This window comes from Pseudohaemophilus parahaemolyticus (assembly GCF_938021905.1).
GTDB lineage: Bacteria > Pseudomonadota > Gammaproteobacteria > Enterobacterales > Pasteurellaceae > Haemophilus_A > Haemophilus_A parahaemolyticus_B.
Genome location: NZ_CALIFA010000049.1, coordinates 1 through 57,671 on the forward strand (window position 1 = coordinate 1; position 57,671 = coordinate 57,671).

Genomic DNA, 57,671 nt, shown 5'->3' on the forward strand with positions numbered 1-57,671 from the left:
ATGACCGATTTCTTTCTTATCTTTTCCTAAGAAGTTCACATTCTCTATGCGTGCTTCTTCCGCTTTACGGGCTTCTTCCGCTTTGCGTGCTTCTTCTGCTTGTTTACGTGCCGCTTCCGCTTGACGAGCTTCTTCGGCTTTGCGTGCTGCTTCAGCTTTACGTACCTCTTCTACCTTACGTGCTTCTTCTGCCTTACGAGCCTCTTCAGCTTTACGTGCTACTTCGACTAATGCTTGCGTGTCATCTTTTTTATAAGTGATCACATAAGCATTGGTACCATTTGGTTTAATTGAATCTACAATTAGTCCCGTAAAAGATTTTTGGTTCTTTGCTGTATTTTCATTAAATGCCGTTTTTAAGACAACCGTTTCATCTAAAATATGCCCTTCAGGATCTTTGTAAGTTAACATCACAAATTGAGGGGATTCAATTTTAGTTGAATTGCCGATTTCTGTACGACTAAAATCAGGATCACTTGGAGTTAAACTAGCTGTATTTGGTGTATCCTGCACTTGTGTATTTTTAGATCCATTCGTTTGTTTAGCTAGCTGTTTTGCTTTAATGTCCTCTTCAATTTTAGGATTATAGAGTCGCCATACCCCACCTTTTTCTTGAAGTGTATAACTGTAGGCACCTAAATCTACTTTTTCTTTATCTAGCGTGAGTGTTAAATCATGCCGTTGAGCAGTGGAAGCATTAAATAATTCCAACGCATCGTATTTTGGCTCACCTGTTTTATTGCGAACGTGAAGGGTAAATTGACCGCTTGCGGTTTGGTTTACGACTATTTTATCGCCACGTTGATTACTTAAATCGGTGAAATAATGGAATCGTCCTTGACCTGAAAGATTATTCACGGTTAATTGATGATAAGACGTTGTTGTTTCAGGTGTATCACTCGCATTCAGGTGAATATTACCGCCGTTCATCACTAATTGATTGATTTGGCTATTTCCTGTTAAATACCATTGACTATTCGTGCCAAAATGAACCGAACTTTGATCTGTGCTGTGAATTGTGCCTCGTAAATTAGCTTTACCTAAAATTGCTTGGCTTTGCCCATTTAACGTGAGGTTGCCCGAGATGAAAGTAGGGTTAAAACTGTTGAGTGCTTGTTCAGTTAAATTAGCACTACTACACGTAATGTATCCCGTATAGTCTGAACGTACACAAACAGGATCACTATAAGAATAGCCTAAATGTAATTTAGCCTGATCCGAAGCGGTTAAATTTGCACTCACATTTGCAACATTTCGGCTGATATAAAGTACAGAATTTTGGTTCACGTTGATATTACGTGCATTGAATTGTCGGTTAATCCAATCATCAGCAATTACCACTTCATTATTGAGAGAAAAATGCGGATCTTTATTTGCTGAAGAACGATTTACCGTATCTTTGGCGTGCGGTGTTGGTCTTCCTGATAAAATCAACTGCCCTTTATTAACCTGAATGTCGCCATTGAGGTTTGTGCCGCCAGTGAAAAGGAAGCGGCTTCGATCTTCTTTTGCTGCAATGCGAAGATTCAGTTCACCATTGGATAAATTTGGATTAGTTTCCCCTAAATAGCCATTAAAACCATTAATTTTGCGATTATTAGTCCACTCAACTACCTTCGCTTTGGCTTCTGCTTGAGTTGTTCCCATAAACTCCCAGCTATCATTGCTGGTTTCGCTCCCACAAGGCATCGCGTCACTCGTACTTTTACCTGCCTTTAAAGCGAAATAACGATTGCCGCAATTATCCATATTGAGATAAAGGTGCTTACCGTATGGAATCCGTCTTCTTGTGAGTAGCCTTGGGTTATCCTCTTCTGCTGATGGCTCAATCGTATGAATTAAAACTTGTTCAGGACGTAAGAATTGTTCGCCAGTCAATGTCACCGTGCTTGCTTTGGTGGTATTATGATTAACTATTTGGGCCCCTTCATCCACATTTCGGATATGGGTAAAACTTAATGAATTTCCATTTAAATCTAAACGTCCACCTCTAAAACCAAAATAAATTTGTTCAGGATCTACTTGTTGTGCATTTTTTAATACGACGGTTGGACGACCACTTACAATTCCTAATACAGAAAAAGCACGAGTTTTTCCTCTTGCATCAGCTTGTTGATCTAAAATAACGGTACCATCCCCAACCTTTATTCTACCTTTATTTTCACCTGTTCCTTGAACAAGAAGTGTACCTTTACCCAACTTCGCTAGACGATCATCTGAAGGGTTGTGTACTTTCCAGACAACTTCTTTTCCTTCGGCAATATCAATCCCAGCACCTAGCCAAGTAATATTATTTGTTTTTCCTTTAACTTCGTAATTTCCTTTAAAAAAGAGACCGCCTGCACCTTGGTTAATATTATTTTGTAGCTCCAATACTCCATTGCCCTCTAAAACCACACTTTTACCGTGATTAAGAGAATCAAATAAATTATTGGAAGAAGAAGCCACATTAACATTGAGAGAATGCTCTGCATTACTTATCGTGCTACTATTATTATGTGATCTCCACTGATAAGGTTTACTAGAACCTGCCAATGTGCCTGCAATATCATCGTTTTGCGTTATTTTCGCAAATGCTTCTTTATAGATATTCCATTCCTGCCAGCGTTTGAGATTGTAACCAGCCCAATAATCATAGGTACCAAGAAACACCCATTTATTTTTTTCTTTATCAAAAACAAACAAAGGGGAGCCACTATCGCCTAATACGCCATAGTTTGTTAAAGCATCTTGTGAGAGTAAATTTTTTACATCCCAATAACCTGAACGGCTTCCAAAACCAACAAGACCATTTAATTCATGATTGACAGAATAAGGCGTTCCGCCAATCGAATATTGATAAGCATCTGCAACGAAGTCTAAATCATCTCCCTGATTGTTATTATCAAGTTTATAATATCCCCCTTTTTTATAAATAAATTGCGTCCCTGCACCTACTCGAGCAAAATAAGGAAAACGATTTTTATCGTTATAAGTCCCTTTCGTTCCTCCTGCCGTGGTTACCTCACTTGGCACAACCTCAGTGACAAATTTATCTAAACGTGGCATATAATAATCTTCAAGTCGTCCTTGATCATCGGCAGACCACCCTTTATTCGGGGCAAAATTATTTTTATCTACGCTGTTATAAAGGTTTTCTTTATTTTCTATATCCCTATGCTCAATAGGATGTCCAAAATAAAGCGTATTAACATAATTATTAACATGCTTCGCACTAACAACATACTGGGGGTTAACTAAAGTTGCAATTCGTCTTTGTGTATCTACTGAACTAAAGTCCACCATAGGAGTATCACCAAACACACTACCAAGAGATTTTCCTTGTTTATCAAAAACTTCAATCTGTTTAGCCCCCACAAAAAATTTCCCTTTATTTTCTGCAAAATCACGGAATGTTTGATAATCAACATCGTCTCTGACTAAAGCCGCTTCTGTACAGGGAATGAATGAGTAAGCAAGAAAAATGGACAAAGAGATGGAATTAATTTTAAATCGGTTCGTTTCCATAAAAACACTACTGGCTTAGTTTAAAAAATGAACTATTATTATACGCTAAATAGGTAACAGAGACTATCACTATTTCATTTTCTTATTGAGAATAATGACTAAATATGAAAATAAACTCGCATTATTAGAATAATAATGCAAAAATATTGCATATAATTTCAACATTATGGCATTTTTGTAAAAGTATTATTTGAAAGCAATCGTTTGCTTTGCTAGAATAGTCCGATTTTTTAATCCACAATTGCAGGAGTACATATTATGGCATTTAATCTCAAAAATAGACATTTACTCAGTTTAGTGAACCATACCGAACGTGAAATTAAGTATTTGTTAGATTTATCACGCGATTTAAAACGTGCGAAATATGCTGGCACAGAGCAGCCTCGTTTAAAAGGCAAAAACATTGCGTTAATTTTTGAGAAAACCTCCACCCGTACTCGCTGTGCTTTTGAAGTAGCGGCTTATGATCAAGGGGCTCACGTAACCTATATTGACCCAACCTCTTCACAAATTGGGCATAAAGAATCGATGAAAGATACCGCTCGCGTATTGGGTAGAATGTATGATGCGATTGAATATCGTGGCTTTAAACAATCAGTTGTCAATGAGTTAGCAGAATATGCGGGCGTACCAGTATTCAATGGCTTAACTGATGAATTCCACCCAACACAAATGCTTGCCGATGTACTCACAATGATTGAAAACTGCGAAAAACCATTGAGCCAAATTAGCTACGTCTATATCGGTGATGCACGTAACAATGTAGGGAATTCACTCTTGTTAATCGGGGCGAAATTAGGGATGGATGTGCGTATCTGTGCACCAAAAGCATTGTTACCAGAAGATTCGCTGGTCGAAATGTGCCAAAAATTTGCGGCAGAATCGGGGGCTCGTATTACGGTAACCGATGATATTGATACGGCGGTGAAAGGTGTGGATTTCGTGCATACCGATGTGTGGGTGTCAATGGGTGAACCGCTTGAAACTTGGGGCGAGCGTATTGATATGTTAATGCCTTATCAGGTTACACCTGAGTTGATGAAACGCACAGGCAATCCAAAAGTGAAATTTATGCACTGCTTGCCTGCATTCCACAATAGCGAAACCAAAATTGGTAAGCAAATTGCAGAAAAATACCCCGCTTTGGCAAATGGTATTGAAGTAACAGAAGATGTGTTTGAATCACCAGCAAATGTGGCATTCGAACAAGCAGAGAACCGTATGCATACAATTAAAGCGGTGATGGTGGCGAGTTTGGCGTAAGGGGAAGAAAAATGAAAATCGTAGTTGCTCTAGGTGGCAATGCATTATTAAAACGTGGCGAGCCGATGACGGCACAAAATCAAGCAACGAATATTCGCGTCGCAGCAGAACAGCTTGCCAAAATTAAACCCAATAATGAGCTTGTAATTTCACATGGCAACGGGCCACAAGTGGGGTTACTTGCGTTACAACACGCAGCTTATTACGCTCAAGATGCGAAAATTGAGCCCTATCCGTTAGATATTTTGGTTTCACAAACTGTGGGAATGATTGGTTATATGTTACAACAAGAATTAACCAATCTAATTCCTGAACACCCAGCGCAAACCTTGGTGACTCAAGTGATTGTCGATAAACACGATCCTGCGTTTGCTAAACCAAGTAAACCGATTGGTCAGGTGTATAGCCAAGCGGAAGCGGAAAAATTAGCCGCGGAAAAAGGCTGGACAGTGATGGCTGACGGACAATACTTCCGCCGTGCGGTACCAAGTCCGAAACCTGTCGACGTTACTGGCATTGAAGCGGTGAAAGCGTTACTTGCACAAAATCAAATCGTGATTTGTGGCGGTGGTGGTGGTGTGCCAAGTTTCCGTAATGAAAAAGGCGAATTACAAGGTGTGGAAGCAGTGGTTGATAAAGACTTAGCGACCGCCGTGATTTCAGAAAACTTGGATGCTGATTTATTTATTATTGCCACCGATGTGGATGCTGCTTGTGTCGATTTCCAAAAAACGACCCAACGCAAAATCGCTAAAGGCAGCCCAGAAGCGCTCGAAGTCTTAGCTTCCGAGTTCGCCCCTGGTTCAATGGGACCAAAGGTACAGGCAGTAATCAACTTCGTTAAAGCAACAGGCAAAGATGCGGCGATCGGCTCACTTGCCCAGATTCAAGATATTGTAGCAGGCAAAGCGGGAACGCGTGTAACAAATAGCGTTGAAGGCTTAGAATTTTACTAATCTCTAAGCGTTCATAAAGCGGTTGAATTTATTGTAGATTTTGCAAAATTTACATAAAATTTAACCGCTTATTTTTTATAGAAAAAAGACTATGATTGAACACATTATTGCAACCGACTTCGATCGTTTATTCGAAATTGAACAACAAGCACATATTATACCTTGGTCAAAAGGTACGTTGTTGAATAACCAAGGTGAGCGTTATTTAAACCTAAAATTGCTTGAACAAGGAAAAATCGTCGGCTTTGCGATTTGCAATATCGTATTGGATGAAGCGACGCTATTTAATATTGCCGTTGATCCCGCTGAGCAAGGTAAAGGCTATGGCAAAGTATTATTGCAAGGGTTAATTGAAGAATTGGGCAAAAAAGGTGTGCTCACGCTTTGGCTTGAGGTGCGGGAATCCAATACTAAAGCTCAACAGCTTTATACCCAGCTAGGCTTTAACGAGGTAACCATTCGCAAGCATTATTATCCTTTACCTGATGGAAAAAAAGAGAATGCCATTGTGATGGCGTTGTATTTATAATCAATTTGGCGTATAAAGTAAAAACAATTTTCTATTCAAGCGGTCGAAAAAGTAAAATATTTTACGAGTTGAGTAGTCAAATTATTTTCTTTTATGAAGAAAATAAAGCATAATTTGATCTATATTCATAAAATCTAATCAAAAAATGGTATAATCAAGCCGTTTTTATATTTTTAAATTTGATTAAAAGAGGAACTCACTATGTCAGTTATCAAAATGGCAGACCTTGATTTAGCAGGTAAACGCGTTTTCATTCGTGCAGATTTAAACGTGCCAGTTAAAGAGGGCAAAGTTACTTCAGATGCACGTATTCGTGCAACGATCCCTACATTAAAATTAGCGTTAGAAAAAGGTGCTAAAGTGATGGTAACTTCACACTTAGGGCGTCCGACTGAAGGCGTATTTGAAGAGAAAGATTCTCTACAACCTGTCGTTGATTACTTAAATGCTTCAGATTTAGGTGTGCCAGTACGTTTAGTTCGTGACTACTTAGATGGTGTGGACGTAAAAGACGGCGAAATCGTTGTTTTAGAAAACGTGCGTGTAAACAAAGGTGAGAAGAAAAACGAAGAAGAATTATCTAAAAAATACGCTGCACTTTGCGACGTATTCGTAATGGACGCATTCGGCACGGCACACCGTGCTCAAGCATCAACTCACGGTGTAGCACAATTTGCACCAGTTGCTTGTGCAGGTCCATTGTTAGCAGCTGAATTAGACGCACTAGGCAAAGCGTTAAAAGAACCACAACGCCCAATGCTGGCAATCGTGGGTGGTTCAAAAGTTTCTACCAAATTAACTGTTTTAGACAGTTTATCAAAAGTCGCTGATCAACTTATTGTTGGTGGCGGTATCGCAAATACTTTCATTGCGGCTAAAGGTCACAATGTAGGTAAATCTTTATACGAAGCAGATTTAATCCCTGAAGCACAACGCTTATCAAAAGCGACGAACATTCCAGTACCAGTTGATGTGCGTGTAGGTACAGAATTCTCTGAAACTGCACCGGCAATCGAAAAAGCAGTAAACGAAGTTTCTGCAGAAGAATCTATCTTCGACATCGGTGATAAATCAGCAGAAGAATTAGCAGCGATTATCCGCAGTGCGAAAACCATTCTTTGGAACGGCCCAGTAGGTGTGTTTGAGTTCCCTAACTTCCGTAAAGGTACAGAAATCGTGGCACAAGCAATCGTTGATGCAACGGCAAACGGTGCATTCTCTATCGCAGGTGGTGGTGATACTTTAGCTGCAATCGATATGTTTGGTATCGCAGATAAAATCTCTTACATCTCAACAGGCGGCGGCGCATTCTTAGAATTCGTAGAAGGTAAAGTATTACCAGCAGTTGAAATCTTAGAACAACGTGTGAAAGGTTAATTTCTAACTCTCTTTTATTCGCCCCCTACGCTTGCGGAGGGGGCAGAGCGAAGCTCGGGGGAGGGATTGCAACGAAGTTGCAAGGTTTTTGTAAAATTTAACCGCTTTCCCCTCCCTCCGCCTTCGGCACCTCCCTCCGTAAACGGAGGGAGGGAAGTAAGACCAAATTTTTAACATTTAGAGGAAACAAAAAATGGGTTTATTAGATATCGTAAAACCAGGTGTGGTTACAGGTGATGATGTTCAAAAAATCTTCGCTTACGCAAAAGAACACAACTTCGCAATTCCAGCGGTAAACTGCGTAGGTTCAGACTCTGTAAACGCAGTATTAGAAACAGCAGCACGCGTAAAATCACCAGTTATCGTTCAATTCTCAAATGGCGGTGCATCATTCTATGCAGGTAAAGGCATCAAACCAACTTCAGGTGCACGTCCAGATGTTTTAGGTGCAATCGCAGGGGCTAAACACGTTCACGCTCTTGCACAAGAATACGGTGTGCCTGTTATCCTTCATACAGACCACGCAGCGAAAAAATTATTACCTTGGATCGACGGTTTATTAGATGCAGGCGAAAAACACTTCGCAGAAACAGGTCGCCCATTATTCTCTTCACATATGATCGACTTATCTGAAGAGCCAATGGAAGAAAATATGGCTATCTGCCGTGAATACCTTGCTCGTATGGACAAAATGGGGATGACCCTTGAAATCGAAATCGGTATCACTGGCGGTGAAGAAGATGGCGTAGATAACTCAGATGTTGATGAATCACGTTTATACACTCAACCACAAGACGTATTATACGTTTACGACCAATTAAACCCAGTAAGCCCACGTTTTACCGTTGCAGCAGCATTCGGCAACGTACATGGTGTTTATAAACCAGGTAATGTGAAATTAAAACCATCTATTTTAGGTGCTTCACAAGAGTTCGTTTCTAAAGAACGTAACTTACCTGCAAAATCAATCAACTTCGTATTCCACGGTGGTTCAGGTTCATCTCGCGAAGAAATCCGTGAAGCAATCAGCTACGGTGCAATCAAAATGAACATCGACACGGATACCCAATGGGCATCTTGGAACGGTATTTTAAACTTCTACAAAGCGAACGAAGCATACTTACAAGGTCAATTAGGTAACCCAGAAGGCCCTGATTCACCAAACAAAAAATACTACGACCCACGCGTTTGGTTACGTAAAATGGAAGAATCTATGTCTAAACGCTTAGAGCAATCTTTCGAAGACTTAAACTGCGTAAACGTATTATAATTTGTAAACTTGTCGCAACTTTAGACCGCTTGCAAAAGCGGTCTTTTTCTATCAAAAATCTGTAATTAATTATTAAATGGTGGAATAAATTCTACCCTACGAGTATGGCACTTTTAGAGATCCAACACCTTAGTAAACGCTTTATTGAACGTAGCAGCATTTTTCACAAGCACGATTTTTATGCAGTGAAAGATGTCTCTTTCACCCTCAACCGCCGTGAAACGTTAGCGATTATCGGTGAAAATGGCTCAGGAAAATCCACACTTGCCAAAATGATCATTGGGCAAGTTGAACCTACTTCTGGGCAAATGTTATTTAGAAATAAACCGCTTGCATTTGGTGACTACGCTTTCCGAGCCAAACATATCCGAATGGTATTCCAAGATCCAAATGATGCTTTTGATCCTAACCATAATATCGGGCAGATTTTAGATGCACCACTTCGAATGGCAACTCAGCTATCTGAAGAAGCCCGTAATGAACGCATTTTCCAAACGCTCAAATTAGTTGGGCTTTATAAAGATCACGTATTGACACCGATTTCTTTAGCATCGAACAGCCAAAAACAACTCGTTGCTCTTGCACGAGCGCTTATTTTAGAGCCAGAAATCCTGATTATTGATGACACTTCTAGCACGCTCGATTTCTCTGTTAAGACTCAGATGATCAATTTAATGCTTGAGCTTCAACAGCGCCTTGCTCTTTCATTTATCTACATTGGGCAGCATCTCGGCTTGATCAAACACATCAGCGACAAATTACTCGTTATGCACGAAGGCGAAATTTTAGAATATGGCACAACCAAAGAAGTATTGTTACGTCCACAGCATGCCATTACGGAACGCCTTATCGAAAGCCATTTTGGAAAAAAATTAACGATGGAAGCTTGGGCAGAATAAATTTCTGCCTATACTTGGGTATTTCTGCACAGATTTGAGAAGCATATACTACTTGCAATATCCTACGAAAAATCAACTGCTTGAGGAGAGAAAAATGGATCTGACCAAAGTTATTGAAACCCGCAAAACCATCAAAATGTTCAATCCGAATGTGAAAATTAGCCGTGAAGAAATGGCTGACATGTTCACACTTGCACAGCTCGCCCCTTCAAAAGCTAACTTACAGCCTTGGCGCTATGTGGTGATCGATGAAACGGAAAAGAAAAAACAGCTACTCGGTTTGGTGGGACATAATGCTCCGCCGTGTGAGAGTGCCTCTGTGGTCATTTTAGTCTTAGCCGATTTAGAATATCAAAAGGTATTAGGTGATCTTTTGGATTATTCGGTAGAAAAAGGTTGTTTAATGCCACAATTTCGCGAGAATTCATACAACTTCTTGTTAGGCTTATATGAAAAATCAAATGCGGAAGAAATTCGCGATCAAGTACTTATCGATACCAGCCTTGCCACAATGCAATTGATGTTAGTTGCCAAAGATAGAGGATACGACACTCACGCCATTGGCATTTTTGACCGTAAAGCAGTGATGAACGTCTTAGACGTGGATAGCAAGCGTTATGCACCGTTAATGCTACTCGCCATCGGAAAAGCCACCACCACACCTATTCCAAGCGTTCGCTTACCGTTAGAATATACAATTTCATGGAATGATGGGAAAGGATTTAAAAAATAAAAGATTTAAAAATACAGTTTTACATAAATATCATATCAATGGCATTTCCCTTAGCATAGCAACAGTGTTTTTAGGTCAACACTGTTGCTACAAGAAAATCAAGCTAATGGTTTAATTGTGCAGTTTCTACATAACACCACAAAAATATCATAGTAGATAAACGTAAAATCCATTTTATGCAGAAATTCCTCATCTACTATGAACTTCACTAATCAATCCCCTTCAACTCATCTTTCGATAACGTCTCTTTCTCTTCACTTGCTTTACCGTTGTTTACTTTAAATTCCAAGTTTTGGAAATAAGCTTCACGGAAAGTTACATAAGGGTCGAGCGATTGTTTGATTAACGCATCTTGGTCAAGTAAGTTAGCACGGGTATTAATGCCTTGAACGCTAAATTTTGCAATACTCCAAGGGGTAGTTAAAAGTGAAAGCACAGGATATGCAGAATCTACTACTTTTCCGACCGCTTGTCGTGGGGTGGTTGGTCCATAGCCAGGTACCATGATATATGCCCCTGTGCCCACGCCATAGTGCCCAAGCGTTTCGCCAAATTCACGGTTGCCGTTATCAAGTTTTAAGTCTGGTGTTTTGCTTGCCCAGTCGATTAAACCGCCAATACCGAATACGGAGTTAATCCAGAAACGGTTGAAGTGAATCATCGCTTTTTTCACTTCACCTTCAAGTAAACGATTCACGAAACTTGCGGGCTCATCCAAGTTATTCGCTACATTCACTAAACCTGTTTTAACAGGGCTTGGCACGTAGTCACGCCAACCTTTTGCCACTGGTTTAACCACATAAGGATCAAGATAGTTGTAATTTATATTCCACATCGCACGGTTAAACCCTTCGAGTGAATCTTTACGTTCGCCCGTGTTCGGATCGATGGCAGATGAACAAGCGGTCAATAATAGGCTTGCAGTTACCAATGCAGTTGCTTTTAATTTCATAATATTTCCTTGTTAAATTCAATACGGTTATTGTACTTGTTCGACGCCTAAAAGACCAACAGCTTTCTGCATAAAATCACAATAGAAATCTAGACGTCTAGATTGCGATATAGTTCAGATTTGATTACAATAACGCCATTTTTAGCGGGGAAAATATATGAAAGATTGGCGTGGCGAATACATTAGCCCTTATGCAGAACATGGCAAAAAAAGTGAACAAGTGAAGAAGATCACTGTATCAATTCCAATTAAGGTATTGGAAATACTAACCAATGAGCGTACGCGCCGTCAGATTAAAAATTTGCGTCACGCCACTAATAGCGAACTACTTTGTGAAGCCTTTTTACATGCGTTCACAGGGCAGCCTTTGCCAACCGATGAGGATTTAATGAAAGAACGCAGCGATGAGATTCCAGAGCAGGCAAAAGAAAAAATGCGTGAGCTTGGCATTGATCCTGAGAATTGGCAATACTAATCAAGTCCCACGTTTGTGGGGTTTTTTATCACTATGACAAAAGCACAAAAGGAGTTTTTATGCAAACAAAACAACTGACGAGAGAGGCTCAATGGGCTTTGGGCTTAACCGTACTCTATATGTTCGGCTGGATTATCTTAGCCTACTTTTTCCCTGTGAAATTAGGCATTCTAGGTTTACCGATTTGGTTCGAACTTTCTTGCGTTTTTCTACCGCTTCTGTTTACCCTGTTGGTGTACATCGTGGTGAAAAAGGTGTATCAAAATATCGACTTAGACGGCAACGTGGAGGAATAAGCGATGAATATGGAAATGGTTATCCCACTGATTGCCTATCTTTTGTTTGTATTTGGCGTGGCATATTATGCTTACCGACAACGTAAGGGCAGCAGTTTCCTATCTGAATATTATGTCGGTAGCCGCTCAATGTCTGGCTTTGTATTGGCAATGACTACCGCAGCCACCTATCTTGGTGCAAGTTCGTTTATCGGCGGACCTGGCGCAGCTTACAAATACGGGCTAGGCTGGGTGTTACTCGCGATGATTCAAGTGCCTGCGGTGTTGCTTGCTTTGGGCGTACTCGGCAAAAAATTCGCAATTTTCGCACGTAAACATAAAGCCGTAACCATCAATGATTTATTACTTGCTCGCTACCAAAACCGTTTTGTGGTTTGGATTGCAAGCCTTGCATTATTGCTCTCTTTCTTTGCGATGATGACGGTACAATTTATCGGAGCGGGGCGTCTTCTTGAAACCACACTCGGAATGGACTACAAACTGGCAGTGATTATTTTTGCGGTTACCGTGGGTATTTATACCTTCATCGGAGGCTTCCGTGCTGTGGTAATGACCGATACTGTGCAAGGCTTGGTAATGCTTATTGGCACGCTATTCTTGCTAGGTGGTGTGATTTATGCCGCAAACGGACTAGAAAATGCGATGGAAACCTTAAACAACATCAACCCGCAGTTGCTTGCCCCGTATGGCATTGATGAGCGTCCGCTCGACTTCACTTTTATGACTTCATTTTGGGTGTTGGTCTGCTTTGGATTGATTGGCTTACCGCAGCTAGCAGTGCGCAGTATGGCGTATAAAGATAGTCAATCACTTCATCGTGCTTTGGTCATCGGCACACTCGTGGTCTCGATTCTTGTGCTGGGAATGCACCTCACAGGCGTGATTGGACGTGCCGTGGTGCCCGATCTAAAAATTCCTGATCAAGTGATTCCAACGCTGATGGTGCAAGTGCTTCCACCACTAGTTGCGGGAATTTTCTTAGCCGCACCGATGGCAGCCATTATGTCTTCCATCGACTCGCTACTTATTCAATCTTCCTCAACATTGATTAAAGATTTATACCTTGCGGTAAAACCAAGTGCGGTGCATAACGAGAGTAAACTCAAACTGTTCTCAACGCTCACCACGCTTACCTTTACTTTCTTGCTCGTGTTTGCCGCTCTTAATCCACCCGATATGCTAATTTGGCTGAACTTACTCTCGCTCGGCGGTTTAGAGGCAACCTTCTTATGGGTCATCGTGCTCGGGCTTTATTGGGATAAATCGAATGCGACAGGTGCAATCAGCTCAATGCTCGTGGGCTTAATCAGCTATGTCATTATCGCCAGCTTTAAAATCAGCATTTTCGGCTTCCACGCCATTGTGCCATCACTGGTTTTAGGCTTGATTGCATTCTTGATTGGGAATCGATTCGGGCAACCATCTAAGAGCCAAGCGGTCAAATAATCAGATTTTTTTACAAATAGGAATGATGATGAACGAACCATTATTGCAACCCCCGCACGACCCAAATCAACGTACTATTATGATTGTTGTGTATGTGCTATTTGGATTAGGTGTGATTTTCGGTGGCTTACCCGCTATTGCAGGCGTGATTTTGGCTTATATCAAACGACAAGATATGTTGCCAAATTCACTTTACCATAACCATCTTACCTTTCTGATTCGAACCTTCTGGGGCTCAGTCGCGGGTACGGTGATAGGATTTATCCTTAGCTTTATCGGCATTGGCATTTTGGTGCTTTTTGCAGTGGGAATTTGGTATCTTTTCCGTGTGATTTACGGCTTCGTCAAATTGATGGATGAGAAATCCGTCACCACAACGGGTTGGTTTGTGTAGTTAATAGAGAGGGGATTGAATATTCAATCCCCTTTGCTTTTATCTTGGTAGCTTCTGACATTTCGGGCAGAAATAGGTATTGCGTTGCCCAACTACTTTCGTTTCAATAATCGCACCGCAATCATGGCATTCTTCACCTTTACGCCCATAAACCTGTAGCACTTGAGCAAAATAACCAGGCTTACCATCGGGTTGAATAAAATCCTTGAGCGTGGTGCCGCCTTGAATGATCGATTTAGTGAGTACTTCTTTAATAACCTTAACCAAGCGTTCACACTGTTTCTGCGTGAGATTCTGGGCGGAAAGCTCAGGATGAATACCCGCCATAAAAAGCGACTCACAAGCGTAAATGTTGCCCACACCAACTACCACTTCATTGTTCATAATAAAGTTTTTTATTGCCACGGTTTTCTTGCGACCTTTCTCGAATAAATAACCGCTTGTGAACGCATCAGATAACGGTTCAGGGCCAAGCTTTTTCAAAAGTTCGTGTTCCTCTGCCTTCTCTGCCCAAAGCCAACAACCGAATTTACGCGGATCGTTGTAGCGTAAAATCACGCCGGATTCGGTGAGTAAATCCACGTGGTCATGCTTGCCTGCGGGCAAATTGTCACTCGCCTTTAAAATACCTAGCGAGCCAGACATACCAAGATGCACGATAATATCCCCCTTGTCGGTATGCAAAATCAGATATTTGGCACGACGAGAAAGTGAGAGAATTTTCGCCCCTTGCATTTGAGAAAGCTCTGCAGGAATCGCCCAGCGTAATTTAGGCGTTCGGGCAATGATCTGCTTGATGGTTTGCCCTTGTAAATAAGGCTCAACACCTCGTAGGCTTGTTTCAACTTCAGGAAGTTCTGGCATAAATTTCCTCATATTTTCTTATAAAATAAGCGGTAGAAATTGCAAGATTTGCTGCAAATACTACCGCTAGTAATACTAAGATTAATGTTTTTTCTTAATCAAATAGTGCCCGATATAACCAACAATCAAACCAATAACCGCAAACGGTAGCCATTCCATAGAGTAAGATTTGAAAGGTAGGTTGTCGGTAAAGCCTGTGCCGATAACGGATAAAATCGAGATGATAGTCACAAATCCCAACGCTAAACGTTGCCCTAATAATGGGATGCGGTGTAAGGCGTTAATACCAAGCACTAAGATCACTGTCATCGCAATTGGATAGAGGATTAACAGCATCGGTACGGATTTTTCGATTACCGCTTTTAAACCAAGGTTTGCAATGGCAAAGCTGATCACACAGAACAGAATCACGTAAGTACGGTAGCTAATTTTCGGGAAAACTTCGCTGAAGTATTCACCGACTGAGGTACATAACCCCACCGCAGTGGTTAAGCACGCAAGTGAAACGATAACCCCTAACACCATTCGTCCGTATTCGCCAAAGGCTTGTTGGGCTGCGTTATTGAGGATATAAGTACCGAGGTCTTGTTTGCGTTCTGCAAGCGCGGTCAAAGTTTCTGGGTTCAGTTGTGCGTGGTTGCCAATCCAACCAATAGAAAAGTAGATAAATCCTAATGCAACCGCTGCAATAATACCAGCAAAGACGGTCTGTTTAATCAATGCTGATGGGCTAACACCTTTGGCTTTAATCGCATTTAATACAATCACCGAGAATGCTAATGAAGCCAGCGCATCCATTGTGAAGTAGCCTTCAATTACCCCCTTAAACACCCAGGACTCTTCTTGTACGGTTACCGCCACAGGGGGTTGATCGAATAAGAAAAAGGCACGAATAACCAAAGCGATAATGGTTAAAATCAACGCTGGTGTTAAAATTGCTCCCACGCGATCTACCATTTTTGATGGGTTTAGGCTTAACCACATTGTGATCGCAAAATAAATAAACGTGAAGATAAACAGCGGTAAATTGCCCACATCTTCGCCTAAAAATGGCACAACCGCCATTTCATAAGCTGTCGCACCTGTACGGGGACCAGCAAAGAATGGACCAATAGAAAGATAAATTGCCGCCAAGAAAATTAGCGAGAACCAAGGATGGATGCGGTTTAGTGCTGCTTTGTAGCCACCTTCGTAAAAGGCACTGACAATAATCCCGAGTAAAGGTAAGCCTACCCCCGTAGTGATAAAGCCCAAAATAGACGGAAAGAAATGTTCTCCACTCTCAAAGCCAAGCTTAGGTGGGAAAATAAGATTGCCAGCTCCGAAAAAGATGGCAAAGAGCATAAAGCCAACAACAAATGTATTTTTAGTCATAATTACACACACAAATAAAAAGTAAAAAATAACAGGGAATAAAAGCAAAAAAACCGAATTTTGCTATTATTGAGGGCAATAATAGCAAAATTCGGTAGAAATTAAACCGCTTTTAGCGATTAGTTCATATATAAACCACCATTCACGTGGAGGGTTTCGCCGTTGATGTAGCGGGCATCATCAGAGGCTAAGAATGCCACCGCTTTGGCGATATCTTGTGCCGTACCTAATTCACCTGCTGGGATTTGACTTAAGATCGCTTCTTTTTGTGCTTCGTTAAGCTCGTCTGTCATATCAGTTGCGATAAAACCTGGCGCAACCACGTTCACGGTAATACCACGTGAAGCCACTTCTTTCGCCAACGATTTTGAGAAGCCGATTAAGCCTGCCTTCGCTGCACAATAGTTGGTTTGACCTGGGTTACCCATTGAGCCAACTACCGAGCCGATAGTAATAATGCGTCCGCCTTTTTTCATCATTGGGCGAAGCACGGCTTTCGATAAGCGGTAAACAGAGGTAAGATTAGTTTGAATGATGTCGAACCAATCTTGATCTTTCATACGCATTAACAAACCGTCTCGGGTAATGCCTGCGTTGTTTACCAGAATGTCGATATCGCCCACTTCCGCTTTGATTTGTGCAAGTACGGCATCAATAGATTCTGGCTCAGTTACGTTTAAGACTAAGCCTTTGCCTTTCTCACCTAAGTAAGCTGAAATAGCTTCCGCGCCTTTTTCTGAAGTTGCCGTGCCGATCACAAATACACCTTTTGCACTTAATTCTTCTGCGATTGCTCGCCCAATTCCACGGGTTGCCCCTGTGACTAATGCGATTTTGCCTTGCATTGTGTTTTCCTTTATTCGTAGGATGGGCTTCAGCCCACCAAAATGGTTCTAAATTTTCAATAGTGGGCTAAAACCCACCCTACAATTATGCTTCTACAGCCTCAAACGACGCCACATCATTCACCGCTTTTGCTGAAAGCTCTTTGACGATACGGCTGGTTAAGCCTGTTAACACTTTACCTGGACCGATTTCGTATAAAGTGGTTACACCATCTTTTGCCATTTTTTCAACGGTTTCTGTCCAGCGTACTGGACTGTAAAGCTGGCGGACTAACGCATCGCGGATTTTCTCTGCATCAGTTTCCGTTGCCACATCAACGTTGTTGATAACAGGCACAAGCGGTTGATTTAGCGTGATGTTTTGCAATGCTTCTGCTAATTTGTCTGCCGCTGGTTTCATTAACGCACAGTGCGAAGGCACGCTCACTGCTAATGGCAATGCACGTTTTGCCCCTGCTTCTTTACATAATTCGCCTGCACGCATTGCGGCAGTTTTCGTACCAGCAATCACCACTTGACCAGGCGAATTGAAGTTCACTGCTGAAACAATCTCACCTGTTTCGCTAGCTGCTTGTTCGCACGCTTTGATGATTGCTTCATTATCTAAGCCAATAATCGCAAACATTGCACCAGTGCCTGCTGGCACGGCTTGTTGCATTGCGTTGCCACGTAGTTCAACTAATTTGATTGCATCTTGGAAATCTAACACGCCTGCACACACTAACGCAGAGTATTCGCCCAAGCTATGACCCGCCATCACAGACGGTTTTGCTTCAGGGAATTTTTGCTGCCAAATACGGAAAAGTGCTACAGAAGAAGCTAATAACGCAGGTTGTGTACGTTGCGTTTGACCAAGATCTTCGGCTGTGCCGTTTTGAACTAAATCCCATAAATCATAGCCAAGCACATCGCTTGCTTGTTTGAAGGTTTCTTCCACGATTGGATATTGTAATGAAAGGTCAGCAAGCATTCCAACCGCTTGCGAGCCTTGACCTGGGAATACCATTGCAAAATTAGACATTGTTGTTCCTCTTGTAAAATGGAAGCGGTGAGATTTGGCAAAAGTTTTGCGAAATTCAACCGCTTGAAAATAGAAATAGTGTATCAGTTTTGAGAAATTTGACTCATCGGAGCAGATTTAATCAGGTGAGTAGTAAAGTTTGCCGATTTCAATACGGTTTCGACCTGTTTCTAAACGCCATTTGTTAGAGTCGCGCAAAGAGTAAACGCAGCCGCAATACTCTTGTTGATAGAAACGTTCGCGTTTGCTGATTTCAATCATACGTTGTGAGCCACCGCCTTTACGCCAGTTATAATCCCAATAAACCACATCATCATAATGCGAAGCCGCACGATGTCCGCAATCGTTGATTTGGTTCATATCTTTCCAGCGTGAGATGCCTAAACAGCTGGTAAATACTGGAAAACCGTTCTCGTGAGCGTATTGTGCCGCTTTTTCAAAACGCATATCAAAGCACATTGTGCAGCGAATACCACGTTCTGGCTCCCATTCCATCCCTTCCGCTTTTCTGAACCACTCTTTGCGATCGTTTTCGTAGTCGTCATCTACATCAATAAAGGGAATATTGTGTTTTTCGGCAAAGCGAATATTTTCCTCTTTGCGGATCATATATTCTTTGAGCGGATGGATGTTTGGGTTATAAAAATAGATCGTAAATTCTATCCCAGAGGCAAGGATCGCTTCCATCACTTCGCCCGAACAAGGTGCACAGCAAGAGTGAAGCAGAAGTTTATTATGTCCGTTTGGTAATTCCAATTTTGGACGCACAAAAGGGGCGTTTGGATCTTTGCCTTTGCGGGTAAGTTTACGTTTTTGTTGTAATGCCTCTTTGTGTTCTTGAGGCTGGAATGTTTGTTCTGTCATTATTTAAAAATCTTTAAGATTATTTTCGCCCTCTCCGTTTACGGAGGGGGCTGTTGCGAAGCAACTGGGGGAGGGATTGCAACGAAGTTGCAAAAAGTCAGCGAGTTTTAACCGCTTGTTTTCCCCTCCCTCCGCCTTCGGCACCTCCCTCCGTAAACGGAGGGAGGGAAGTCAGAGAAATGTAACTAAACTAATAAGCTCGATCCACCGACAACCACGCCAATGAAATCAACGCTTGTTTATATTCGCTTTCAGGTAAAACCGCTAATGCATCCACCGCTTTTTGGGCTTCGGCTTTGGCTTTTTCCATCGTGTAATCGAGCGATTTATGCTCAGCCATAATAGAGAGTACTTGATCGATATCTTCGCGATTACCGCCATTTTCAATCGCTTGGCGGATCAAATTAGCTTGCTCTTCATTACCGTGGTGCATTGCGTGTAAAAGTGGCATCGTTGGTTTACCTTCCACATAGTCGTCTCCCACGTTTTTGCCGAGAGCTTGGGCATTGGCAGAATAGTCAAGAATATCATCCACTAACTGGAATGCTGTGCCTAAGTAGCATCCATAATTTTTGAGTGCGGTTTCAATTTCTTCGCCTGCATTAGCTACGATCGCCACACATTGAGTCGCAGCTTCAAACAAGCGAGCGGTTTTATTGTAAATCACACGCATATAGCTCTCTTCGGTCGTGTTTGGGTCATTGACGTTCATCAATTGTTGCACTTCACCTTCTGCTAATGCGTTTGTGGCTGCCGACATTACTTTAAGCACTTCAAGCGAATCCACCGAGGTCATCATCTGGAAAGAACGGGTATAAATGTAATCGCCAACCAGCACACTTGCCGCATTACCGAAAGCGGCATTGGCGGTTTCACGACCGCGACGCATATCGGACTCATCCACAACATCATCGTGTAAAAGGGTGGCAGTATGCACAAATTCAATAAATGCGGCAGTCGTAATTTGCTTGCTGCCTTGGTAGCCTAACGCACGTGCGGCAAGCACGGTAATTAACGGGCGAATGCGTTTGCCACCACCACTAATAATGTAAAAGCCGAGCTGATTAATTAGCGGCACTTCCGAGTTCAGTTGAGCTAAAATTTCAGCATTTACCAATTGCATATCATTGGCTGCCAAAGCTTGAATTTGATCGAGGGTAAGTTTTTGAGTCATCTTTTCTTATCTAAAAGCTAAAAATTAGATTGATTTTACCGCACTTTCTATTAGCTGCAAAATTTTGTTAGAAATCGAATAAAGCAATCGTTAAAAAAGCGGTTTTAGCAAGAAATTGGCTAATAAGGGAAACAAGATTTTTTCAAATTTTCTAAAATTCGTTCTTGCTCTTTGTTTTCTTTTTGCGTAGAATTGCAACCCTATTTTATATGAATTTAAAAGTGTCTCTCGCAGAGCGTAAAAGGCACAAATTAGCGGAGTAAATATGTACGCAGTTTTCCAAAGTGGCGGCAAACAACACCGAGTGAGTGAAGGTCAAGTGGTTCGTTTAGAAAAACTTGAAATTGCAACTGGTGAGAAAGTTGAATTCGACTCAGTGTTAATGGTCGTTAATGGCGAAGATGTTAAAATTGGTACACCAGTAGTAGCTGGTTCAAAAGTAGTGGCTGAAGTAGTAGCACACGGTCGTGGCGAGAAAGTTAAAATCGTTAAATTCCGTCGTCGTAAACACAGCCGTAAACAACAAGGTCATCGTCAGTGGTTCACAGAAGTGAAAATCACTGGGATTCAAGCATAATTTCAGAGGAGATCAAGTAGATGGCAACTAAAAAAGCTGGTGGTTCAACTCGTAACGGTCGTGATTCTGAAGCTAAACGCCTTGGTGTTAAACGTTTCGGTGGCGAATCTGTATTAGCAGGTAGCATCATCGTTCGTCAACGTGGTACTAAATTCCACGCAGGTACAAACGTAGGTATGGGTAAAGACCACACTTTATTCGCAACTGCAGATGGTAAAGTTAAATTCGAAAGAAAAGGCGACAAAAACCGTCAATACGTAAGTATCATTGCTGAGTAATGTAAAGCAAAATTTCAAGAAAACCTCACAAATGTGAGGTTTTTTTATACCTAAAATCTATAATAATCCTATGCAAAAACAACAACCCCTCGCAGGTTTCCTCTTTGCTCTCCTTGCAGTATTGATGTGGGGAACGCTGCCAATAGCTCTACAGCCTATCTTAAAAGAGATGAACGCCCAAACTATCGTTTGGTTTCGTTTTATTGTTGCGATGATTGGCGTATTTTTTATGCTCTTCTTTGCAAAAAAATTGCCAAAGGTGACCGCTTTAACACGCAAAGATCTAACTCTTTTAATCATTGGGATCTTAGGGCTTTCAGGCAATTTTTTCTTATTTAACGTGGCATTACGCTATATTCCAGCCACCGCAAGCCAAGTTATCAGCCCACTTTCTTCCTTTGCCATGATTTTATGCGGTGCATTTTTGTTCAAAGAAACTATCCGATTAAATCAAAAACTAGGATTTATCGTGGTAATTATCGGCTTAATCCTCTTCTTCCATAATCGCTTGGCAGATTTTTCGCAAATGAATGGCTACGCATTTGGAATCTTATGCGGGGCATTAGCCAGCTTTATCTGGATCGGCTACGGGCTTTCGCAGAGAATCTTATTAAAACGTTTCAATTCGGTACAAATCCTCTTTATGATTTATATCGGCTGTAGTCTTGTGTTCACGCCACTCGCTGATTTCTCACAAGCGGTCAATTTAAGCGGATTTGCTGTAATCTGTTTAGTCTATTGCTGTTTGAATACCATCATTGCCTACGGTTCCTATGCTGAAGCACTCAACCGCTGGGATGTTTCAAAAGTGAGCATTATGATGCCGTTAATCCCCATTGCTACGATGATTTTTTCAGAAATGGCGTATTTCTGGAAACCCGAAAGTTTTATACTGCCAGATCTCTCCTTGTTAACCGTTTTAGGGGCTTGTTTAGTAGTTTTTGGGGCGTTATTCTCTGCCGTAGGACATAAATTATTACATAGAAAAAGAGTAAAAAAATGAAGAAAAATGCAGGCTTAGGTTTTTGTTTGGCACTACTTGCCACGATGATGTGGGGTACGCTGCCAATTGCGGCACAACAAGTATTGGTTTCGCTTGATGCTCAAACCCTTGTTTGGGCAAGATTTTGGGTGGCAGGCATTGGGCTGTTTCTTGTGCTTGGTTTTGCAAAAAAATTGCCAAAGTTGACCGTTTGTAATGCTAAACATTTCGGTTTAATGTTGCTCGGCACACTTGGCTTATCAGGCAATTTCTTTTTGGTCGCAGAAGGATTACATTATATTTCGCCCACAACCACTCAAGTTTTATGGCAATTTTCGCCTTTCTTGATGATTTTCTTAGGTGTTGTTTTGTTTAAAGAACCATTTAATCTTTCGCAAAAAGTCGGCTTTTTACTGCTTATTATCGGCTTAATCGCATTTTTTAACGACAAATTCGGCGAACTTCTGCAACTTAATGCTTATGCACTTGGCTTGATTTTAAGTACAGCAGGCAGCTTGATTTGGGTCTGTTATGGCATTGCCCAAAAGTTATTGCTAAAGCGGTTTAATTCGCAACAAATCTTAATGATAATTTACCTCAGCTGTGGCATTGCGTTGAGCCCATTTGCCAGCCCAACCCAAATTGGCGAGATCAGCACGCCTTTTGTATGGGGTTGTTTTATCTATTGTTGTTTGAACACGTTGATTGCCTACGGCTCTTATGGGGAGGCGTTGAGTTTGTGGGACACCTCGAAAGTCAGCGTAGTTACCACGATGATTCCGATTTTCACGATGCTGTTTTCGATTTTAGGACACATGATTTTTCCAGAAACTTTTTCCAGCCTAGAGATGAACTGGATAAGTTATATGGGGGCAATTGTCGTAGTGCTCGGTGCAATGATGGCAGCGGTAGGGCATAAAATTTTTGGCAGGAAATAAAGATAAAAAAATAGCTAGCAATTCGTTTGCTAGCCATTTTGAGAGGTCTACATAATGAATAAAACTTTATAACGACTATAAATAGTGGTCGTAATAATAGACTTGTCGGGAAAAAGAAAGTTCACTAAATTTTGAAAAATTAATGATTTTTTTCACATTGTTTGCAACACGCTTTCGCTGGCACAGGATCTTCTCCACCTTCATTTAATGGATTACAACGCAAAATACGTTTGAAGGCTAAATATCCCCCTTTGATTGCTCCGTGAATTTTAATTGCTTCAACAGCATAAGTGGAACAGCTTGGATAAAATCGGCATCGGGGACCAATTAAAGGGCTAATAAAATAACGATAGAAATAAATCGGTAGTAGCAAGATTTTGGATGCTAGGCTGATTTGTTCTCTTCTTTCGTTGAGTTCTCTTGTGGCTTTGCCTATTGTTTGGTTTGAGGTTGTGGATTCTTGCTCAGGCGGATATGTCTTGCCCATAATTTTTCCAACGTTTCAAAAAGCGTGGCATTATCCAACTTGCCAATCCCTCCTTTCGCTACGAAAACAAAATCCATATTTGGTAGTTCGTGCTGTTTTAAGCGAAAAGATTCCCGCACAATACGTTTAATACGATTGCGATCGTGAGCACGTTTGAGATGTTTTTTAGCAACGGTTAAGCCTAGACGGGGATTTTCTGCCGTATTTAAACGAGCCAGAAGCGTCATTTGAGGAGTGCTGGCTCGAAAAGGATTTTCAAACACAGCTTTAAATTGAACGGGAGCTAATAAACGTAGCTCCCGAGAAAAAGTTAGCGTCTTCACTTTCACAATTGTGGGTGATTAGCTGCTCTAACTGCAAATTATGCAGATAAAGATTTGCGACCTTTAGCACGACGACGTGCTAAAACTTGACGACCATTTTTAGTAGCCATACGAGCACGGAAACCGTGTGTACGAGCACGTTTTAATACAGAAGGTTGGAATGTACGTTTCATTATTTATCTACCTAATAAAAAGTTATTGGCAAAATGCCAATTCAAGACTATAAAAAGAGGTCGTCATTTTAACGGTAAACAAGCAAAAAGGCAAGGCGAAAACCACGGTTAAATGTTAAAATCTGCACAAATTTTATTTGTCATTCCCTACAAATTCAAGCAAACTACACTTTATTTGCTCATAACGAAAAAAGAAGAGAAAAATATGGAAAATAAAAAAATCGGTGTGTTACTTGCAAACCTTGGTACGCCAGATGCCCCCACCACTTCCGATGTAAAACGTTACTTAAAACAATTCTTAAGCGATCCGCGTGTGATCGACCTTCCTAAATTCAAATGGCAAACGATCTTAAATTGCTTCGTATTACCAAAAAGATCACCAAAAGTGGCAAAACTTTATCAAGCGATTTGGACGGCTGAAGGTTCACCGCTGCTTGCTATTTCACGCAAGCAACAAAAAGCCCTGCAAAATTATTTCAATGCAAAAGGCAAAAATGTCGTTATAGAGCTTGGAATGAGCTACGGCAACCCAAGTATGACACAAGCGGTCGAAAATTTGACTAAACAAGCGGTTGAAAAAATCATTGTATTACCGCTCTACCCACAATATAGCAGCACCACGACTGCCTCGGTATTGGACGCCTTTGCAGAGAGCCTAAAACAGCATCGCCGTGTTGTACCGTTTGAGTTTATTCACAGCTACCACAACGACCCACTTTATATCGAAGCCTTGGCGAACAGCATTACGCTTGAGCCAGATGAATTACTGCTTTTCTCTTTCCACGGCATTCCAAAACGCTACACAGATGAAGGCGATTTCTACCCGCAACACTGCCAACAAACTGCAGAATTGGTTGCCCAAAAATTAAACCTAAAATCTGAACAATGGAGACTAACCTTCCAATCTCGTTTTGGTGATGAAGAGTGGTTGCAACCTTACACTGATGAAACGCTTGAAAGCTTTCCAAGTCAAGGCATTAAAAAAGTGGCAGTAATTTGTGCGGGCTTCTCAGTCGATTGCTTGGAAACGCTTGAAGAAATTGCCGAAGAGAATAAAGAAAACTTCATCAATGCAGGCGGGGAAAGCTACCGCTATATTCCAGCCCTCAATGCGACAGGCGATCATATAAAGATGATGGTAAAACTGATTGAAGAAAAAATGCAGTAATATATAGCTGTATAATCAAACAATTAACCTGATTATCTCGCCCCAACTGTGTTTTCTAGAGAAACACAGTTGTGACAATATTTCTAGGCAGAAAAAGCCATTTACTTCGTCAAAATCTCAACCAATTCTGCTTCCACTTCTTTACCGAATTTACCCATTCGGAAATCCGCTTTTAGCTCATCAAATTGTTCTGGATTTGCTTCCATTTTGGCTTTTAAAAATGCTGGAAATTCATTTAAAACCAGCTCTGTTTTGCCGTTTCGAATATCAAAAATACTTGGGATTTTTTGTGCCGCAATCACCGCTTGTTGTTGTTCATCGCTGTCGAAATGTTTGCGTTCTTTGTTATCTTTACGCGAAACATATTTGACTTTGATGTTTGGATTGAGTTTGGTAATACGTTGGAAATATGCTACCACTTCCACACAATCAGGGCAGTAAGGTTCTGCCATTACTAGCCAATCACCTGAAACATTCATCGCTTTAATTTTAGCCTCAGTTTCAGGCGAAAGCTCAATGCCAACATAAACATCTAATTGGTTTTCGCGATCTTCATCGCTACTAAATTCTAAATATTCGTAAAAATGTGCCATAGGATTTCCTTTTAGTTTAAATCGAATTACCTACGCCAAATAATCTCACAATCTACTTGTGCACTTTGGCTCTCTTGGTGGTTTAATTTCTCTTTTAATATCTTAAAGGTTTGCTGAGCAATACGATCGTGATCTTGCTTAATCGAATGGATATGAAACGGCAATGCATTTAGCAGATAATGATCGTCAAAAGTCGCTAAATGTAGCTCTTGGCTCATCAACTTATCCATACATTTATGTTCGGTTAAATAACGCATCACGCCTTCCAGCAAAGTGTAAGAAGCGGTAAAAATCGCCTTGGGTAAACGCCCAAGATTTTCCACTGTTTCCGCCAACATTTGATATCCCGATTCAGGTTGGTAATCTTTATGCAAAATCCAACCGCTTTGTTCGGTTAGATGCGATTGTGCCAAACCTTCGCGAAAGCCTTTCAAGCGATTTTCACTTGGTGTAAGCGAGAGTTGCCCGCCAAAGTAGAAAAATTCATCAAGTTGATACGCCCGCACAATATTTTCCACCAACGTTATTACGCTTGGAATATCGTTACTGGTAATCGAGGAAATACCAGAATGGGGAATATAACGGTCTAGCAAAAGCAGTGGGGTATGCTGCAGAATATCTTGATAATAATCAGCAATTTTATGCGTTGGGGCGGTAATTAACAGATCGACTTGACGATCGAGCAATCGCTCAATCGCCACTTTTTCTTGGGCTGGGTTATCATCGGAGCAAGCAATCACTAAATAAAGCCCATTTTCACGACAAAGTCGCTCCAATGTTTTTGCTGTTTGAGCAAAGCCATAGTTTGTCAGATCAGGGATAACCAAGCCAATCATATTGGTTTTACGTGCCTGCAACGCTTTAGCATAAGCATTAGCACGATAACCATACTTCTGAGCAACTGCCTGTACTTTTTGGCGGGTTTCCGCTTTAATGCGAAAATCATCTCCGCGGTTATTTAAAATAATACTTGCGGTAGTTTTAGACACCCCCGCAAGGCAGGCGATGTCGTTAAGCGTTAGCCGTTTTTGTTGCTCAGTTTTCACGATGTAACCTTTTTAATCCATTAAAATGTAAGTGCATGTACTTGTGCAACCTGTGCCGAAACAGGGCGTGAGCTTGCCACGATATTTTCGCGATTTGTGATAAAGAAGCGGGAAGTCATCACTTTTTCGCCATTATTGAGGAAAATCTCGACAATTGAACGGTCAAAGAAAATCTCAATCTTGTCTAATTTTTCTACTTTTACGTGGCGAACACCGTCAAACTGTTTCATCAAATCCGTCTGCTCGGTTGCACTACGATCGAGCGTTACCATATCATTTTGATAGCTGAATTTCAATTTACCAAAGAACGTTAATTCAAGCGGTTGATTTTCCACATTGATTTGCAAATAGCTGGTATCTAAGTTTGTAATTTCGCCTTGTAATTCGACTGCTTGTAACTCGCCTGTTTTCACAATAGGGCGTTGTTTAATGACACCGTTTTCCACCGAAATTTGACGTGGCATGGTAAGAGTCGAATGCCATTTGTATTTATCAGTTGGGTAAGTCAAATCTGGCAAGCCCACCCAGCCGAACAGAATACGGTCAGAATTTTGCACCGTTTGCGGTGCATAGAAATCAAAGCCGTAATCAAGTTCTTCAATGTGTTCTGCGTTTAAAACGTTGTCGTCTAATTTGCCTAATGCGTAAATGGCGTGGTAGTTATTTTGAAACTGCATCGCTTCACGCAATTTACCTTGCGGTGACCAAATGAAAACGTCTTTTCCGCCAAGCTGGAACAAGTCTGGACACTCCCACATAAAAACGTGGCTGTTGTCGAAATCTTGCACCGCTAACTCGCCCAACAAGCGTGGCGTACTGTTTAAATCATCCATTTCATAGACTAAGCAAGTGCCTGTTAAATTTTCACGCTGTGCACCGAGTACAAAGCGGATTTTACCTTCTGCGGTAATGAACGGTTTTGGATCGCGAACGTGTTCGGTGTAGCCTGCTGGGACTTGGTCGATAATGCAGCGTTTTTCTAATAATTTGCCCGTTTTGTCGAAAATCGCAATGTTTTGGTGCGGTACGCGTTGATTATCAGACGAACGGCGAGTATTGCCCGTGTAGAACGCCACAATCTTATCTTCCCATAAAATTGCCCCGCCCGAATAGCAACCGTGCGATTCGAACAATTCGTCTGGAATAAGTAAATCGCCTTTTTCGAAAGTTTGGAAATCTCGGGTGATGAAATGCTCCCAATGTTTCATTCCGTGCATCGCATCGTATGGAAACCATTGGGCAAAAATGTGATATTTCTCGCCATCAAAAATTAAGCCATTAGGATCATTAAACAAGCCTGTTTTGGGTGCAAGGTGGTAAGTCGGGTAGAAATCGTGGTCTGAAAGTACGGTTTCACGAATTGCATTAAGTTCGCCTTCGGCTTGTGCGTGTAGGCTTTTATATTTACCGTTATTGAAGATGTGCATAGGATTTTTCTCGAAAATGGATTATTTGGTAGGGTGTGTGAATGAAGGTCACGCACTCAAGCGGTAAAAAATGGTGCGTGAGTTACAAAAACTCACACACCCTATGAATTATGCTGCTAAAAACGCTTCCAACTGTGCTTTATTCGGCAGTGCTGCCATCGCACCTTTTGCGGTGGTCGCTAATGCCCCCGAAGCATTGGCTTTGCGGATCACGTTCACTAACGTCTCTTCATCTTTCCAATCTGCCACTTCAGAAAGCCCTGCTAATAAACCGCTCACGAACGCATCGCCTGCACCTGTGGTATCGACTGGTTTTAATGCTTTGCCCGCTACCACTTGGCTCTTGCCGTGGAAATGGTAAATCGCACCATCTTTACCCAATGTGATGATGATCAGTTTTTCAGGATATTGTGCCGTAATCACTTTAGTCGCTTCGTCCAAAGTAGTGGTGTTGGTAAGCAGCGTCAATTCTTCTTCAGAGAATTTTAAAATATCCGCCATTGCTACCACATCATTCACCACGGTTTTCATCTCTTCAAGGCTCGCCCAAAGCGAATCGCGTAAGTTTGGATCGAACGAGAAAAATCCGCCCGCTTGTTTGACACGGCGAATCGCCTCAATGGTGGTTGAGCGAGATGGATCGTTGATTAACGCAATCGAACAGCAGTGTAAAAAATCGCCTGTTTGGAAATTCGGTAAATCACCCACTTCTAAGAATTGGTCAGCACTTGGATTCACCATAAAAGTGAAACTACGTTCACCGTTGTCTAAGCCCACGATCACAGTTGAAGTACGTTGATTTGGGTCTAAGATCATATGATCTGTTGAAACCTTTTCGGCATTTAACGTTTCTTGCATAAATTTGCCGAGCGGATCTAATCCCACACGACCAATAAAGCCCGCTTCACAGCCTAAACGTGCCACGCCTACTGCCACGTTCGCTGGTGCACCGCCTGCACATTTTAAATAGTGGTTTTCGCCGTCGGGAATTAAATCCACAACCGCATCGCCTGTTACCCAAATTTTGCTCATAATTTGTTCTCTTAAAGTTAAAAAATCTGGTAATAATCTTAGCTAAATCGGTTTAGCTTTGCAATTCTTGATTAAAATCCTACCGCTTATTTTCTCGACTTATTATAATGCAAATCACCCAGTGAAGATAGAAAGGATTATATGATGAAAAAAACGATGTTGGCAGTAATGCTTGGCTCAATAATGGCAGTAAATAGCGTACAAGCGGTTGAAAATCAACTGAAAAATGTAAACGAATCCGTTGTACCAATGGCACAATTACCAACCGTTGAAGCAGAACTCACATTTGCCCCAAATGTGCCGAAGCCGATTGAACGCACCACGCCTGCAAAAGTAGTAGTTAAACTTGAAGCATTGGAAAAGGTGATGGAAATTGAGAGCGGTGTGAAGTTCAAATATTGGACGTTCAACGGCACAACGCCCGCCCCATTTATCCGCGTGCGTGAGGGCGATATGGTGGAAGTTCAGCTTTCTAACCCGGTGAACGGCAAAATGCCACATTCGCTTGATTTCCATTCTGCAGCGGCTCCCGAAGGCGGTGCACTTGCCAGCCAAACCGCACCAGGTAAAAGCACCACTTTTGCCTTTCGAGCAACTGCACCAGGGCTTTATCTCTATCATTGCGGCACAATGCCCGTTGGGATTCACATCGGCAAGGGAATGTTTGGCTTGATGTTGGTTGAACCGAAAGAAGGGCTGTCGAAAGTGGACAAAGAATTCTACATTATGCAGAACGAATTTTACGTTAAGGACGGAGCAAACCCAGAGTTAAAAGTGTTTGATATGGCAAAAGCGGAATATGAATTGCCAGATTATGTGGTGTTTAACGGCAAAGTGGGGGCTTTAACTGATGAAAATGCTCTCAAAGCGAAAGTGGGCGACAAAGTGCGATTTTTCGTTGGTAACGCTGGTCCGAATAAAATTTCTTCGTTTCATTTAATCGGACGTACCTTTGATACGGTTTATGTCGAAGGTGGCACGCTACAAAATCATCACGTGCAAACCACGCTGATTCCATCAGGCGGCACGACAATGGTCGAAATGCAAATGAATGTGCCAGGGAAATACACCTTTGTTGATCACAGTATTTTCCGAGCCGAAAAAGGGGCGAAGGGGAATATTATTGTTGAAGGCGAGACGAATAAAGAGATTTACACAGGCAAAACCAAAGAAGAAAACTATGACAAACACAACCCCGATGCGAATGTCGATGCGGGGTTTGTGCATTGATTGGGAATGTTAAACGCTAATTTCTCCGTTTTCTCTTCTGCCAAATCTCCCCTACCCCTCTTTGCTAAAGAGGGGAATTTTTCTTTGTATAAGTGAGATTATCTGGCTTATCAATATGTCGAAGTATGAGCTCTGAAATTTTATTTAGCTAAGATCTTGCCCCTCTTTAGCAAAGAGGGGTAGGGGAGATTTGGCAGTAATAAAGACGGAGAGCATATTTGAACATTAGAGTTCTTCACGTTCTGGCTGAAATGCTATTTCTCTTTCTTCCGTAAAATCATCACTTACAGTTTTTTCGCAAAGGAAAAAGCTATCCCAAGAGCGATTAAGTATTTCGCTCATTTTTCTTCTCCTTTACTTCTTCCGCTTCGCCAATCTATCCACCAAATCGCCTTTGCCTAAATATTGTGCTTCATCAAACTCAAAAATTGGCAAACCTAGCTTAAAGCGAATAGCAAGCAGACGTAATCCAAAACCCAATACAAGTGTTGAAATGACCACAATGTTGTGATTAAAGCCAAGTTCTTGTAATCCAACGTAAATACAGCAAGAGAGGAAAGAGATACTGGCATAGAGTTCTTTGCGGAAAACAAGTGGAATACGGTTGCAAAGCAAATCGCGTAACACACCGCCAAAAGCCCCTGTAATCACTGCCGCAGCTGAAGCAATCACAAAACCATGCCCCATATCTAAAGCAACTTGTGCCCCAATGATAGAAAAAACGATTAACCCGAGTGCATCCAATACCAAGAAAATCGTACGAAAATAACCTAAAAATCGTGCAATAAACATCGTAAAAATAGAAGCGGCAACTACAATCACGAGATATTCAGGATGCTTTACCCAACCAAGCGGATAATGCCCAAGTAACATGTCTCGAATAGAACCACCACCAATTGCGGTCACCGATGAGATAATAATCATCCCAAACATATCCATTTTTTCCCGCCCTGCAGCAAGTGCACCAGTGATAGATTCTGCGGTAATCCCGATGATATAAAGCGTGAGAAGTAACATTAACAAATTTCCCTAAAAAAATACCGCTTGTATTATACCTACAAGCGGTGGGATTTTAAGAAAATTTTACCGATGCTTCACATTCAAACCTTCATATCAAAACCAACAAAAAGGCTGAACCCCGAAGGATTCAGCCTTTCTCTTAACTAACTCAAGCTACATTACCATTGGTAACCTACACTTGCTGCAGCACCACTGTCGCCACGAGTATTCGTATTCACAGAGAATTTAATACCCACTTTACCGTTGTCTGACAAGCGAGAGTAACCTACCGCAACAGCACTTTCGCCTTTATAAGTACCAGCACCTGCTGCAATCATTGATTTACCAGGTAAGGTCACATGATATAAACCACCTGCTGCCATCGCACCTGCAATACCCGCACGTAAGTTTTTATCCATCTTGTTAATGTGGTTACCAATTTGTGTTACAGCACCTTTTAATTGGCTTACATTCACGGCATCCGTATCTGCTCGACCAGCAGCAACATTTTGAATACGAGTATTACCTGCGTTAATACCTTTCTCATTGATCACCACATTGGTATTATTACCACGGTCATCTTTCGCTGCCACTTGAACACCTTTCGTATTCACAATGGTATCACCAGCTTTGAAAGTATTTGCTGTCACAGAGTTCACATTAATATCATCTTTCAGTTTCACTTTCACACCGTTGGTGTCAGCCACTGTTTCGATATTTTTGTTATCTCCATTTACAGCCACTTGGCTACCCAGTTTCTTCGCACCCGTTGTACCTTTATCCGCATTAAAGGTTAAACCTTTATTGGTTACAGTATCGTGTGCATCAACACCTTTCTTAATATCATCTTTCGTTTTGCTTGAAAGATCTACGGTGTAATCTGTCACTGTCGTTAAGCCATCTTTACGTGTTGTTTCTGCTTTAGTAACAGATACTGCATCAGAACCACCTTGAACGTGAGCAGAGTTATCTTTCAGACTTGAGCTTACTTTGTAGATAATCTGACCATTATTACCCACACGAGAGGTAATTGTCACATTATCTCCTTCTTCAAGCTCTGTCTTCGCAGCATTTACATTTTTGTTAATGTTATTAACCGCTTGATATAACTGGCTACCGTTCACGGCATCTTTACTAGTTTCGTTAATGTCGCCATCAGCAACGTTCGTCACTTTCTTATTACCAGCATCTACACCTTTCTCAGTTACGCTTGGACCATTTTTAATGGTTAAACCATTGTTGGTTACTTGAGTACCACCAATCGTAATTGAGCCATCTTTACCTAAGTCCACATCTTTAGAAAGTTTTACTTTCAAGCCGTTAGTTGCTTCATCATAAACTACACCGATATTGTTATCAGTGAGTTTAGTTGAATCAGCACCACCTGTGATGTTCATTTGTGAACCTAAAGTACGGTTAATCACTTGCTCAGAGTCACCTTTGAATTTCAAGCCATCATCTAAAGTCGCCACTTCACGTTTAATGTCTTTACCATCTTTATCTTTGTCGGTATAAACAATACGAGTAACCTCTTTACCACCATCACGGTCGGTATTCACGGTCGTTGTGCCTTTTTGAACACTCATGTTCGCACTCGCCCCATCTTTACCGTCCGCACCTTTCGGTCCAGTTAAGCCAATTGAGCCGTCCTTACCGTTAAGTACTACTGATGAACCATCTTTACCGTTCACACCGATAGAACCATCAACGCCGTCTTTACCATCTTTACCTTTCACGCCAAATGTCGCATTCGGGTTGAAGTTAAAGGTCACGTTATTCGCATTTTTGCTAATGATGATATTGCCATCAGTGTTGTTTAAATCAACTTGAGCACCTGGCTTCACATTGCCTTTGTCTTTGCCGTTATTAACACTTAAGTTCCAACCTGCTGTTGCATTTGTCATCACGTGATACAACTGGCTTCCGTTTACAGCATCTTTACTGTTAGCACTTACATCGCCATCTTTTACGTTAGTCACTTTATTACCATCAACGCTTACATCACCACCTGAAATAGTTGTGCCACCGTCTTTGTTTAAGGTAATTGTGCTATTACCGTTACTGATAGTCTCAATGTTTTTCAGATTTTTTGCTAATTGGACTTCTAAAGTTCCTTTGCCATCTGCTTTCACATTGATATTGCCTGATGCAGAAGTAAAGTTTGCAGATGTTGCTTTATCTACACCTTCACCAATAATAGTCACTAAGGTATTCAATCTGTGAGCATTTTCTACACCATTATTACCAGTAAAACGTAAACCATCATTCAATGTTGCTACATTCTCACGAATTGTTTTATTTGGATCTTTTGGATCTGCATATTCATAAACAATACGGTTTTTGGTTTCACCATCTTTGCCATCAACACCTGCAGGGCCTTGATCACCTTTAATGCTTAAGCCGTTTTTACCATTTAAGCCGATTGAACCATCTTTACCGTTGATAACAACAGACGAACCATCTTTACCGTTTACACCGATAGAACCATCAACACCGTCTTTACCATCTTTACCTTTCACACCAAATGTCGCATTCGGGTTGAAGTTAAAGGTCACGTTGTTATCTGTCTTGTTCTTCGTAATAACGATATTACCGTCTGTGTTGTTTAACGACACTGTCGCATTTGGTTTCACCGTTGTTGCGTTAGTACCATTTGCTTTAATTACCCAACCTGCATTTGCAATTGCAGTTGTTGCATTTAACTGATCTAAGTTGACCGCATCTGTACCATTCACACCTGGAGCAACGTTAATAATTGTGTTGCCACCGTTGTTCAAGCCTTTATCCGTCAAACTTACCGTTTTGCTTGGATCTGCTTTATTGGTAATCGTAAAACCGTTGTTATTTAACGTGGTATTGCCAATAACAACACTACCGTTCGTGGTTAAGTTCACATCTTTAGCTAGTTTCACTTTCAAGCCATCAGTCGCTTTGTCGTAAACCACACCGATATTGTTATCTGTCAATGTCGTTTCGTCCGCACCGCCTGTAATGTTCATTTGTGAACCTAAAGTACGGTTGATCACTTGTTTAGAATCGCCTTTGAACTTCAAGCCATCATCTAAAGTCGCCACTTCACGGGTTGTACCGTTTGCAGTGTACTTAATACGTTCGATTTCTTTACCGTCATCTTTCGCATTAACTGTCGTTGTACCTTTCTCTGGTTTCAACGTCAATGATACACCATCTTTGCCATCTGCACCTTTCGGTCCAGTTAAGCCAATTGAGCCATCTTTACCGTTGATTACAACTGATGCACCATCTTTACCGTTCACGCCGATTGAGCCATCTTTACCATCCTTACCCGACACACCAAAGGTTGCATTCGGGTTGAAGTTGAAGGTCACGTTATTATCTGTCGTGTTCTTCGTGATTAAGATGTTGCCATCAGTATTGTTCAATGAAACGGTCGCATTCGGTTTCACCGTTGTGGCATTGGTACCATTTGCTTTAATTACCCAACCTGCATTTGCAATTGCAGTTGTTGCATTTAACTGATCTAAGTTAACCGCATCTGTACCTTTCGTACCATTCGCTACATTGTGAACTTGGTTTCCTCCCATATCCACATTGCCTTTTGCATTCACGGTTAAGTTGTTAGTCGTCACGTTATTGAACGTCACATCATCTTTCGTTGCATAAACGAACTTATTGCCGTCTTTCTTCAACGCCATATTCTTACCTGAGACGAACGTTAACTCATCCCCTGGTTTGATTTCTGATGACACAGCTCCTGTTGTTTCTTCCGAGGTGGTCTCTTCGTGCGTTCCTTGGCTCGCTTTCCAGTAAGTTGCATTGATTGTCTTAGCAAGGTTGTCACCTGTAACTAATTTATTCGCATCTTCTGCAGACACATCACCCACTTTACCTGCGTTATTGGTCAAGCTCACTTTCGAAGTATCTGGTACATTCGCAACAAGTTTACCGTCATTATTTACGGTAATGGTTGAACCATCTACGTTCACCGCTACGGTGTAGTTCGCTGTTCCATTTGCATTTGTGCTTGGCGTTACAGTAATACCTGAACCGTTTTTAACGCTTGCTTGCGTGTTTGTGTCTTTCGCATTCACCGTCACGATACCTGTATTCGGGTCTCTCGTAATCGTTGCATTACTATTCGCACTTACTACGTCTGTCACATTCGCGTTCACACGTACCGCTCCGTCTTTATACGTCACTGTCGTGCCATTGCCATCCGCAAAGTTCACAATATCACCTGCACTCACAGATTGTTTATTGTCTCCGTTTACGTTCAGCTTCCAGTTCGCTGCATTAATCGCGTTCGCTACCTCTTTCGCCGTCACTAAACCGTTGCCATCTGGTACCGTAATTTTTCCGTTCGCTGTCGTATTCGATAACGTGGTTGTATTGACATTGAATTTCACCACACCATTATCGCCCACTTCCGCAGTTGTTTGCGTACCATTCTTGAAGTTCAAGCCTTCTGATAATTTAACGGTTTTTCCTGCACCATCATTCGCTTTGTACGTTAATGGAATCTCTGATGCCGCTTTCGTTCCATCAAAGTTCACGGTGTAAGTCGTGTTACCATTCTCCGTATGCGGGGTTACCGTAATCGGGTTATTCGCTGCCGTTGAAGTGTTTACTTTCACGGTTTCATTCGCTAAAGCTTTGATTTTCGCTTTTGATACCGACACTTCATATTTCGCGTTCTTATCACCAGACTGTTTATTATCCGCAACCGTCACTTCTGCAATGTTGTCATCACCCGCTTTCTTAATCACGGACTCTGTCGATACATTTCCTGACACTGTGTCGTAAAGTTGTTTCACATTTACCGCATCTGTCGGTGCTGTACCCGTGCTCACATTGTGAACTTGGTTTCCACCCATATCCACATTACCGCCTTTATTCACGGTTAAGTTCGTGGTTGTGGTGTTGTTCGCTGTCACATTGTTGAATGAAACATCATCTTTCGTTGCATAGATAAACTTGTTGCCGGCTTTTTGTAACGCCATGTTTTTACCCGCAACAAAAGTCACGTTATTACCCGCTGCAACATTGCTATCCCCGTCACCAGCGTCCTCATTGGTTGTTACGCTATTGCCACGTTTAGCTACCCAATAACTTTCGTTAATCGCTTTCGCTACATTTTCTGCTGTAACTAACTTGCCTTTGTCTGCATCTGTCGTTGGTGCTTCAACTTTACCTGCGTTGTCGCCTGTTTTGTTAACCGTTAAATCCACTTTTTCCACAGCCGGAATAACCGCTTTTAACACGCCATTTTCTTTCTTAATGGTTGTGTCATCTACGTTTACGTCCACTGTGTAGTGATTTGTACCGTTCGCATTTTGCGTTGTCGCAATGGTAATCGGGCTATTGGTTGCATTCGCTACGGTTACTTGTGTGTTCGTGTCTTTCGCATTCACCGTCACGATACCTGTATTCGGATCTCTCGTAATCGTTGCATTACTATTCGCACTCACTACATCTGTCACATTCGCGTTCACACGTACCGCTCCGTCTTTATACGTCACTGTCGTGCCATTGCCATCCGCAAAGTTCACAAAGTCGCCCGCTTTCACGTTTTGAACCGTTGCTCCACCTACGATTAAGTTCCAGCTCGCCGCATTAATCGCGTTCGCAACCTCTTTCGCTGTCACTAAACCATCACCCGTTGGCACGGTAATTCTGCCGTTTGTCGCTGTGCTAGATAAAGCGGTTGTATTGACATTGAATTTTACCACACCATCATCACCCACTTCTGCGGTCGTTTGTGTGCCATTGGTAAAATCTAAACCTTTAGCAAGAGTAACACTTTTCGCATTAGCATTATTCGCTTTATAGGTTAAGCTGGTAACTTGAGCCGCTGCTGTACCGTTATAATCTACAGTGATGCCGTTTGTATTTGCCGTGGTGGTAATTACATTGTTTGAAGTGTTACCTTTCACATCCACTTCTGAACCCAGTTTCTTAATCCCTGTGCTGCCTGTGTTTCCGTTAAAGGTTAAACCTTTATTCGTTACAGTTTCGTTCGCATTCACGCCGTGCGTGATGTTGGTTTTGGTTTGATCGGTTAAATCAACAGTGTAATCGGTAATATCCGCATTATTTTCGGTACGTGTTGTGGTTGCTTTATCCACTTTCACTGCAGCATTATTCGCTGCTTTCACATGAGCAGAGGTATCTTTCGCATTAATAGTCACATTACCATTTGCATCTGTGGTAGTGCTGATGTTTTTACCCGCAGTAATGCCTGCCACGTTCGCATTCACTTGAACATCGCCATTCGTACCCACAGAAACGGTTGTGCCTTGACCTGGTTTAAAGTTTAAGCTTTCACCTGGGTTCACTACATTTCTAAGTGTGCCATTTTCTTTTAATTGGAAACCAGATTTTGCAATCGCATCTGCGACTGCTTTATTGGTTGTTAAACCTGTTGCTGTTGCTTGGCTAGTTGCACCTGTTGCAGTGTTCATACCAACATCTGCAGTTACGGTTTTAAACGCAAAGTTACCACCGTTTCTATTGGTAATATTTAAGTAATTCTCACCTTTTAAACTTACCGCTGTGTTATTGGTAACATTAAGTGCTTGAGCTGGTGTTTGAGAATCTTCTTTTAATTTCCAGCTATAGTTTTGTTGTGCCGCACTAATTGTTAATGTTGAAACACCACCATTTTCATTTGTTGGCGTAATGGTTACACCAGTACCCGCTTTAATATTGACTTTATCACCAGGGTTAACTAAGCCTACTTTTGTACCATTTGCTTGTAACTCCCAACCGCTCCGTTGGATCGCTTCTGCCACGTTTTTCGCTTTAGCTAATACATTACCATCTGTTGGGCCAGTAATTGCCCCTGTATTGGTATTTGTTGTTACATCACCAGATTTTACGTTAAAGGTAAAATTTTTATTGTTATGTTGAACATCGACAGTAGGAGAGTCATTAAAACTTACTGTATTACCGCCTCTTACCGCTGTACCAGAGGTTTCTGTACCCTCTTTTACATACCATTGTGCCGCATCTTGAACCGCTGTGGTGTTCATTTTAATTTGGAAGTTTTGAGGATCATCTGTTTTACCTGGGTTAGTAATGGTGATCGAACCATCTGGTGAGGTAACAGAATATTTCTTAATACTACCCGCCACGGCTTTTAACTGAGCTACGTTCACTGCATCAGAATCGGCACTACCCGCAGCAACATTGATAATTTGACGAGTATTGCCGGCATCCCCTACAGAAACTGCACCTTTGTTGCCTTTAATGGTATTTTTAATTGCCTCTAATGCTCCTGGTGCATCCACTAAACGCACAGGAGCATAAACGGTATTTGCGTCTCCACCATTATTATTATCGCTTAATCCTGTTGTTTTAGAGGGATCATTAGTATTAATAACGATACTATTTCCATCACGTGCTGCACGGTTTGCCACCGCACCATCACCTAAAGCTACGCCACTATCTACCGTTGCCTGAGCCCCCTGACCTAATGCAATAGATTGGTTACCATTTGCCGTTGCACCACGACCTAAAGCGGTTGATTCTGTACCATTCGCTGCCGCACCACGACCTACAGCTGTCGCATTCGCACCATTTGCTTGTGCAACAGGGCCAACCACCGTCGCATCAGTAGCATTAACTACTGCACCACGGCCAATAACTAAACTACCTTCAGCATTAATCGTTGCTGTCGCACCTGCACCAATAGCGGTCGCATTATTAGCAAGAGCTTTTGAATTACGACCTGTTGCAATGGCATCTGTACCATCTGTTTTCGAATTTTTACCTGTTGCAATCGCTCCATCACCTTGTGCTGTAGCGTTCTGACCCACCGCAACAGTCTCACGGCTATTCGCTTTCGCAGATTCCCCTACGGCAACAGCTTGAGGTTGGTTTGCTTTAGTATCCTTACCCACAGCAACAGATTGTGTTGAGTCTGCTTTTGCGCCCGTACCTACCGCAGTAGAACTGCCAGCCGCAACCGTTCCTGCACCAACAGCCGCAGCATAATTGCCTTTTGTTTTCGCACCAGCTAAATCATCAAGAGACCCTGTTGTCATCTCTGCTGTGTAGCCACCACCAATCGCAACAGATGATTCACCATTTGCAAGAGCTTTGGCACCCATTGCAATCGTTTCATAATTTTGAGCCTCAGCCCCTTTTCCAAAAGCAATCGTATATTGTTCAAGAGCTTTAGCATGTGAACCAATTGCAGATGAATAATAATTTAGTGCTTGAGCACCATAACCTAAAGCAAGGGTATGAGCATGATTTGACTTAGTATCAACACCAATCGCAGTAGCATTTAAACCCGTTGCCTGTGAGTTATAACCAAAAGAAATAGCTCCCATCCCCATTGCTTGAGCATTTGCACCAATAGCAATCGCTGGTTGTCCACTTACATCACTTGTTTTAGAATCCTGACCAATCGCAATACCTGCTAGTTGGCTAGTATTCGCATTTGTACCGATTGCAACACCATGTAAACCAGCTTTTGTGCCTGAACCAATAGTAACAATATTATCTCCCGACAATAATTTTGCGTCAGATGTCGTTACCGTTGCCGCAGCTTCCGCATTGGAAGAAACGCCTACAGCTGAAACAGCCATTACAGCTGCCGCACTTAATACTTTTTTAGATTTTGTTTTTCCTTTTGCTTTGCCTAATTCAGAAACGGCTACCCAACATTGTAACGCGGCATTCCAAATTACTTTATAGATCTTATTCATAATTATTTACCTAGTATTAAAAAACATATAGAGAGGACTTCTTGTCCAAAAAACAGACGTATTTTACTCCTAAATAACCTAAAGTTGTGTAAAGAAATGTAAATATATATATTTTTTTAATTATTTCCTATGGTCAAATGGAGATACCGTATGATGTAATCGCTACACAACCATTTGTTATATAAATATCATCGTTCTTGTCCGTAGGGGTGGGGTTTATCCCCGCCCGATTAAACGTGTAGATCGAAACGGGTGGAGAACCCTGCTCCTACCCGTTATTTTCTTAGGTGCAGACAAAGAGACTTTTATCCGCAGGGAGGTAATCTATTTGAGATACGCCATTCAGTTTTTTATGCAGAAAACTGGACAAAATAAAACAAAAAGTTAATATACCTATTAATAAAGAGGTGAAAAAATGACCATTTATAAACAAATAAAATCTGCTGTGGAACAGATTAATTCGTCTGATTTCGACCACTTATTTGATGAAGGTAAAGAAGACGTTGTAGAATACTTAGATCTTGATTCATATAAACGTATCAATACTAAATAAGGAATTTTATGAATCCTTGGATTTTACTCGGCTTCGCCATTGTTATCGAAGTCATCGGCTCAAATTGCATTAAAGCGAGCAACAGTTTTACTAAACCACTACCGACGGTCATCGCAATCGGTGCTTTTGTGGTTGCGTTATACCTGTTATCTATCATCACCAAAACACTCCCGCTTGGGATTGTTTATGCGGTGTGGTCTGGTGTGGGTATTGTACTGACTACATTGGTGGCAATGTTTGTATTCGGGCAAAAACCCGATTTACCTAGCATTATTGGAATGGCGTTAATTATCGGCGGGGTGTTGGTGATAAATCTGTTTTCTAATCATTCTTAATAGCACAAGCGGAGAAAACAAAAACGGCACTAGGAAAAATTTTACCTAGTGCCGTTTTGTCTTTTATAAAAAGTTTGAAGGCATTTGTTTTTATAGCAAACTTGCTTTTATCCTGCTCACAGGCTAGGAAGTGATTTCATCACTCAACCTGATACCCCACTTATGTGGTCCCAGTCTGTATCAGTGGTAATATAGTATGATCTATTACTGTATTTTTCAAGCCTTAAATGACTTTTTCTCCCTTTACTCTCTTTGAAAGCACCCACGAAAGTTTAAATGCTTTACCCTTTGGTAAATTACTGGAATACGTAGTTTTATCATACGCAGAAATCACATAGATATTAAAAGTCTTCTTTATTAAGTCAATGTTATTAATATAAAAGAAAATTGCATAGTAGCCATTATCTAAATAGTGATATTGTTCATCATTACTATGTTTGGGTCTAAAGGGTACAACATAATACGAGCGATTTTCTATTAGTATATTTCTTAAGATATTAGGCAAAATTTTTGTATCCTCATATCTTACAATGGAAAAAAACCGTTCTTCATAGCTGCCATTTTTTCTTAATCTTCTACTAAATAACGGACCATTCTCCTTTTCGTCTGTAAAACAATGGTTACCAAATTGGAGTGTAGCAGAAAACTCAACGCCATCAATTTCAATACAAAAATGGGAAGGGTTTAAATGTGTCAAATCATAAACTTGATTATTTATTACAAAATTAGAATACATAGCTGAAAATCTTTAATGAACTGCTATTATTATAACGTTAATTACTTAAATATTTACAGGAAAAACAATGACCAAAATCTACATTACTCACGGCTATACGGCAAACGGCAACAAACATTGGTTTCCGTGGTTAGAACAAAAATTGACAGAAAAAGGGCTTGAATGTGAGCGTTTAACGATGCCAAATTCGGAGAATCCGACACCTGAAACGTGGTTAAAATATCATCAAGAAAAAATCACGCTAAATGAAAATACGATTTTGATTGGGCATAGTTTGGGCTGCATCGCAACGCTGAATTTTCTTGCAGCACAGCAACAAAAAATCAAAGGGGCGATTTTTGTTTCGGGCTTTTATGAAAAATTACCTAATTTGCCTGAACTTGATATTTTTGCAGATTTCTACGCAAATTTAACTGCTTACAAACCAGAGAAATCTTTTGTAGTGGCATCGTTGGACGATTATATCGTACCGCATCAATACAGCGATCATTTAGCTCAATTTCTCGGTGCAGACTATATTCGATTACCAAAAGGCGGGCATTTTTTAGATCGTGAAGGTGTGACAGAATTGCCGATTGTGTTGGATTTAATTGAGAAATTGCTGTAATACAAATAAACAAAACCCCGCAACATTCGCTGCAGGGTTTCTAAATTTGATGGCGGAGGAAGTGAGATTCGAACTCACGGAGGGCGTAAACCCTCGCCGGTTTTCAAGACCGGTGCCTTCAACCACTCGACCATTCCTCCGTTGAAAACGGGCAAAATAATAATCGAATTTTAATCATGAGTAAATAAGATTTTCCTACTTTTTATTCAAGAGATTTCTTTTTATGCAATTTGTTGTTTATTTGCTCTAACTTCTTAGCAACTTCGATGTCAATCTTTCTCAAAGAAAAACGCAAACGTTTTCTCTAAATTTTCTAATGCTTGTTAAAAACTATTTACATTTTTAAAATTTTTGTTATGTTCAAATTGCATACAATTTCTTTCCAACAAAAAAATAATAAGGAGCTTCGTATGTCAAGCACAACAAAAAATCCAACAAGAGGCTATATTATATTAGCCCTAGACTTCCTGCTGTTTTTAACCCTCATCAAGACGCTGCCGTTCACGCCGATGGAAAATCGGGGTTTGGCGTTGTTAGTCTTTATTGGGATATTATGGCTCACGGAGGCTTTTAACATTACCGTGACATCGCTGATGGTGCCCATTCTGGCAATTGGGCTGAACGTCTTGCCGACTAAAGCGGCATTTGCCCCCTTCTCCGAACCCATCATTTTTATGTTCTTTGGTGGCTTCGTTCTAGCTGCAGTCATGAACATTCAAAAACTTGATCTCTGGATTGCCAACCACATCATCCGCCTCGCACGCGGAAATCTTAAACTTACCGTACTCTACCTTTTTGTCGCCACGGCAGGACTTTCGCTGTTTATCAACAACACCGCCGTTGCTGCTATGATGTTGCCTTTAACCCTCGGCATTTTGAAAAAAGTTGATCTTAAAACCAACCGTGCATTGTATGTTTTTGTGTTACTTGGTGTTGCATTTAGTGCCAGCATTGGGGGCATCGGGACACTCACAGGCTCTGCACCGAATGCTATTCTTGCTTCACAACTTAAAATCACCTTCTCAGAATGGCTCTTCTACGGAATGCCGGTCACTATTTTATTGATGCTCGGAATGGTGTTTAGCCTACTGGTAATACTTCGCCCGAACTTCAACGTGCCGTTTGAAATTTCACTTGAAGAAATCCCGATGACAGGCAAACGCAAAATTACCCTCGCGGTGTTTGTGATTGCTGCGTTTTTCCTTGTTTTCGGCAGCTGGTTAGAACCGTTTATCCGCTCAGTATTAGAGCTTAGCCAACCCATCAAAAACTTCGATGCGGTAGTGGCAATGACTGCAGTTATCATCCTTTGCATCACCCACACCGCAACTTGGTCAGAAATTCAAGATCGTACCGAATGGGGCGTGTTAATGCTCTTCGGTGGTGGATTGGTGCTCGGTATCGTGCTCAAAGAAACGGGAGCAAGCAAAATTCTTGCTGATACCATTGTGAATTATATCGGTGTGCAACACTGGCTTGTAATGACGCTCGTACTTACTGCATTTATTGTCTTCCTCACAGAATTTACCTCTAACACTGCTACTGCGGCATTAATGACCCCCATTTTTATTTCTGTTGCGGAAGGCTTGGGCTTGCCTCCTGTTTCGCTGGCAGCTATCGTTGCATGTAGTGCTTCTTGTGCCTTTATGCTTCCAATCGCCACTCCACCTAATGCGATTGTGTTCTCCACAGGTTACATTAAACAAAGTGAAATGGTAAAAGTGGGCTTTATCCTTAATATTATCAGCACGGCGGTCATTGGCGGGCTGACCTATTTCTTCTGGATCAATTGGCATTAAGCCATTTACTAAAATAAGCGGTGGTTTTTCTCTCAGAATTTGCAAATTCTAATTGAAAAACCACCGCTTTCTTTTCCTTTGCTCATCTATTTTTTGCTATACTCTTTGCCTGACTTTTGAGGAAATTTTATGTTAAAACTTATTCGAATTTTGTTAGTGCTATGTTGCTCTATTCTTATCTCTGTAGCTGGTGTTTTTTATGCGTTAGTCCGTTTACGCAATCCAGATTGTGTAGGTGAAATTGCTTATTGGTATAGCAAAATGCATAAACTGCTTGGCATTAAGTTAATTCGCCGCCCATATACTGGCGAACGCCAACCAGCGATTTATATCGCAAACCATCAGAATAACTATGATATGGTGACCATCTCTTCGATGACGCCTAAAAAAACGGTAACCATCGGTAAACGTAGTCTGATTTGGATTCCATTTTTCGGCTTGGTTTATTGGGCAACGGGCAATATTTTCATCAACCGAGAGAAACGCAGCAGTGCTATTAGCACAATGGCGAAAGTGGGTGAGATTATTAAAAAACGTCAAATTTCGATTTGGATGTTCCCTGAAGGCACGCGTAGCCGTGGACGTGGTTTATTGCCATTCAAAACGGGAGCATTCCACACCGCTATTTCTGCGGGCGTGCCGATTATCCCGATTGTTTGTTCAACGCTTCACAATAAAGTAGATTTAAACCGTTGGGACAATGGCACGGTGATTTGCGAAGAATTGGAACCGATTGATACTAGCAGTTACAACCGCGATAATTTGAAAGAGCTCATCGAACATTGCCATCAAGTAATGCAGAAAAGAATTGCAGAGCTTGATGCAGAAATTGAGCAATTGGATAAATAAATTATAATTGCAACTGTTGCGATAACAAATACCTTATATACCGAATGAACAAACCTCTTCACTTAACCCGTCGTCAGCTTCTACAACGCACAGGCTTAGCTTCTGCAATGGTTGCTCTGCCCATGCCCGTGTGGGCAAGCTCGCAACCTGCATTGAAAATTCCACCGCTTGTTGATGTCGGTCGCGGTCGCCCTATTCGTCTTGATCTCCGACCTGCTCAAATACAATTTAATACGGGGAAGTTGGTTGATGTGTGGGGCGTAAATGGGCAATATCTCGCCCCAACCGTTCGTGTGCGATCGCAAGATTTTGTGAAACTCACTTACTTAAACAACCTCCCGCAAGCAATTTCAATGAATATTCAAGGCTTGCTTACCCCCAGCGAGATGCTCGGTTCTTCACATCGTAAGCTTGAGCCCAAAGCCAGTTGGTCGCCAATTGTGAGCGTAAACCAACCCGCTTGCACTTGCTGGTATCATGCCGACACGCTATTAAACTCGGCTTTCCAAGTCTATCGAGGCTTAGCGGGTCTGTGGATTATTGAAGATGCTGAAAGCAAAGAGACCAATCTACCGAATCAATATGGCGTAAACGATATTCCACTAATTTTGCAAGACCAGCAAATCAACAAAGAGGGCAAGCAGGTCATTGACCCGAACCAACCGCAATTTTTTGGCTCACGCCTGTTTGTGAATGGGCAAGAGTCGCCTTATTTGAAAGTACAAGCGGGCTGGATTCGCTTACGAATTGTCAATGCCTCGCTCTCTCGCATATATGAGTTACGTTTAGACAACGGGCAACCACTGCAATTGATTGCTACTGGGTTAGGGATGTTTGAAAAGCCGATTGCCCAGCCGATGGTAATGCTCGCCCCAAGCGAACGAGTGGAAGTGTTAGTCAAAGTGGAAGAAGATACACCTGTCTCGCTGATTACAGGCGAGCCACGTAGCTTGTTGGATAAGGCAAAATTGCTGTTTAGCGATGACAATGAGTTGACAGACAATGTTATCTTAACCTTGCAACCACAAGGCTTAGCCGCAGTGTTTACGCAAATGCCAGAAACCGTGCCGTTTAAGTTGGAAGATTTCCAGATGAACATTGTCAATGAGCGAAAATTTAACCTTCGCCCGCTGGATTATCTGATTAACCAACAACGTTTCGACCCAAAACGAATTGATTTTAGCGTGAAAAAAGGGAGCGTAGAGCGTTGGTATCTCACCAGTAACAGCAATATTGGTTTTACGCTGCAGGGGGCAAAATTTGTGATTGAAACCCGCAACCGCCAACGTTTACAGAACAAATACTTAGCGTGGAAAGACACCGTTTGGCTACCTAAAGATCAGGAAGTAACTTTGTTAGTGAAATTTGAACACGAAGCAAACAATGAGCTGCCATTTGCCTTCGGCGTGTCTGATTTAATGTTGCGGGATCGCGGTGCAATGGGGCAATTTACGGTTGAAACATAAAATACAAGCGGTCGGATCTGTATGAAAATCTGCAAAAAATTGCGGAAAAATAACCGCTTTTTAGCACAATTTGCTGTCTATCAGGTAAAATAAGCCGATTTTTTAGGTATTATTTCGTAGGGATAACCTCTGCCCCACATAATGATTCTTCATTAAGTGGGGATAAACCTCTACATCGAATACCACGTTTTTAAAATGTCCGACACATAAACAAATAGGATAACGTATGGAATATTTAGATTTTGAACTACCGATTGCCGAACTTGAGGCGAAAATTGAGTCGCTAAAGGCAGTGGCAGAGCAAGACAACAAAATCAATCTTGATGATGAAATCAAACGTTTAGAGAAAAAAGCACAAGAGCTTACCAAAAAAACCTTTGCGAATTTAGATGCGTGGCAGACTTCTAAAATGGCTCGGCATCCAAATCGCCCTTATACCTTAGATTATATTGAGCATATTTTCACCGAATTTGATGAACTTGCAGGCGATCGTGCCTTTGCAGATGATAAAGCAATTGTTGGTGGGATTGCACGTTTGGATGGTCGTCCTGTGATGGTTATCGGTCATCAAAAAGGCAGAAGCACAAAAGAAAAAGTGATGCGTAACTTCGGGATGCCAGCCCCAGAAGGCTACCGCAAAGCATTACGTTTAATGGAAATGGCAGAGCGTTTTAACTTGCCAATCATTACTTTTATCGACACCCCTGGAGCATACCCAGGTATCGGTGCGGAAGAGCGTGGCCAGGCAGAGGCGATTGCCCGCAACTTGCGTGAAATGTCGCAGCTTAAAGTACCTGTGATTTGTACTGTTATCGGTGAAGGTGGTTCAGGTGGTGCATTAGCCATTGGCGTGGGCGATAAAGTAAATATGTTGCAATATTCTACTTACTCAGTTATTTCACCAGAGGGTTGTGCTTCAATTCTTTGGAAAAGTGCCGAAAAAGCCTCAACCGCTGCGGAAGTAATGGGCTTAACCGCACAACGTTTAAAAGAGTTGAAACTGATCGATGAAATCGTAACAGAACCCCTCGGTGGTGCTCATCGTGATTACGCAGAAATGGCAGAAAACCTCAAACAACGCATTCTAACCGATTTACACGAATTGGATAATCTGGATAAAGAAGCATTATTACATCGTCGTTATCAACGTTTGATGAGCCACGGTTATTGCTAATATTGAATTAACAAAGATAAGCGGTAAGCTTTCGAAAGAATCTTACCGCTTTTTCATATTTAAAAACGAGAACATCTATATCCATTTTGTATTCATAGATATGAAAAAGCCCGCATTACTGCGGGCTTCTCGTTATTCTAAGAAACTAACAAATTACATTGTTACTTCTTTTGAACCTTGTACTTGAACTTCAACACGACGATCTGGTGCTAAGCAAGCGATTAATGCTTTACGACCTTTAACTGCATCACAAGTGTTGCCAGTTACTGGGTTAGCTGAACCGTAACCTACTGCAGTTACATTCGCTGCATTTTGACCTTTAGAAACTAAGTAGTTTGCTACTGTTTCTGCACGACGTTGTGAAAGTTTTAAGTTAGCTGCTTGTTTACCAATACGGTCCGCGTGGCCGTTTACTTGGATTGCTGGGTTAGCTAAACCTAAAGCGTTGATTTCGTTGTTAGCTGCATCTAAAGCTTGTGCTGCTTCTGGTTTTAAGTTTGCTTTACCGAATGCGAATAAAACATCAGAGCTGAATGAGAAGTTTTTAGATACTACTTCTGGAGCAGCTGGAGCAACTGGTGTCGCACCTTGACCGAAACGGTAGCTTAAACCTGCAGATACTGAGTGTAAATCTGGGCTATATTGAGTATTTTGCCACGCTTTATTAGTTGTTTTAGAGATAGCTTTATCTAAGTTACCTACTTTATTCACGTATTGGTATTCGATACGTGCTGCTAATTCTGGAAGAATTGCGTACTCAACACCCGCACCTAAAGTTAAAGATGGTTTTAAGTTGTGAGCTTTAACACGTGAATCATGTTGTACGTTTTGTTGTACATAGTAGTCGTTACGGATTAATGCAACACCTACTTTACCGTAAACGTCTAAGTTAGGTAATACTTCGTAGCTTGGTTTTAAGCTTAAGTGAGCACCGTGTGCTGCATGTTTTGCAGCACGTTTCTCTTGGTTGTTGTCACCAGCGAATGTTGTATTACCACGTGCACGACCAAAATAATCGTAACCTAATTCAGCTGCTAAACCAAAGTTATCTTGGTTTAAGATTTGGTAACCACCAAATACACCATAAGTTACAGTGTTTTTGTTGATACCGTAACCGCTAGCATTGCCGTGTGCAAATTTAGCATTTGGTTGGTTTGATTCGAATTGTGTGAAACCATCACGGAAGTTTGCCCAACCAGCTTTAGCACCTGCATAGAAAGTGTTAGCTTGTGGAGCTGCTGTTGCTGCTGCTGATGCAGCTAATACTGCTAATGCAACTAATGATTTTTTCATTTTATGACCCTCTATAATTTGTCATTCCATGTAATAAAATTTTCCAACATAATAAACATGTTGAATCTTAACCACGCCTTTCATCTTCTTTTGATAGAAAGACTAAAGAAGTGAAATGCCGAATATTTTTACTTTATAACATAAAGAAAAATAGCCTTCACTCATTCTTGTCCTTGAGAAGATGGGCAAGAATAGGCGATATTATCTTAATAAGTTCAATCAAAATCAATAATTTTCTGTATAAATAGCGTACAAAATCACCTTGATTGATTACTTAGCAATCAATTTGAAGTATATCTCACCAATCTTTTTTCTAATGAAAGCAGATTAAAAAGGTAAAAATACTTTCTATTTGCTTAGGTTTACTAAGACAATTACATTGAAAGCGTGATAAAAATAGGGTTGAATTTATACAATTTCAATACATTAGGTGAATGATTTTTGTATTATTTGTTGGATAAACTGGAAATTCCCTTTGAAATTGAAACTATTTATATACAAAAACACTTCACTTTTATAAAAATATCTCAATTTTCATTCCCCCCATTTCTTGCTAATATGCAAACGATTTCATTTTTATAAAAGGAACGACCGATGATTCCTAGACTTGCAAACATTCCAGACCAAAATCCTTTAGTTCAACAATATCTCAATGAGCTGACTGAACAACATTTTTCAGGCGATATTGCCTCAAACTATGCCGACCGCCTTTCAATGGCAACCGATAACAGCGTATATCAACGCATGCCACAAGCGGTACTTTTTCCGAAATCGGTTACCGATGTGGTGATTCTGACCAAAGTCGCCCAAAAAGAAGCCTATCAAAGCCTCACATTCACACCCCGCGGCGGTGGCACAGGCACAAATGGGCAGTCGCTCAATAACAACATTATTGTCGATCTCTCCCGTCATATGACCCAAATTTTAGAGCTGAATGTAAAAGAACGCTGGGTTCGTGTGCAAGCAGGCGTAGTCAAAGATCAGCTTAATCAATTCCTCAAACCGCACGGTTTATTTTTCTCGCCCGAACTTTCTACCAGTAACCGAGCTACGCTAGGCGGGATGATCAACACCGATGCATCAGGGCAAGGTTCGTTGCAATATGGCAAAACGTCCGACCATATTCTGGCAATCAAATCGGTGTTAGTAAATGGCGAAATTCTCGAAACGCAAGCGGTTAAAACAGCTAATTTTTCTGCAAACCTTGAGCAACTGCCACTTTCTAGTTTAGGCAAAAAATTACACAACGAAGTCTTTGAACGCTGCCACACGCTTCGCCCGACTGTGCTCAAAGAGTTGCCACAATTGAACCGTTTTATTACGGGCTACGACTTAAAAAATGTCTTTAATAATGATTTAAGCGAATTCAATTTGACCCGTATTCTCACAGGCTCAGAAGGCTCGCTTGCCTTTATTTGTGAAGCGAAACTTAATCTTCTTCCGATTCCGAAATATCGTACACTGATTAACATCAAATACAACTCGTTCGATGCCGCACTCCGCTCTGCCCCAATGATGTTAAAAGCCAAAGCCTTATCGGTCGAAACGGTCGATTCCAAAGTGCTGAACTTAGCAAAACAAGACATCATCTGGCACTCGGTGTCGGATTTAATCACCGAAGAACCAAACAACCCAATTTTGGGCATTAACATCGTTGAGTATGCCTCAAGCGATCTCGAACAAATTGAAACGCAAGTGCAAGCCTTGTGTGTCAGCCTTGATGAAAAAATCGCACAAGGTGCAAGCGGTCTAATTGGCTACCAAATTTGCAAAGAGTTAGACGGCATCGAAAAAATCTACGCAATGCGGAAAAAAGCCGTTGGCTTGCTTGGCAATGCAAAAGGCTGGGCAAAACCGATTCCCTTTGTGGAAGATACCGCCGTGCCGCCTGAAAATCTTGCCGATTACATTACCGAATTTCGTGCGTTGCTCGACAGCCACAACCTTGCCTACGGTATGTTCGGACACGTGGACGCAGGCGTGTTGCACGTTCGCCCTGCTTTAGATTTGTGCGATTTAGAACAGGTCAAAACCTTCAAAGCCATTTCCGACCAAGTGGTGGAACTCACTTACAAATACGGTGGCTTAATTTGGGGCGAACATGGCAAAGGGATGCGTTCTTACTATGGCGAACGCTTTTTTGGCGAAACGCTGTGGAAAGAACTTCGCCACATCAAGCAGCTGTTCGATCCACAAAATCGTCTGAACCCTGGCAAAATCTGCACACCATTAGGTTCTGACACAGAGCTCTACAAAATCGACGAAGCAATGCGAGCCGATTTCGATCGTCGTATCCCAATTGCAGTGCGTCAGGAATTCAAAGGGGCGATGAATTGTAACGGCAACGGCTTATGCTTTAATTTTGACGTGCACAGCACGATGTGCCCGTCGATGAAAATTTCAGGCAATCGCCTCTATTCACCAAAAGGGCGAGCAACGCTCATCCGCGAATGGTTGCGACTGCTTGCCGACCAACAAGTCAATCCTGATGACTTGATTTTCGAAAAACGCTCAAAAGCAGTGAAATTAACCGATTTTGTCGCGAAAGTGCGCCATTCATTCAAGAAAACGCAGGAATATGATTTCTCACACGAAGTGAAAGCCGCGATGGATACTTGCCTTGCTTGTAAAGCCTGTGCCAGCCAATGTCCAATTAAAATTGATGTGCCGACTTTCCGCTCACAATTTAATGAGCTTTACCACCAACGCTACCTTCGCCCTGCAAAAGATTACGTGGTGTCAAACTTGGAGTTTATCGCCCCTTTAATGGCAAAAGCCCCGAAATTTTTTAATTTCTTCAGCACCAGCCATTTGGCAGAAATCGTCGCCAATAAAACAATTGGAATGACCTATTTGCCTACCCTTTCTGCCCCGAATTTGCAAAAGCAGTTGGTAGAAATTGGCTATCAAGGCGAAACGCTTGAAAGTCTTGAAGCCCAACAGGCAGGCGGTCAATTTTCCGCAGAAAATTGCCAAACTATACTCGTAGTGCAAGATCCATTTACCACCTTCTACGATGCAAAAGTGGTGGCAGATTTTGTTGCTTTTATTCAAAAACTCGGCTTCAAACCCGTGGTGTTGCCATATAAACCAACGGGCAAGGCACAACACATCAAAGGCTTTTTAAGCAAGTTCGCCAAAACTGCCAAAAATCAAGCGGATTTCTTAAACCGCATCGCCAAACTCGACTTACCAATGGTGGCAATTGACCCAGCCTTGACCTTGCTTTACCGCGATGAATACCGCGATATTTTGAAAGCGGAACGTGGCGATTTCAAAGTGCTACTCGCCCACGAATGGTTGATTGAACAAATCAAAGCAGGCGTATTAGACAATTGCAAAAAAGCAAAAGAAACCGACCGTTTGCCGTGGCATTTATTCGCCCACTGCACCGAAACCACCGAACTTCCCACCTCAAGCAACGAGTGGCAACAGATCTTCGCCCATTTTGGCGAAACGTTGGTAAGCGAGAAAGTTGGCTGCTGCGGAATGGCAGGCACATTCGGGCACGAAACCGCCCACGTGGAGATGTCAAAAGCGATTTACCAACAATCTTGGCAACAAAAACTGAAAAACGCACCGCTTGAACGATGCTTAGCGACAGGCTACTCTTGCCGTTCGCAAGTGAAACGAATGGAGCATCAACAGATTAAGCATCCAATACAAGCTCTATTATCTATTATCTAATCGTAGGGTGTGTGAACACAGTTCACGCACGCTTTGTTTTGCTGGCATGGATTTTTCAAATCCATACACCCTACTTTTCAATAAACTCCGAGGAACTCATGACCACCATCTGGAAACAAACCGCCACCCCTGAACAATTAAATCAACTCTGCCAAGGTAATGCTGTTGGACATTTAGGCATTCAATTCACCCAAATTGGCGAGGATTGGTTAGAAGCGGAACTCACCGTGAACGAAAAAACGATGCAACCATTCGGCGTATTACACGGCGGCATTTCTGCTACGCTTGCCGAAACGGTAGCAAATGCAGGCTCATTATTGGTGTGTGAGCCACATCAGATCGCTGTTGGAATGGAATTGAACATCAGCCACTTAAAATCGGTTAAAGCAGGTAAAAAAGCGATTGCCCGAGCTTATCCACTCAAATTAGGGCGTGAAGTGCACGTGTGGAATATTGAAACTAAAGATGAAGAAGGAAATCTGTGTGCGGTGGCACGCTTGTCTACTAAAGTTTTAGATAAGCCAGCAGCATAAAATCCAAGAAAAGCAGTAAAAGTGAGTTGGATCTACCCGCAACCTATTATAAAATGGTCTTCTTTTATCCATTCACTTTCATTAAACAAGAGAAATTCCCTATGAATTCAAATCGTAGTTTACTGGTGATGGGATTGTTATTAGTGTCTTTCCTATTGTTTACGCAATGGCAACAAGATTTCAACCCTGAAATTCAAGCACAAAAACAAGCTCAGATCCAAGCTCAACAACAATCTCACGATGTACCTGCATCAAGCACTTCACAGCCCGCTGATGTGGCAAGCGTTAAAGGTAAAACCATCACGGTTGAAAGCGATGTATTACGCTTAACCATTGATACGCTTGGCGGTGATGTGGTGGACTCTGATTTGCTTAAACACAATGCAGAACTTCACTCAAATACACCTTTTGAATTATTACAAGATAACGCTAACCGCGTTTATGTTGCTCAAAGTGGCTTAGTGGGTAAAAACGGAATCGATACGGTTTCTGGTCGTCCACAATACCAAACAACCGCGGAAAGCTTCAAATTAGCGGATGGTCAAGATGCGGTAAGCGTGCCTTTAACTTTTGAAAAAGATGGCGTGCTTTACACCAAAACTTTCACGCTTAAACGCGGTAGTTACAATGTTGATGTGAATTTCAACATTAAAAACAGCACAGCAGAAGCCATTGAAGTACAACCTTACGGTCAGTTAAAACACACCATCGTGGAAAACTCTGGCAACTTAACGATGCCAACTTACACGGGCGGTGCATACTCTTCTTCAGAGACCAACTATAAAAAATATAGCTTCCAAGATATGGAAAAAGCGGGTTTATCTGTTGAAACCAACACAGGTTGGATTGCAGTATTGCAACACTATTTCGTGTCTGCGTGGATTCCTGCTCAAGACCAAGCGATGACCTTATTCACTCGCGTATCTGATGACAAACGTTTTGCTACTATCGGCTATCGTGGAGCAGTAACAGCCGTTGCTCCGAATACAGAAGCAAACATCAACACTCATTTATGGACGGGTCCAAAAGATCAAAAAGAGATGGCTGAAACCGCAAACCACTTAGACTTAACCGCAGATTACGGCTGGGCGTGGTTCATTGCGAAGCCATTATTCTGGTTATTAACCACTATCCAAAAAGCGGTGTCTAACTGGGGTATTGCGATTATCTTAGTAACCATCGTGGTGAAATCAATTCTTTACCCATTAACCAAAGCACAATACACCTCAATGGCAAAAATGCGTATGTTACAGCCGAAAATCCAAGAGATGCGTGAGCGTTTCGGGGATGATCGCCAACGTATGAGCCAAGAGATGATGAAGCTCTACAAAGAAGAGAAAGTAAACCCAATGGGCGGTTGCTTACCGATCTTAATTCAGATGCCAATTTTCATTGCGTTATATTGGACATTTATGGAAGCAGTGGAATTACGCCACGCACCATTCTTTGGCTGGATTCAAGACTTATCAGCACAAGATCCATACTACATTTTCCCAATTTTAATGGGGGCTTCAATGTTCTTGTTGCAAAAAATGTCACCAACACCAGTGGCAGACCCAATGCAACAAAAAGTGATGACCTTTATGCCAGTGATCTTCACAGTATTCTTCCTGTTCTTCCCAGCAGGTTTAGTACTTTACTGGCTAACCTCGAACTGTATTACCCTGTTCCAACAATGGTGGATTTATCGCCAATTGGAGAAAAAAGGGTTACATTCACGTAAGAAAAAATAATTGATAAAAAGCACGCACAAGCGTGCTTTTTTATTGTGAGGGAAATGCTGATATAATCAGGCATCTGCAATGTAATACCTCTCTTGCCCCTTGTGGTAGAGAGGTAAATTATTAGAATATCATTCTTCTACGACTAAGCGGTCAAATTCGCAAAACCTTTTACCAAATCGACCGCTTTCAACCAAAGGAACAACAATGAAAGAAACAATTGTCGCCCAAGCCACCCCAATTGGTCGCGGGGGCGTGGGCATTTTACGCATCTCTGGGCCTCTTGCAAGCACCGTTGCTCAAGAAGTGCTTGGCAAAGAACTCAAACCTCGCCTAGCAAATTACTTGCCATTCAAGGATAGCGATGGCACGGTATTAGACCAAGGCATCGCCCTCTTCTTCAAAGCCCCAAACTCCTTCACGGGCGAAGACGTGCTTGAACTGCAAGGGCACGGCGGTCAAGTCATTTTAGATATTCTGCTCAAACGCATTTTAGAAACCAAAGGCGTACGCATTGCCCGTGCGGGCGAATTCTCTGAGCAAGCATTTTTAAACGACAAACTCGACCTTGCTCAAGCTGAAGCGATTGCCGATCTCATTGATGCCACGAGTGAACAAGCTGCTCGCTCGGCATTGAAATCACTACAAGGCGAATTTTCAACTAAAATCAACCGCTTAGTGGATAGCGTAATTTACCTCCGCACCTACGTGGAAGCAGCAATCGACTTCCCTGATGAAGAAATCGACTTCCTTGCAGACGGCAAAATTGAAGGGCATTTGAACGACATCATTTCACAGCTCCGCCAAGTTCGCCAAGAAGCAAAACAAGGAGCGATTTTACGAGAGGGGATGAAAGTGGTCATTGCAGGTCGCCCAAATGCGGGGAAATCTAGCTTGCTCAATGCCTTAGCAGGACGCGAAGCCGCTATCGTGACCAACATTGCAGGCACAACCCGTGATGTGTTGCGTGAGCATATCCACATCGACGGTATGCCTCTGCACATCATTGATACCGCGGGCTTACGTGATGCCAGTGATGAAGTGGAACGCATCGGAATTCAACGTGCGTGGAACGAAATTGAGCAAGCCGATCACGTCTTATTGATGATCGATAGCACTGAGCAAAAAGCAGACGATTTCAAAACCGAATGGGCGGATTTCTTAGCAAAATTACCGCAAAATATGCCGATTACCGTCATTCGTAATAAGGTCGATTTATCAGGCGAAACAGAGGGCTTGGAAGAAAAACATGAAGAAAAAGATGGCTTTACGCTGATTCGCCTATCTGCTCAAACGAAAGTAGGCGTAGATTTATTACGAGATCATCTGAAAAAATCAATGGGCTACCAAAGCACGACCGAAGGTGGTTTCCTTGCCCGCCGCCGTCACTTGCAAGCACTTGAGTCTGCCGCAGAGCATCTGGAAATGGGACACGTGCAACTCACCCAATTCCATGCAGGCGAATTGCTTGCAGAAGAGTTACGTATGGTGCAAAACGCGTTAAGCGAAATCACAGGACAATTTACCTCAGATGATTTGCTTGGAAATATTTTTAGCTCGTTTTGTATCGGAAAGTAATTCAATTGTAGGGGCAAATTACATTTGCCCCAAATTGTTGGTATATTAGGGCAAATATAATTTGCTCCTACATTTTCATATGCTTTCTTATTTACGAACCCAACTCACCCACCACTTCCCCACTCAACAAAACTTCCTCATCGCCCTCAGCGGTGGGGTGGATTCTGTGGTTTTGCTACATCTTTTTTCCACACTGAACTTAAACCTTCGAGCGGTTCACATTCATCACGGCTTAAGTCCCAATGCCGATCAATGGGCAACTTTCTGCGAACAGCTTTGCAAGCGGTGGAATATTCCCTTTATTTTGCAAAAAGTAATGGTAAGCGGGAAAAAAGGCATTGAGGCTTCTGCACGTGAAGCTCGCTATCAAGCCATTCGAGAAGTGTTGCAACCAAATGAAGTGGTCGTTACCGCACATCATTTGGACGATCAAGCCGAAACCTTTTTCCTTGCACTCAAGCGCGGTGCAGGTTTGAAAGGACTCTCCGCAATGCATGCGGTCAGTTTTTCGCAAAACTTTGCGATTTTCCGACCGCTATTAAACATCAGCAAAGCAGAGATTTTGGCGTATGCCAAGGCACATCAATTGGCTTGGGTAGAAGATGAGAGCAATCAATCGAATACCTATGACCGCAATTTCCTGCGAAATGCATTATTGCCTCAAATGGAAAAGCAATGGGCGGGATTTTCTCGCAATGTGGCGAGAGCTTGCTTGCATTTAGCCAACGAGCAAAGTTTGCTGAATGAATTATTAGCCGAGAGTTTAGCGTGCTATATCGATACTGAAGCGAAAACGCTCGCCATTCACGACTTTCTCCAATTTTCACACGAAAAACAAGCCGCTCTTCTTCGCCTTTGGTTAGAAAAATCAGGCTTGTTAATGCCAACATCAGCCCAATTACAGCAGCTCATGGAGCGTGTAGTTTTGGCACAAGAAGATAAAAATCCGCAATTAAAATTAGGAAAATGGATTATTCGTCGTTATCAACAAAAGCTTTTTATTACTGAAGAATTGAGCGAGATCACTCCCTTTTTACAACAAATCAAACAAAATGCATGCATTACACTGCCTTATCAATTAGGCGAAATTCAACATCTTGGTCATGAACTGATTTACCAAAAAACAGGAAAAATTGACCGCTTGCCGATTCCATT

The 57,671-nt window shown here is 41.8% G+C and carries 48 protein-coding genes, 1 tRNA gene and 1 pseudogene (1 of these 50 running past the window's edge); 29 read left to right on the top strand and 21 right to left on the bottom strand.

Annotated elements, in window-relative coordinates; all coding sequences use genetic code 11:
* Window positions 1-3,507, bottom strand: a 3,507-nt coding sequence (locus QMF79_RS04525; RefSeq protein WP_281772927.1) for a S6 family peptidase, incomplete at its 3' end; no start/stop codon positions are given.
* Between the two features lie 258 nt (window positions 3,508-3,765).
* Here QMF79_RS04525 and QMF79_RS04530 point away from each other — a divergent pair.
* From QMF79_RS04530 to QMF79_RS04560, 7 genes are all read left to right on the top strand, one after another.
* Window positions 3,766-4,770, top strand: a complete 1,005-nt coding sequence (locus QMF79_RS04530) for an ornithine carbamoyltransferase (RefSeq protein WP_111313247.1) — start codon at window positions 3,766-3,768, stop codon at window positions 4,768-4,770.
* Window positions 4,771-4,781: 11 nt separating this feature from the next.
* Window positions 4,782-5,726: a carbamate kinase gene (gene arcC, locus QMF79_RS04535; RefSeq protein WP_281772928.1), complete on the top strand. Its 945-nt coding sequence runs from the start codon at window positions 4,782-4,784 to the stop codon at window positions 5,724-5,726.
* 91 nt (window positions 5,727-5,817) lie between these two features.
* Window positions 5,818-6,255 (top strand): ribosomal protein S18-alanine N-acetyltransferase, encoded by a 438-nt coding sequence (rimI, locus tag QMF79_RS04540; protein WP_281772929.1) that lies wholly within the window; start codon window positions 5,818-5,820, stop codon window positions 6,253-6,255.
* A gap of 201 nt (window positions 6,256-6,456) precedes the next feature.
* Window positions 6,457-7,632, top strand: coding sequence for a phosphoglycerate kinase (gene pgk / locus QMF79_RS04545; RefSeq protein ID WP_281772930.1), 1,176 nt, complete (start codon window positions 6,457-6,459; stop codon window positions 7,630-7,632).
* A 193-nt stretch (window positions 7,633-7,825) separates the two neighbouring features.
* A complete protein-coding gene (gene fbaA, locus QMF79_RS04550; RefSeq protein ID WP_281772931.1) occupies window positions 7,826-8,902 on the top strand; it encodes a class II fructose-bisphosphate aldolase in 1,077 nt (358 codons plus the stop codon).
* A 104-nt stretch (window positions 8,903-9,006) separates the two neighbouring features.
* Window positions 9,007-9,801, top strand: a complete 795-nt coding sequence (locus tag QMF79_RS04555; RefSeq protein WP_005705208.1) for an ATP-binding cassette domain-containing protein — start codon at window positions 9,007-9,009, stop codon at window positions 9,799-9,801.
* 94 nt (window positions 9,802-9,895) lie between these two features.
* Window positions 9,896-10,534 carry a nitroreductase family protein gene (locus QMF79_RS04560; protein ID WP_281772932.1) on the top strand — a complete coding sequence of 213 codons (639 nt, stop codon included), beginning with the start codon at window positions 9,896-9,898 and terminating at the stop codon, window positions 10,532-10,534.
* 208 nt (window positions 10,535-10,742) lie between these two features.
* On the opposite strand, the gene QMF79_RS04565 is transcribed toward QMF79_RS04560, so the two are convergent.
* Window positions 10,743-11,486, bottom strand: coding sequence for an MlaA family lipoprotein (locus QMF79_RS04565; RefSeq protein WP_111313252.1), 744 nt, complete (start codon window positions 11,484-11,486; stop codon window positions 10,743-10,745).
* Between the two features lie 157 nt (window positions 11,487-11,643).
* Between QMF79_RS04565 and metJ the strand changes: the two genes are divergently transcribed.
* Genes metJ through QMF79_RS04585 form a run of 4 tightly spaced genes read left to right on the top strand, consistent with a single transcriptional unit; the run spans window position 11,644 to window position 14,097 of the window.
* Window positions 11,644-11,961, top strand: a complete 318-nt coding sequence (gene metJ, locus QMF79_RS04570) for a met regulon transcriptional regulator MetJ (protein WP_005709104.1) — start codon at window positions 11,644-11,646, stop codon at window positions 11,959-11,961.
* A 59-nt stretch (window positions 11,962-12,020) separates the two neighbouring features.
* The gene (locus QMF79_RS04575) at window positions 12,021-12,257 is read left to right on the top strand and encodes a YhdT family protein (RefSeq protein WP_005709123.1); all 237 of its coding nucleotides are present in this window, start codon (window positions 12,021-12,023) and stop codon (window positions 12,255-12,257) included.
* A gap of 3 nt (window positions 12,258-12,260) precedes the next feature.
* Complete coding sequence (gene panF, locus QMF79_RS04580) at window positions 12,261-13,703, top strand: sodium/pantothenate symporter (protein ID WP_281772933.1); 1,443 nt, start codon at window positions 12,261-12,263, stop codon at window positions 13,701-13,703.
* A 28-nt stretch (window positions 13,704-13,731) separates the two neighbouring features.
* The gene (locus QMF79_RS04585) at window positions 13,732-14,097 is read left to right on the top strand and encodes a DUF4870 family protein (protein WP_281772934.1); all 366 of its coding nucleotides are present in this window, start codon (window positions 13,732-13,734) and stop codon (window positions 14,095-14,097) included.
* 39 nt (window positions 14,098-14,136) lie between these two features.
* Here QMF79_RS04585 and mutM read toward each other — a convergent pair whose 3' ends face one another.
* The 6 genes from mutM to ispB form a co-directional block, all read right to left on the bottom strand.
* Complete coding sequence (gene mutM, locus QMF79_RS04590) at window positions 14,137-14,961, bottom strand: bifunctional DNA-formamidopyrimidine glycosylase/DNA-(apurinic or apyrimidinic site) lyase (protein WP_281772935.1); 825 nt, start codon at window positions 14,959-14,961, stop codon at window positions 14,137-14,139.
* Between the two features lie 81 nt (window positions 14,962-15,042).
* Window positions 15,043-16,335 carry a branched-chain amino acid transport system II carrier protein gene (brnQ, locus tag QMF79_RS04595; RefSeq protein ID WP_111427939.1) on the bottom strand — a complete coding sequence of 431 codons (1,293 nt, stop codon included), beginning with the start codon at window positions 16,333-16,335 and terminating at the stop codon, window positions 15,043-15,045.
* Window positions 16,336-16,454: 119 nt separating this feature from the next.
* Window positions 16,455-17,180, bottom strand: coding sequence for a 3-oxoacyl-ACP reductase FabG (fabG, locus tag QMF79_RS04600; RefSeq protein ID WP_281772936.1), 726 nt, complete (start codon window positions 17,178-17,180; stop codon window positions 16,455-16,457).
* 85 nt (window positions 17,181-17,265) lie between these two features.
* The gene (gene fabD / locus QMF79_RS04605) at window positions 17,266-18,201 is read right to left on the bottom strand and encodes an ACP S-malonyltransferase (RefSeq protein ID WP_281772937.1); all 936 of its coding nucleotides are present in this window, start codon (window positions 18,199-18,201) and stop codon (window positions 17,266-17,268) included.
* A gap of 117 nt (window positions 18,202-18,318) precedes the next feature.
* On the bottom strand, window positions 18,319-19,065 hold the full coding sequence (locus QMF79_RS04610; protein WP_005705217.1) for an epoxyqueuosine reductase QueH: 747 nt from the start codon (window positions 19,063-19,065) through the stop codon (window positions 18,319-18,321).
* 190 nt (window positions 19,066-19,255) lie between these two features.
* Complete coding sequence (gene ispB, locus QMF79_RS04615) at window positions 19,256-20,239, bottom strand: octaprenyl diphosphate synthase (protein ID WP_281772938.1); 984 nt, start codon at window positions 20,237-20,239, stop codon at window positions 19,256-19,258.
* A gap of 265 nt (window positions 20,240-20,504) precedes the next feature.
* Here ispB and rplU point away from each other — a divergent pair, with 265 nt between their 5' ends.
* From rplU to QMF79_RS04635, 4 genes are all read left to right on the top strand, one after another.
* Complete coding sequence (rplU, locus tag QMF79_RS04620; protein ID WP_040218750.1) at window positions 20,505-20,816, top strand: 50S ribosomal protein L21; 312 nt, start codon at window positions 20,505-20,507, stop codon at window positions 20,814-20,816.
* A gap of 20 nt (window positions 20,817-20,836) precedes the next feature.
* Window positions 20,837-21,094, top strand: a complete 258-nt coding sequence (rpmA, locus tag QMF79_RS04625; protein WP_005705226.1) for a 50S ribosomal protein L27 — start codon at window positions 20,837-20,839, stop codon at window positions 21,092-21,094.
* Between the two features lie 70 nt (window positions 21,095-21,164).
* On the top strand, window positions 21,165-22,097 hold the full coding sequence (locus QMF79_RS04630) for a DMT family transporter (RefSeq protein WP_281772939.1): 933 nt from the start codon (window positions 21,165-21,167) through the stop codon (window positions 22,095-22,097).
* Window positions 22,094-23,014: a DMT family transporter gene (locus QMF79_RS04635; RefSeq protein WP_281772940.1), complete on the top strand. Its 921-nt coding sequence runs from the start codon at window positions 22,094-22,096 to the stop codon at window positions 23,012-23,014. The genes QMF79_RS04630 and QMF79_RS04635 overlap by 4 nt, the downstream gene beginning before the upstream one ends.
* A 139-nt stretch (window positions 23,015-23,153) precedes the next feature.
* Here the strand turns inward: QMF79_RS04635 and yidD are convergent, their stop codons facing one another.
* The 3 genes from yidD to rpmH are packed head-to-tail and all read right to left on the bottom strand — an operon-like array spanning window position 23,154 to window position 23,997.
* Entirely contained in the window at window positions 23,154-23,501 is a 348-nt protein-coding gene (yidD, locus tag QMF79_RS04640; protein WP_281772941.1) for a membrane protein insertion efficiency factor YidD, read from the bottom strand.
* Window positions 23,447-23,824, bottom strand: coding sequence for a ribonuclease P protein component (gene rnpA / locus QMF79_RS04645; RefSeq protein ID WP_281772942.1), 378 nt, complete (start codon window positions 23,822-23,824; stop codon window positions 23,447-23,449). Before rnpA ends, yidD begins: the two co-directional genes overlap by 55 nt.
* Before the next feature lie 38 nt (window positions 23,825-23,862).
* Window positions 23,863-23,997 carry a 50S ribosomal protein L34 gene (rpmH, locus tag QMF79_RS04650; RefSeq protein WP_005599701.1) on the bottom strand — a complete coding sequence of 45 codons (135 nt, stop codon included), beginning with the start codon at window positions 23,995-23,997 and terminating at the stop codon, window positions 23,863-23,865.
* A gap of 205 nt (window positions 23,998-24,202) precedes the next feature.
* On the opposite strand from rpmH, the gene hemH reads away from it, so the two are divergent.
* Window positions 24,203-25,165 carry a ferrochelatase gene (gene hemH, locus QMF79_RS04655; RefSeq protein WP_281772943.1) on the top strand — a complete coding sequence of 321 codons (963 nt, stop codon included), beginning with the start codon at window positions 24,203-24,205 and terminating at the stop codon, window positions 25,163-25,165.
* Between the two features lie 101 nt (window positions 25,166-25,266).
* Here the strand turns inward: hemH and QMF79_RS04660 are convergent, their stop codons facing one another.
* From QMF79_RS04660 to QMF79_RS04675, 4 genes are all read right to left on the bottom strand, one after another.
* Entirely contained in the window at window positions 25,267-25,758 is a 492-nt protein-coding gene (locus tag QMF79_RS04660) for a thioredoxin family protein (protein WP_281772944.1), read from the bottom strand.
* A gap of 26 nt (window positions 25,759-25,784) precedes the next feature.
* Window positions 25,785-26,804 carry a LacI family DNA-binding transcriptional regulator gene (locus QMF79_RS04665; RefSeq protein WP_281772945.1) on the bottom strand — a complete coding sequence of 340 codons (1,020 nt, stop codon included), beginning with the start codon at window positions 26,802-26,804 and terminating at the stop codon, window positions 25,785-25,787.
* Between the two features lie 20 nt (window positions 26,805-26,824).
* Window positions 26,825-28,231, bottom strand: coding sequence for a glycoside hydrolase family 32 protein (locus tag QMF79_RS04670; RefSeq protein WP_281772946.1), 1,407 nt, complete (start codon window positions 28,229-28,231; stop codon window positions 26,825-26,827).
* A gap of 108 nt (window positions 28,232-28,339) precedes the next feature.
* Window positions 28,340-29,263, bottom strand: coding sequence for an aminoimidazole riboside kinase (locus QMF79_RS04675; RefSeq protein ID WP_281772947.1), 924 nt, complete (start codon window positions 29,261-29,263; stop codon window positions 28,340-28,342).
* Between the two features lie 249 nt (window positions 29,264-29,512).
* On the opposite strand from QMF79_RS04675, the gene nirK reads away from it, so the two are divergent.
* Window positions 29,513-30,493: a copper-containing nitrite reductase gene (gene nirK / locus QMF79_RS04680; RefSeq protein WP_425591882.1), complete on the top strand. Its 981-nt coding sequence runs from the start codon at window positions 29,513-29,515 to the stop codon at window positions 30,491-30,493.
* 225 nt (window positions 30,494-30,718) lie between these two features.
* Here nirK and QMF79_RS10425 read toward each other — a convergent pair.
* From QMF79_RS10425 to QMF79_RS04690, 3 genes and pseudogenes are all read right to left on the bottom strand, one after another.
* Window positions 30,719-30,823, bottom strand: a pseudogene (locus QMF79_RS10425) (AbrB/MazE/SpoVT family DNA-binding domain-containing protein); the annotation flags it as partial.
* Between the two features lie 24 nt (window positions 30,824-30,847).
* Window positions 30,848-31,510 (bottom strand): trimeric intracellular cation channel family protein, encoded by a 663-nt coding sequence (locus QMF79_RS04685; protein WP_040218735.1) that lies wholly within the window; start codon window positions 31,508-31,510, stop codon window positions 30,848-30,850.
* Window positions 31,511-31,671: 161 nt separating this feature from the next.
* The gene (locus tag QMF79_RS04690) at window positions 31,672-40,185 is read right to left on the bottom strand and encodes an ESPR-type extended signal peptide-containing protein (protein WP_281772948.1); all 8,514 of its coding nucleotides are present in this window, start codon (window positions 40,183-40,185) and stop codon (window positions 31,672-31,674) included.
* A gap of 415 nt (window positions 40,186-40,600) precedes the next feature.
* Between QMF79_RS04690 and QMF79_RS04695 the strand changes: the two genes are divergently transcribed.
* Both QMF79_RS04695 and QMF79_RS04700 read left to right on the top strand, forming a co-directional pair.
* A complete protein-coding gene (locus tag QMF79_RS04695) occupies window positions 40,601-40,738 on the top strand; it encodes a hypothetical protein (RefSeq protein ID WP_281772949.1) in 138 nt (45 codons plus the stop codon).
* Between the two features lie 8 nt (window positions 40,739-40,746).
* A complete protein-coding gene (locus QMF79_RS04700) occupies window positions 40,747-41,073 on the top strand; it encodes a DMT family transporter (RefSeq protein ID WP_281772950.1) in 327 nt (108 codons plus the stop codon).
* Window positions 41,074-41,296: 223 nt separating this feature from the next.
* Here the strand turns inward: QMF79_RS04700 and QMF79_RS04705 are convergent, their stop codons facing one another.
* A complete protein-coding gene (locus QMF79_RS04705; RefSeq protein WP_111427848.1) occupies window positions 41,297-41,809 on the bottom strand; it encodes a hypothetical protein in 513 nt (170 codons plus the stop codon).
* Between the two features lie 67 nt (window positions 41,810-41,876).
* On the opposite strand from QMF79_RS04705, the gene QMF79_RS04710 reads away from it, so the two are divergent.
* Window positions 41,877-42,416: an RBBP9/YdeN family alpha/beta hydrolase gene (locus tag QMF79_RS04710; RefSeq protein WP_281772951.1), complete on the top strand. Its 540-nt coding sequence runs from the start codon at window positions 41,877-41,879 to the stop codon at window positions 42,414-42,416.
* Window positions 42,417-42,466: 50 nt separating this feature from the next.
* Here QMF79_RS04710 and QMF79_RS04715 read toward each other — a convergent pair.
* A tRNA-Ser gene (locus tag QMF79_RS04715) sits at window positions 42,467-42,556 on the bottom strand.
* A gap of 270 nt (window positions 42,557-42,826) precedes the next feature.
* On the opposite strand from QMF79_RS04715, the gene QMF79_RS04720 reads away from it, so the two are divergent.
* The 4 genes from QMF79_RS04720 (at window position 42,827) to accA (ending at window position 47,704) form a co-directional block, all read left to right on the top strand.
* The gene (locus QMF79_RS04720; RefSeq protein WP_281772952.1) at window positions 42,827-44,215 is read left to right on the top strand and encodes an SLC13 family permease; all 1,389 of its coding nucleotides are present in this window, start codon (window positions 42,827-42,829) and stop codon (window positions 44,213-44,215) included.
* Between the two features lie 129 nt (window positions 44,216-44,344).
* The gene (locus tag QMF79_RS04725; protein WP_119222402.1) at window positions 44,345-45,064 is read left to right on the top strand and encodes a 1-acylglycerol-3-phosphate O-acyltransferase; all 720 of its coding nucleotides are present in this window, start codon (window positions 44,345-44,347) and stop codon (window positions 45,062-45,064) included.
* A gap of 44 nt (window positions 45,065-45,108) precedes the next feature.
* Window positions 45,109-46,530: a multicopper oxidase domain-containing protein gene (locus QMF79_RS04730; RefSeq protein WP_281772953.1), complete on the top strand. Its 1,422-nt coding sequence runs from the start codon at window positions 45,109-45,111 to the stop codon at window positions 46,528-46,530.
* Between the two features lie 226 nt (window positions 46,531-46,756).
* Window positions 46,757-47,704: an acetyl-CoA carboxylase carboxyl transferase subunit alpha gene (gene accA, locus QMF79_RS04735; protein WP_040218885.1), complete on the top strand. Its 948-nt coding sequence runs from the start codon at window positions 46,757-46,759 to the stop codon at window positions 47,702-47,704.
* Window positions 47,705-47,857: 153 nt separating this feature from the next.
* On the opposite strand, the gene ompA is transcribed toward accA, so the two are convergent.
* On the bottom strand, window positions 47,858-48,997 hold the full coding sequence (gene ompA / locus QMF79_RS04740) for a porin OmpA (RefSeq protein WP_281772954.1): 1,140 nt from the start codon (window positions 48,995-48,997) through the stop codon (window positions 47,858-47,860).
* A gap of 594 nt (window positions 48,998-49,591) precedes the next feature.
* On the opposite strand from ompA, the gene ydiJ reads away from it, so the two are divergent.
* The 5 genes from ydiJ to tilS all read left to right on the top strand — a co-directional run.
* The gene (gene ydiJ, locus QMF79_RS04745; protein WP_281772955.1) at window positions 49,592-52,684 is read left to right on the top strand and encodes a D-2-hydroxyglutarate dehydrogenase YdiJ; all 3,093 of its coding nucleotides are present in this window, start codon (window positions 49,592-49,594) and stop codon (window positions 52,682-52,684) included.
* Between the two features lie 98 nt (window positions 52,685-52,782).
* A complete protein-coding gene (locus tag QMF79_RS04750; protein WP_005709395.1) occupies window positions 52,783-53,217 on the top strand; it encodes a PaaI family thioesterase in 435 nt (144 codons plus the stop codon).
* Between the two features lie 101 nt (window positions 53,218-53,318).
* Window positions 53,319-54,950: a membrane protein insertase YidC gene (gene yidC / locus QMF79_RS04755; RefSeq protein ID WP_111313273.1), complete on the top strand. Its 1,632-nt coding sequence runs from the start codon at window positions 53,319-53,321 to the stop codon at window positions 54,948-54,950.
* A 195-nt stretch (window positions 54,951-55,145) separates the two neighbouring features.
* Window positions 55,146-56,516 (top strand): tRNA uridine-5-carboxymethylaminomethyl(34) synthesis GTPase MnmE, encoded by a 1,371-nt coding sequence (gene mnmE, locus QMF79_RS04760; RefSeq protein ID WP_281772956.1) that lies wholly within the window; start codon window positions 55,146-55,148, stop codon window positions 56,514-56,516.
* Window positions 56,517-56,595: 79 nt separating this feature from the next.
* Window positions 56,596-57,671, top strand: the 5' portion of a protein-coding gene (tilS, locus tag QMF79_RS04765) for a tRNA lysidine(34) synthetase TilS (RefSeq protein ID WP_281772957.1). The gene runs 190 nt beyond the window's last position; the window shows 1,076 of its 1,266 coding nt (coding positions 1-1,076); it begins with the start codon at window positions 56,596-56,598; the stop codon falls past the right edge of the window.

What these genes read in the sequence shown, in the direction of transcription:
- QMF79_RS04530 (WP_111313247.1), top strand. Translation starts at nt 3,766, where the DNA reads ATGGCATTTAATCTCAAAAATAGACATTTACTCAGTTTAGTGAACCAT.
- arcC (WP_281772928.1), top strand. Translation starts at nt 4,782, where the DNA reads ATGAAAATCGTAGTTGCTCTAGGTGGCAATGCATTATTAAAACGTGGC.
- rimI (WP_281772929.1), top strand. Translation starts at nt 5,818, where the DNA reads ATGATTGAACACATTATTGCAACCGACTTCGATCGTTTATTCGAAATT.
- pgk (WP_281772930.1), top strand. Translation starts at nt 6,457, where the DNA reads ATGTCAGTTATCAAAATGGCAGACCTTGATTTAGCAGGTAAACGCGTT.
- fbaA (WP_281772931.1), top strand. Translation starts at nt 7,826, where the DNA reads ATGGGTTTATTAGATATCGTAAAACCAGGTGTGGTTACAGGTGATGAT.
- QMF79_RS04555 (WP_005705208.1), top strand. Translation starts at nt 9,007, where the DNA reads ATGGCACTTTTAGAGATCCAACACCTTAGTAAACGCTTTATTGAACGT.
- QMF79_RS04560 (WP_281772932.1), top strand. Translation starts at nt 9,896, where the DNA reads ATGGATCTGACCAAAGTTATTGAAACCCGCAAAACCATCAAAATGTTC.
- QMF79_RS04565 (WP_111313252.1), bottom strand. Translation starts at nt 11,486, where the DNA reads ATGAAATTAAAAGCAACTGCATTGGTAACTGCAAGCCTATTATTGACC.
- metJ (WP_005709104.1), top strand. Translation starts at nt 11,644, where the DNA reads ATGAAAGATTGGCGTGGCGAATACATTAGCCCTTATGCAGAACATGGC.
- QMF79_RS04575 (WP_005709123.1), top strand. Translation starts at nt 12,021, where the DNA reads ATGCAAACAAAACAACTGACGAGAGAGGCTCAATGGGCTTTGGGCTTA.
- panF (WP_281772933.1), top strand. Translation starts at nt 12,261, where the DNA reads ATGAATATGGAAATGGTTATCCCACTGATTGCCTATCTTTTGTTTGTA.
- QMF79_RS04585 (WP_281772934.1), top strand. Translation starts at nt 13,732, where the DNA reads ATGAACGAACCATTATTGCAACCCCCGCACGACCCAAATCAACGTACT.
- mutM (WP_281772935.1), bottom strand. Translation starts at nt 14,961, where the DNA reads ATGCCAGAACTTCCTGAAGTTGAAACAAGCCTACGAGGTGTTGAGCCT.
- brnQ (WP_111427939.1), bottom strand. Translation starts at nt 16,335, where the DNA reads ATGACTAAAAATACATTTGTTGTTGGCTTTATGCTCTTTGCCATCTTT.
- fabG (WP_281772936.1), bottom strand. Translation starts at nt 17,180, where the DNA reads ATGCAAGGCAAAATCGCATTAGTCACAGGGGCAACCCGTGGAATTGGG.
- fabD (WP_281772937.1), bottom strand. Translation starts at nt 18,201, where the DNA reads ATGTCTAATTTTGCAATGGTATTCCCAGGTCAAGGCTCGCAAGCGGTT.
- QMF79_RS04610 (WP_005705217.1), bottom strand. Translation starts at nt 19,065, where the DNA reads ATGACAGAACAAACATTCCAGCCTCAAGAACACAAAGAGGCATTACAA.
- ispB (WP_281772938.1), bottom strand. Translation starts at nt 20,239, where the DNA reads ATGACTCAAAAACTTACCCTCGATCAAATTCAAGCTTTGGCAGCCAAT.
- rplU (WP_040218750.1), top strand. Translation starts at nt 20,505, where the DNA reads ATGTACGCAGTTTTCCAAAGTGGCGGCAAACAACACCGAGTGAGTGAA.
- rpmA (WP_005705226.1), top strand. Translation starts at nt 20,837, where the DNA reads ATGGCAACTAAAAAAGCTGGTGGTTCAACTCGTAACGGTCGTGATTCT.
- QMF79_RS04630 (WP_281772939.1), top strand. Translation starts at nt 21,165, where the DNA reads ATGCAAAAACAACAACCCCTCGCAGGTTTCCTCTTTGCTCTCCTTGCA.
- QMF79_RS04635 (WP_281772940.1), top strand. Translation starts at nt 22,094, where the DNA reads ATGAAGAAAAATGCAGGCTTAGGTTTTTGTTTGGCACTACTTGCCACG.
- yidD (WP_281772941.1), bottom strand. Translation starts at nt 23,501, where the DNA reads ATGGGCAAGACATATCCGCCTGAGCAAGAATCCACAACCTCAAACCAA.
- rpmH (WP_005599701.1), bottom strand. Translation starts at nt 23,997, where the DNA reads ATGAAACGTACATTCCAACCTTCTGTATTAAAACGTGCTCGTACACAC.
- hemH (WP_281772943.1), top strand. Translation starts at nt 24,203, where the DNA reads ATGGAAAATAAAAAAATCGGTGTGTTACTTGCAAACCTTGGTACGCCA.
- QMF79_RS04660 (WP_281772944.1), bottom strand. Translation starts at nt 25,758, where the DNA reads ATGGCACATTTTTACGAATATTTAGAATTTAGTAGCGATGAAGATCGC.
- QMF79_RS04670 (WP_281772946.1), bottom strand. Translation starts at nt 28,231, where the DNA reads ATGCACATCTTCAATAACGGTAAATATAAAAGCCTACACGCACAAGCC.
- QMF79_RS04675 (WP_281772947.1), bottom strand. Translation starts at nt 29,263, where the DNA reads ATGAGCAAAATTTGGGTAACAGGCGATGCGGTTGTGGATTTAATTCCC.
- nirK (WP_425591882.1), top strand. Translation starts at nt 29,513, where the DNA reads ATGGCACAATTACCAACCGTTGAAGCAGAACTCACATTTGCCCCAAAT.
- QMF79_RS04685 (WP_040218735.1), bottom strand. Translation starts at nt 31,510, where the DNA reads ATGTTACTTCTCACGCTTTATATCATCGGGATTACCGCAGAATCTATC.
- QMF79_RS04690 (WP_281772948.1), bottom strand. Translation starts at nt 40,185, where the DNA reads ATGAATAAGATCTATAAAGTAATTTGGAATGCCGCGTTACAATGTTGG.
- QMF79_RS04695 (WP_281772949.1), top strand. Translation starts at nt 40,601, where the DNA reads ATGACCATTTATAAACAAATAAAATCTGCTGTGGAACAGATTAATTCG.
- QMF79_RS04700 (WP_281772950.1), top strand. Translation starts at nt 40,747, where the DNA reads ATGAATCCTTGGATTTTACTCGGCTTCGCCATTGTTATCGAAGTCATC.
- QMF79_RS04705 (WP_111427848.1), bottom strand. Translation starts at nt 41,809, where the DNA reads ATGTATTCTAATTTTGTAATAAATAATCAAGTTTATGATTTGACACAT.
- QMF79_RS04710 (WP_281772951.1), top strand. Translation starts at nt 41,877, where the DNA reads ATGACCAAAATCTACATTACTCACGGCTATACGGCAAACGGCAACAAA.
- QMF79_RS04720 (WP_281772952.1), top strand. Translation starts at nt 42,827, where the DNA reads ATGTCAAGCACAACAAAAAATCCAACAAGAGGCTATATTATATTAGCC.
- QMF79_RS04725 (WP_119222402.1), top strand. Translation starts at nt 44,345, where the DNA reads ATGTTAAAACTTATTCGAATTTTGTTAGTGCTATGTTGCTCTATTCTT.
- QMF79_RS04730 (WP_281772953.1), top strand. Translation starts at nt 45,109, where the DNA reads ATGAACAAACCTCTTCACTTAACCCGTCGTCAGCTTCTACAACGCACA.
- accA (WP_040218885.1), top strand. Translation starts at nt 46,757, where the DNA reads ATGGAATATTTAGATTTTGAACTACCGATTGCCGAACTTGAGGCGAAA.
- ompA (WP_281772954.1), bottom strand. Translation starts at nt 48,997, where the DNA reads ATGAAAAAATCATTAGTTGCATTAGCAGTATTAGCTGCATCAGCAGCA.
- ydiJ (WP_281772955.1), top strand. Translation starts at nt 49,592, where the DNA reads ATGATTCCTAGACTTGCAAACATTCCAGACCAAAATCCTTTAGTTCAA.
- QMF79_RS04750 (WP_005709395.1), top strand. Translation starts at nt 52,783, where the DNA reads ATGACCACCATCTGGAAACAAACCGCCACCCCTGAACAATTAAATCAA.
- yidC (WP_111313273.1), top strand. Translation starts at nt 53,319, where the DNA reads ATGAATTCAAATCGTAGTTTACTGGTGATGGGATTGTTATTAGTGTCT.
- mnmE (WP_281772956.1), top strand. Translation starts at nt 55,146, where the DNA reads ATGAAAGAAACAATTGTCGCCCAAGCCACCCCAATTGGTCGCGGGGGC.